This window comes from Klebsiella sp. MBT K-1, from assembly GCF_002556465.1.
Taxonomy (GTDB): domain Bacteria; phylum Pseudomonadota; class Gammaproteobacteria; order Enterobacterales; family Enterobacteriaceae; genus Klebsiella; species Klebsiella grimontii.
On the sequence record NZ_PDEL01000009.1, the window covers coordinates 113,597 to 170,317 of the forward strand.

57 protein-coding genes (2 of these 57 only partly in view) are annotated in these 56,721 nt (G+C 56.7%); 30 read left to right on the forward strand and 27 right to left on the reverse strand.

From position 1 onward, the window contains the following. The 3 genes in view from gsiB to gsiD are tightly spaced (at most 52 nt apart) and all read left to right on the forward strand, a layout consistent with a single transcriptional unit that may run on beyond the window. On the forward strand, nt 1–350 hold the end of the coding sequence (gene gsiB / locus CMQ96_RS15180; RefSeq protein WP_004135142.1) for a glutathione ABC transporter substrate-binding protein GsiB. Its footprint begins 1,189 nt before the window's first position; only the last 350 of its 1,539 coding nucleotides appear in the window; the start codon falls outside the window, past its left edge; the stop codon is at nt 348–350. Between the two features lie 52 nt (nt 351–402). Next, complete coding sequence (gene gsiC, locus CMQ96_RS15185) at nt 403–1,323, forward strand: glutathione ABC transporter permease GsiC (protein ID WP_098066990.1); 921 nt, start codon at nt 403–405, stop codon at nt 1,321–1,323. Nucleotide 1,324: 1 nt separating this feature from the next. After that, nucleotides 1,325–2,236, forward strand: a complete 912-nt coding sequence (gene gsiD / locus CMQ96_RS15190; protein ID WP_004135139.1) for a glutathione ABC transporter permease GsiD — start codon at nt 1,325–1,327, stop codon at nt 2,234–2,236. Between the two features lie 182 nt (nt 2,237–2,418). On the opposite strand, the gene rimO is transcribed toward gsiD, so the two are convergent. Next, entirely contained in the window at nt 2,419–3,744 is a 1,326-nt protein-coding gene (rimO, locus tag CMQ96_RS15195) for a 30S ribosomal protein S12 methylthiotransferase RimO (protein WP_046877863.1), read from the reverse strand. A 298-nt stretch (nt 3,745–4,042) separates the two neighbouring features. On the opposite strand from rimO, the gene CMQ96_RS15200 reads away from it, so the two are divergent. Beyond that, a complete protein-coding gene (locus CMQ96_RS15200; RefSeq protein ID WP_172397461.1) occupies nt 4,043–4,522 on the forward strand; it encodes a hypothetical protein in 480 nt (159 codons plus the stop codon). A gap of 33 nt (nt 4,523–4,555) precedes the next feature. On the opposite strand, the gene CMQ96_RS15205 is transcribed toward CMQ96_RS15200, so the two are convergent. After that, on the reverse strand, nt 4,556–5,797 hold the full coding sequence (locus CMQ96_RS15205; protein ID WP_024360110.1) for an oligosaccharide MFS transporter: 1,242 nt from the start codon (nt 5,795–5,797) through the stop codon (nt 4,556–4,558). 379 nt (nt 5,798–6,176) lie between these two features. On the opposite strand from CMQ96_RS15205, the gene bssR reads away from it, so the two are divergent. Further along, a complete protein-coding gene (gene bssR / locus CMQ96_RS15210) occupies nt 6,177–6,560 on the forward strand; it encodes a biofilm formation regulator BssR (protein ID WP_004135130.1) in 384 nt (127 codons plus the stop codon). Between the two features lie 104 nt (nt 6,561–6,664). Continuing rightward, nucleotides 6,665–7,777: a PQQ-dependent sugar dehydrogenase gene (locus CMQ96_RS15215; protein WP_098066991.1), complete on the forward strand. Its 1,113-nt coding sequence runs from the start codon at nt 6,665–6,667 to the stop codon at nt 7,775–7,777. A 2-nt stretch (nt 7,778–7,779) separates the two neighbouring features. Here the strand turns inward: CMQ96_RS15215 and CMQ96_RS15220 are convergent, their stop codons facing one another. Beyond that, nucleotides 7,780–8,406 (reverse strand): glutathione S-transferase family protein, encoded by a 627-nt coding sequence (locus CMQ96_RS15220; protein WP_098066992.1) that lies wholly within the window; start codon nt 8,404–8,406, stop codon nt 7,780–7,782. 257 nt (nt 8,407–8,663) lie between these two features. Between CMQ96_RS15220 and dacC the strand changes: the two genes are divergently transcribed. Then, nucleotides 8,664–9,866, forward strand: a complete 1,203-nt coding sequence (gene dacC, locus CMQ96_RS15225; protein ID WP_029669928.1) for a serine-type D-Ala-D-Ala carboxypeptidase — start codon at nt 8,664–8,666, stop codon at nt 9,864–9,866. Between the two features lie 28 nt (nt 9,867–9,894). Here the strand turns inward: dacC and deoR are convergent, their stop codons facing one another. Next, nucleotides 9,895–10,653, reverse strand: a complete 759-nt coding sequence (deoR, locus tag CMQ96_RS15230) for a DNA-binding transcriptional repressor DeoR (protein ID WP_004135121.1) — start codon at nt 10,651–10,653, stop codon at nt 9,895–9,897. Nucleotides 10,654–10,778: 125 nt separating this feature from the next. After that, nucleotides 10,779–11,372, reverse strand: a complete 594-nt coding sequence (gene ybjG, locus CMQ96_RS15235) for an undecaprenyl-diphosphate phosphatase (RefSeq protein ID WP_004135120.1) — start codon at nt 11,370–11,372, stop codon at nt 10,779–10,781. A gap of 318 nt (nt 11,373–11,690) precedes the next feature. Between ybjG and CMQ96_RS15240 the strand changes: the two genes are divergently transcribed. After that, a complete protein-coding gene (locus tag CMQ96_RS15240) occupies nt 11,691–12,926 on the forward strand; it encodes an MFS transporter (protein ID WP_024360107.1) in 1,236 nt (411 codons plus the stop codon). A 47-nt stretch (nt 12,927–12,973) separates the two neighbouring features. Here the strand turns inward: CMQ96_RS15240 and CMQ96_RS15245 are convergent, their stop codons facing one another. Together CMQ96_RS15245 and CMQ96_RS15250 are read right to left on the reverse strand one after the other, a co-directional pair. Continuing rightward, nucleotides 12,974–13,789 carry a Cof-type HAD-IIB family hydrolase gene (locus CMQ96_RS15245; RefSeq protein ID WP_004135118.1) on the reverse strand — a complete coding sequence of 272 codons (816 nt, stop codon included), beginning with the start codon at nt 13,787–13,789 and terminating at the stop codon, nt 12,974–12,976. After that, nucleotides 13,789–14,991 (reverse strand): MFS transporter, encoded by a 1,203-nt coding sequence (locus tag CMQ96_RS15250; protein ID WP_098066993.1) that lies wholly within the window; start codon nt 14,989–14,991, stop codon nt 13,789–13,791. Before CMQ96_RS15250 ends, CMQ96_RS15245 begins: the two co-directional genes overlap by 1 nt. 149 nt (nt 14,992–15,140) lie before the next feature. Between CMQ96_RS15250 and CMQ96_RS15255 the strand changes: the two genes are divergently transcribed. After that, on the forward strand, nt 15,141–15,683 hold the full coding sequence (locus CMQ96_RS15255; protein ID WP_004130826.1) for a TetR/AcrR family transcriptional regulator: 543 nt from the start codon (nt 15,141–15,143) through the stop codon (nt 15,681–15,683). Between the two features lie 157 nt (nt 15,684–15,840). On the opposite strand, the gene CMQ96_RS15260 is transcribed toward CMQ96_RS15255, so the two are convergent. Beyond that, nucleotides 15,841–17,526 (reverse strand): aspartate:alanine antiporter, encoded by a 1,686-nt coding sequence (locus tag CMQ96_RS15260; protein WP_004134610.1) that lies wholly within the window; start codon nt 17,524–17,526, stop codon nt 15,841–15,843. A 267-nt stretch (nt 17,527–17,793) separates the two neighbouring features. Here CMQ96_RS15260 and ybjM point away from each other — a divergent pair, with 267 nt between their 5' ends. Further along, a complete protein-coding gene (ybjM, locus tag CMQ96_RS15265; RefSeq protein ID WP_004134606.1) occupies nt 17,794–18,177 on the forward strand; it encodes an inner membrane protein YbjM in 384 nt (127 codons plus the stop codon). Between the two features lie 6 nt (nt 18,178–18,183). On the opposite strand, the gene CMQ96_RS15270 is transcribed toward ybjM, so the two are convergent. Continuing rightward, nucleotides 18,184–18,447 carry a GrxA family glutaredoxin gene (locus CMQ96_RS15270; RefSeq protein ID WP_004100567.1) on the reverse strand — a complete coding sequence of 88 codons (264 nt, stop codon included), beginning with the start codon at nt 18,445–18,447 and terminating at the stop codon, nt 18,184–18,186. Between the two features lie 204 nt (nt 18,448–18,651). Between CMQ96_RS15270 and CMQ96_RS15275 the strand changes: the two genes are divergently transcribed. From CMQ96_RS15275 to CMQ96_RS15330, 12 genes are all read left to right on the forward strand, one after another. Then, nucleotides 18,652–18,942: a YbjC family protein gene (locus CMQ96_RS15275; RefSeq protein ID WP_004134601.1), complete on the forward strand. Its 291-nt coding sequence runs from the start codon at nt 18,652–18,654 to the stop codon at nt 18,940–18,942. Then, nucleotides 18,926–19,648, forward strand: coding sequence for a nitroreductase NfsA (gene nfsA, locus CMQ96_RS15280; RefSeq protein WP_004134599.1), 723 nt, complete (start codon nt 18,926–18,928; stop codon nt 19,646–19,648). Before CMQ96_RS15275 ends, nfsA begins: the two co-directional genes overlap by 17 nt. Before the next feature lie 103 nt (nt 19,649–19,751). Further along, on the forward strand, nt 19,752–20,654 hold the full coding sequence (gene rimK, locus CMQ96_RS15285; RefSeq protein WP_004134597.1) for a 30S ribosomal protein S6--L-glutamate ligase: 903 nt from the start codon (nt 19,752–19,754) through the stop codon (nt 20,652–20,654). Between the two features lie 89 nt (nt 20,655–20,743). Then, nucleotides 20,744–21,223: a YbjN domain-containing protein gene (locus CMQ96_RS15290; protein WP_004130838.1), complete on the forward strand. Its 480-nt coding sequence runs from the start codon at nt 20,744–20,746 to the stop codon at nt 21,221–21,223. Nucleotides 21,224–21,571: 348 nt separating this feature from the next. Then, nucleotides 21,572–22,684, forward strand: a complete 1,113-nt coding sequence (gene potF / locus CMQ96_RS15295; protein ID WP_004134594.1) for a spermidine/putrescine ABC transporter substrate-binding protein PotF — start codon at nt 21,572–21,574, stop codon at nt 22,682–22,684. Between the two features lie 102 nt (nt 22,685–22,786). Beyond that, nucleotides 22,787–23,920 carry a putrescine ABC transporter ATP-binding subunit PotG gene (gene potG / locus CMQ96_RS15300; protein ID WP_004134592.1) on the forward strand — a complete coding sequence of 378 codons (1,134 nt, stop codon included), beginning with the start codon at nt 22,787–22,789 and terminating at the stop codon, nt 23,918–23,920. Nucleotides 23,921–23,930: 10 nt separating this feature from the next. After that, the gene (gene potH, locus CMQ96_RS15305) at nt 23,931–24,884 is read left to right on the forward strand and encodes a putrescine ABC transporter permease PotH (RefSeq protein WP_014228601.1); all 954 of its coding nucleotides are present in this window, start codon (nt 23,931–23,933) and stop codon (nt 24,882–24,884) included. Beyond that, nucleotides 24,881–25,726: a putrescine ABC transporter permease PotI gene (gene potI, locus CMQ96_RS15310; RefSeq protein WP_024360104.1), complete on the forward strand. Its 846-nt coding sequence runs from the start codon at nt 24,881–24,883 to the stop codon at nt 25,724–25,726. The genes potH and potI overlap by 4 nt, the downstream gene beginning before the upstream one ends. Before the next feature lie 57 nt (nt 25,727–25,783). Continuing rightward, the gene (locus CMQ96_RS15315; protein ID WP_004134587.1) at nt 25,784–26,272 is read left to right on the forward strand and encodes a YbjO family protein; all 489 of its coding nucleotides are present in this window, start codon (nt 25,784–25,786) and stop codon (nt 26,270–26,272) included. Between the two features lie 42 nt (nt 26,273–26,314). Next, a complete protein-coding gene (gene rlmC / locus CMQ96_RS15320; RefSeq protein WP_049087319.1) occupies nt 26,315–27,445 on the forward strand; it encodes a 23S rRNA (uracil(747)-C(5))-methyltransferase RlmC in 1,131 nt (376 codons plus the stop codon). Nucleotides 27,446–27,523: 78 nt separating this feature from the next. Then, nucleotides 27,524–28,240 (forward strand): response regulator transcription factor, encoded by a 717-nt coding sequence (locus CMQ96_RS15325; protein ID WP_004134579.1) that lies wholly within the window; start codon nt 27,524–27,526, stop codon nt 28,238–28,240. Next, nucleotides 28,237–29,709: an ATP-binding protein gene (locus CMQ96_RS15330; RefSeq protein WP_024360102.1), complete on the forward strand. Its 1,473-nt coding sequence runs from the start codon at nt 28,237–28,239 to the stop codon at nt 29,707–29,709. Before CMQ96_RS15325 ends, CMQ96_RS15330 begins: the two co-directional genes overlap by 4 nt. A 217-nt stretch (nt 29,710–29,926) precedes the next feature. Here the strand turns inward: CMQ96_RS15330 and artJ are convergent, their stop codons facing one another. From artJ to CMQ96_RS15360, 6 genes are all read right to left on the reverse strand, one after another. Continuing rightward, entirely contained in the window at nt 29,927–30,658 is a 732-nt protein-coding gene (gene artJ / locus CMQ96_RS15335; RefSeq protein WP_049099691.1) for an arginine ABC transporter substrate-binding protein ArtJ, read from the reverse strand. Nucleotides 30,659–30,831: 173 nt separating this feature from the next. After that, nucleotides 30,832–31,500, reverse strand: a complete 669-nt coding sequence (gene artM, locus CMQ96_RS15340) for an arginine ABC transporter permease ArtM (RefSeq protein ID WP_004130864.1) — start codon at nt 31,498–31,500, stop codon at nt 30,832–30,834. Further along, nucleotides 31,500–32,216: an arginine ABC transporter permease ArtQ gene (gene artQ, locus CMQ96_RS15345; RefSeq protein WP_049090041.1), complete on the reverse strand. Its 717-nt coding sequence runs from the start codon at nt 32,214–32,216 to the stop codon at nt 31,500–31,502. Before artQ ends, artM begins: the two co-directional genes overlap by 1 nt. A gap of 6 nt (nt 32,217–32,222) precedes the next feature. Continuing rightward, nucleotides 32,223–32,954: an arginine ABC transporter substrate-binding protein ArtI gene (gene artI / locus CMQ96_RS15350; protein ID WP_004130868.1), complete on the reverse strand. Its 732-nt coding sequence runs from the start codon at nt 32,952–32,954 to the stop codon at nt 32,223–32,225. Between the two features lie 19 nt (nt 32,955–32,973). Continuing rightward, on the reverse strand, nt 32,974–33,702 hold the full coding sequence (artP, locus tag CMQ96_RS15355; RefSeq protein ID WP_024360099.1) for an arginine ABC transporter ATP-binding protein ArtP: 729 nt from the start codon (nt 33,700–33,702) through the stop codon (nt 32,974–32,976). Between the two features lie 227 nt (nt 33,703–33,929). Beyond that, complete coding sequence (locus tag CMQ96_RS15360; RefSeq protein WP_004849391.1) at nt 33,930–34,445, reverse strand: lipoprotein; 516 nt, start codon at nt 34,443–34,445, stop codon at nt 33,930–33,932. 117 nt (nt 34,446–34,562) lie between these two features. Here CMQ96_RS15360 and CMQ96_RS15365 point away from each other — a divergent pair, with 117 nt between their 5' ends. Continuing rightward, nucleotides 34,563–34,886: a heavy metal-binding domain-containing protein gene (locus tag CMQ96_RS15365; RefSeq protein WP_004100606.1), complete on the forward strand. Its 324-nt coding sequence runs from the start codon at nt 34,563–34,565 to the stop codon at nt 34,884–34,886. Next, a complete protein-coding gene (locus tag CMQ96_RS15370) occupies nt 34,883–35,713 on the forward strand; it encodes an N-acetylmuramoyl-L-alanine amidase (protein WP_049087316.1) in 831 nt (276 codons plus the stop codon). The genes CMQ96_RS15365 and CMQ96_RS15370 overlap by 4 nt, the downstream gene beginning before the upstream one ends. Here CMQ96_RS15370 and CMQ96_RS15375 read toward each other — a convergent pair. From CMQ96_RS15375 to poxB, 4 genes are all read right to left on the reverse strand, one after another. Then, entirely contained in the window at nt 35,710–36,723 is a 1,014-nt protein-coding gene (locus CMQ96_RS15375; protein WP_024360097.1) for an NAD(P)-dependent oxidoreductase, read from the reverse strand. The two genes, CMQ96_RS15370 and CMQ96_RS15375, sit on opposite strands and share 4 nt — an antisense overlap. A gap of 96 nt (nt 36,724–36,819) precedes the next feature. Next, on the reverse strand, nt 36,820–38,253 hold the full coding sequence (locus CMQ96_RS15380) for a DUF2867 domain-containing protein (RefSeq protein ID WP_004871754.1): 1,434 nt from the start codon (nt 38,251–38,253) through the stop codon (nt 36,820–36,822). A gap of 10 nt (nt 38,254–38,263) precedes the next feature. Beyond that, nucleotides 38,264–39,265: a low-specificity L-threonine aldolase gene (gene ltaE, locus CMQ96_RS15385; RefSeq protein ID WP_098066994.1), complete on the reverse strand. Its 1,002-nt coding sequence runs from the start codon at nt 39,263–39,265 to the stop codon at nt 38,264–38,266. A gap of 154 nt (nt 39,266–39,419) precedes the next feature. Then, complete coding sequence (gene poxB / locus CMQ96_RS15390) at nt 39,420–41,138, reverse strand: ubiquinone-dependent pyruvate dehydrogenase (protein WP_024360095.1); 1,719 nt, start codon at nt 41,136–41,138, stop codon at nt 39,420–39,422. Nucleotides 41,139–41,289: 151 nt separating this feature from the next. On the opposite strand from poxB, the gene CMQ96_RS15395 reads away from it, so the two are divergent. Further along, entirely contained in the window at nt 41,290–41,724 is a 435-nt protein-coding gene (locus tag CMQ96_RS15395; protein ID WP_004871745.1) for a DoxX family protein, read from the forward strand. Between the two features lie 39 nt (nt 41,725–41,763). Here the strand turns inward: CMQ96_RS15395 and hcr are convergent, their stop codons facing one another. From hcr to aqpZ, 4 genes are all read right to left on the reverse strand, one after another. Next, nucleotides 41,764–42,732 (reverse strand): NADH oxidoreductase, encoded by a 969-nt coding sequence (gene hcr, locus CMQ96_RS15400; RefSeq protein ID WP_049090039.1) that lies wholly within the window; start codon nt 42,730–42,732, stop codon nt 41,764–41,766. 11 nt (nt 42,733–42,743) lie between these two features. Next, nucleotides 42,744–44,396, reverse strand: a complete 1,653-nt coding sequence (gene hcp, locus CMQ96_RS15405) for a hydroxylamine reductase (RefSeq protein WP_024360093.1) — start codon at nt 44,394–44,396, stop codon at nt 42,744–42,746. Between the two features lie 145 nt (nt 44,397–44,541). Next, nucleotides 44,542–45,441 (reverse strand): lysine exporter LysO family protein, encoded by a 900-nt coding sequence (locus tag CMQ96_RS15415; RefSeq protein WP_004871736.1) that lies wholly within the window; start codon nt 45,439–45,441, stop codon nt 44,542–44,544. Nucleotides 45,442–45,565: 124 nt separating this feature from the next. Then, entirely contained in the window at nt 45,566–46,261 is a 696-nt protein-coding gene (gene aqpZ, locus CMQ96_RS15420; RefSeq protein WP_004130892.1) for an aquaporin Z, read from the reverse strand. A gap of 384 nt (nt 46,262–46,645) precedes the next feature. Here aqpZ and CMQ96_RS15425 point away from each other — a divergent pair, with 384 nt between their 5' ends. The 3 genes from CMQ96_RS15425 to macB all read left to right on the forward strand — a co-directional run bounded on the left by CMQ96_RS15425 (nt 46,646) and on the right by macB (nt 51,535). Next, nucleotides 46,646–48,304 carry an ATP-dependent endonuclease gene (locus tag CMQ96_RS15425; RefSeq protein WP_004871731.1) on the forward strand — a complete coding sequence of 553 codons (1,659 nt, stop codon included), beginning with the start codon at nt 46,646–46,648 and terminating at the stop codon, nt 48,302–48,304. A 172-nt stretch (nt 48,305–48,476) separates the two neighbouring features. After that, nucleotides 48,477–49,592 (forward strand): macrolide transporter subunit MacA, encoded by a 1,116-nt coding sequence (gene macA, locus CMQ96_RS15430; protein ID WP_004871729.1) that lies wholly within the window; start codon nt 48,477–48,479, stop codon nt 49,590–49,592. Beyond that, nucleotides 49,589–51,535, forward strand: a complete 1,947-nt coding sequence (macB, locus tag CMQ96_RS15435; RefSeq protein ID WP_024360091.1) for a macrolide ABC transporter ATP-binding protein/permease MacB — start codon at nt 49,589–49,591, stop codon at nt 51,533–51,535. The genes macA and macB overlap by 4 nt, the downstream gene beginning before the upstream one ends. A 68-nt stretch (nt 51,536–51,603) precedes the next feature. Here the strand turns inward: macB and cspD are convergent, their stop codons facing one another. Next, nucleotides 51,604–51,834, reverse strand: a complete 231-nt coding sequence (gene cspD / locus CMQ96_RS15440) for a cold shock-like protein CspD (RefSeq protein ID WP_004100627.1) — start codon at nt 51,832–51,834, stop codon at nt 51,604–51,606. Between the two features lie 324 nt (nt 51,835–52,158). On the opposite strand from cspD, the gene clpS reads away from it, so the two are divergent. Beyond that, a complete protein-coding gene (clpS, locus tag CMQ96_RS15445) occupies nt 52,159–52,476 on the forward strand; it encodes an ATP-dependent Clp protease adapter ClpS (protein ID WP_004130898.1) in 318 nt (105 codons plus the stop codon). Nucleotides 52,477–52,506: 30 nt separating this feature from the next. Then, nucleotides 52,507–54,789 carry an ATP-dependent Clp protease ATP-binding subunit ClpA gene (clpA, locus tag CMQ96_RS15450; protein ID WP_032711149.1) on the forward strand — a complete coding sequence of 761 codons (2,283 nt, stop codon included), beginning with the start codon at nt 52,507–52,509 and terminating at the stop codon, nt 54,787–54,789. A 138-nt stretch (nt 54,790–54,927) separates the two neighbouring features. On the opposite strand, the gene infA is transcribed toward clpA, so the two are convergent. From infA to cydC, 3 genes are all read right to left on the reverse strand, one after another. Continuing rightward, entirely contained in the window at nt 54,928–55,146 is a 219-nt protein-coding gene (gene infA / locus CMQ96_RS15455; RefSeq protein ID WP_002211347.1) for a translation initiation factor IF-1, read from the reverse strand. 279 nt (nt 55,147–55,425) lie between these two features. Next, nucleotides 55,426–56,130 carry a leucyl/phenylalanyl-tRNA--protein transferase gene (gene aat, locus CMQ96_RS15465; protein ID WP_024360089.1) on the reverse strand — a complete coding sequence of 235 codons (705 nt, stop codon included), beginning with the start codon at nt 56,128–56,130 and terminating at the stop codon, nt 55,426–55,428. 38 nt (nt 56,131–56,168) lie between these two features. Then, nucleotides 56,169–56,721: the final stretch of a cysteine/glutathione ABC transporter ATP-binding protein/permease CydC gene (gene cydC, locus CMQ96_RS15470; protein ID WP_049090037.1), read on the reverse strand. Its footprint extends 1,169 nt past the window's final position; only the last 553 of its 1,722 coding nucleotides appear in the window; its start codon lies beyond the right edge, outside the window — the gene reads right to left on this strand; its stop codon occupies nt 56,169–56,171.

Here is a 56,721-nt window from a genome sequence, read left to right on the forward strand (position 1 = left end):
AGAAAGAGAGCGGCGTACGCATGTTCTACACCGGCTGGTCGGCGTCGACCGGGGAAGCTGACTGGGCGCTGTCGCCGCTGTTCGCGTCGCAAAACTGGCCGCCGACCCTATTTAATACCGCTTTCTACAGCAATCCTCAGGTCGATAAAGATCTCAACGACGCGCTGAAAACCACCGATGCGCAGGAAAAAACGCGGCTGTATAAGGACGCGCAGGATACTATCTGGAAAGAGTCGCCGTGGGTGCCGCTGGTGGTCGAAAAACTGGTCTCAGCGCACAGTAAAAATCTGACCGGATTCTATATCCAGCCGGATACCGGATTTAGCTTTGAACAGGCGGATCTTAAGTAGATAGCTGTGGGTCCCCGGGCGCAGGCTGCGGGGATTTCACGCAAGGAGAAGCATGCTCAATTATGTGATTAAACGCCTGCTGGGGCTGATCCCCACGCTGCTGATTGTGGCGGTGCTGGTGTTTCTGTTCGTGCATATGCTGCCCGGGGACCCGGCGCGGCTGATTGCCGGGCCGGAAGCGGATGATCAGGTGGTGGGAATGGTGCGCCAGCAGTTGGGGCTCGATCGGCCGCTGCACGTGCAGTTCTGGCACTATATCAGCAATATTGTGCAGGGGGATTTCGGTACCTCGATGGCCTCGCGTCGCCCGGTAAGCAGCGAAATCGCCAGCCGTTTCATGCCCACGTTCTGGCTGACGCTCGCCAGCATGAGCTGGGCGGTAGTGTTCGGGATGGCGGCGGGGATCGTGGCGGCAGTCTGGCGCAACCGCTGGCCGGATCGCCTGGGGATGGCGCTGGCGGTGACCGGGATCTCGTTCCCGGCGTTCGCGCTCGGCATGCTGTTGATGCAGGTCTTTTCCGTTGAGCTGGGCTGGCTGCCGACGGTGGGCGCCGACAGCTGGCGCCACTATATTCTGCCTTCGCTGACCCTGGGTGCGGCGGTGGCGGCGGTGATGGCGCGCTTTACCCGCGCCTCGTTCGTCGATGTCCTGCATGAAGATTACATGCGTACCGCGCGGGCGAAAGGCGTCAGCGAAACGCTGGTGGTGCTCAAGCACGGCCTGCGCAACGCGATGATCCCGGTGGTGACCATGATGGGGCTGCAGTTCGGCTTTTTGCTCGGTGGTTCAATCGTGGTGGAGAAGGTCTTTAACTGGCCAGGCCTCGGGCGTCTGCTGGTGGACTCGGTGGAGATGCGCGATTACCCGGTGATTCAGGCGGAAGTCCTCCTGTTTTCGCTGGAGTTTATTCTTATTAATTTAGTGGTGGACGTGCTGTATGCCGCCATTAATCCAGCTATCAGGTACAAGTAAGGTGCGATTGCTCAACTGGAGAAGACAAGCGGTTATCAACGCGATGCCGGGGATTAAACCCGGGCAGATACGTACCCCATGGCACGAGTTCTGGCGGCGGTTTCGCCGTCAGCCGGTGGCGATGGGGGCGGGGATATTTGTCCTGCTGCTGATCGCGGTGGCGATCGTAGCGCCGTGGATTGCGCCGTTCGATGCGGAAAACTATTTTGATTACGACCGGCTCAACGACGGCCCGTCAATGATGCACTGGTTCGGCGTTGATTCCCTGGGGCGGGATATCTTCAGTCGGGTGCTGGTGGGGGCGCAGATCTCGCTGGCCGCCGGGGTACTCGCGGTATTCATCGGCGCGGCCATCGGCACGGTGCTTGGGCTACTGGCCGGATACTACGAAGGCTGGTGGGACCGCATTATTATGCGTATCTGTGACGTGCTGTTCGCTTTCCCGGGGATTTTGCTGGCAATTGCGGTGGTGGCGGTAATGGGAAGCGGAATGTCGAACGTGATTATCGCGGTGGCGATCTTTTCGATCCCGGCATTTGCACGTCTGGTGCGCGGCAATACTCTGGTGCTTAAGCAGCAGACCTTTATTGAGTCGGCGCGCAGCATTGGCGCCAGCGATGCTAACATCCTGTTTAATCACATCTTGCCCGGCACGGTATCGTCGATTGTGGTCTACTTTACGATGCGCATCGGCGTGTCGATTATCTCCGCCGCCAGCCTGTCATTTCTGGGGCTTGGCGCGCAGCCGCCGACGCCGGAGTGGGGGGCGATGCTCAACGAAGCGCGGGCGGATATGGTGATGGCGCCGCACGTGGCGCTGTTCCCGGCAATCGCGATTTTCCTGACGGTGCTGGCGTTTAACCTGCTGGGTGACGGCCTGCGCGATGCGCTGGATCCGAGGATAAAAGGGTAGGGGCGTGATTCCCCGGCTGCGCTGACCGGGGCTACGGATTCACCACCGTATGCGGTTTAGTAGCCCGGACAGGTGCGCAGCACCGCCTCCGGGAAAGCACTCCGCACGTTAATCCTGTGCGGTTTTGTCGCCCGGATAAGGCGCGAGAGCGCCGTCATCCGGGATACGGTCAGCGGGCGAAATTAAACCCGGCTGCCCCATAGATCGTATTCGTCGGCGTGTTCGACTTTCACCCGCACAACGTCGCCCGGTTTGACTTTACTCTCACCGTTAAGGTAGACCGCGCCGTCGATTTCCGGCGCATCGGCCATGCTGCGGCCAATTGCCCCTTCTTCATCCACTTCGTCGATCAGCACCAAAATTTCGCGACCGACTTTCTCCTGCAAGCGCTCGGCGGAGATCTGCTGCTGCAGCTGCATAAAGCGGTTCCAGCGCTCTTCTTTCACCTCTTCCGGCACCTGATCCGCCAGTTCGTTGGCGGTTGCGCCTTCTACCGGGCTGTATTTGAAGCAGCCGACGCGGTCGAGGCGGGCTTCTTTCAGGAAGTCGAGCAGCATCTGGAAATCGTCTTCCGTTTCGCCCGGGAAGCCGACGATAAAGGTCGAACGCAGGGTGAGTTCGGGACAAACTTCACGCCACTGCTTGATGCGCGCCAGCTGGCGGTCAGCGGAGCCCGGGCGTTTCATCATTTTGAGAATACGCGGGCTGGCGTGCTGCAGCGGAATATCGAGATAAGGCAGAATTTTGCCTTCCGCCATCAGCGGGATTACATCATCAACGTGCGGGTACGGATAGACGTAGTGCAGGCGCACCCAGATACCGAGCTTCGCCAGCTCTTCGCACAGGCTAACCATGCTGGTTTTGACCGGCATGCCGTTGTGGAAGCCGCTGCGATGTTTGACATCAACGCCGTAGGCGGAGGTGTCCTGAGAGATCACCAGCAGCTCTTTGACCCCGGCATCGGCCAGGCGTTTGGCTTCCGCCAGCACTTCGCCAATCGGACGGCTGACCAGATCGCCGCGCATGGACGGGATGATGCAGAAGGTGCAGCGATGGTTGCAGCCTTCGGAAATTTTTAAGTAAGCGTAATGACGGGGCGTCAGCTTCACGCCCTGTTCCGGCACCAGGCTGAGGAACGGGTTGTGTTTAGGCTTCGGCGCGTAGTGGTGGACGTGTTCCAGCACCTGTTCATAGCTGTGCGGGCCGGTAATTTCCAGCACCTTCGGATGCACTTCGCGGATCTGATCTTCTTTTGCGCCCAGGCAGCCGGTGACGATCACTTTGCCGTTTTCTTTCAACGCTTCGCCAATCGCTTCCAGCGACTCCTGCACGGCGCTATCGATAAAGCCGCAGGTGTTAACGATAACCATATCAGCGTTATCGTAGGAGGGAACCACGTCATATCCTTCGGTGCGCAGTTCAGTCAGGATACGTTCTGAGTCCACGAGATTTTTCGGGCAGCCCAGAGAGACAAAGCCGATTTTCGGCTGAGGGGTGACATTGCTCATAGCTTAAAAAGTGTTCAATTATTGGGATGGTCAGGGCAGGGATTCTACAGAGATCGGCGGAAAGTTTATACTCCTTTTCATGTTAGCCCGGCGATATCTGTGTTTCTTTTTATCGGCATGATTATCCAGATTGTTAATCAAAATAAGGGGGTTATTCAGCCATTATCTCGGCAATCGGGGGACGTCGGTTTAGATCTGGTTTAACCTGAAGCGGTAAAATAGCCGCTGCTTTTAGTCTTTATTTTTTATCAGGTTTCCCATGTTTAAAAAGTTGGGTGGTTTCGTCTGCGCGCTGGCCATGATCGGCGCGACGCCCGTTTATGCCAACGAGATGGCGTTATATTCGGTCAATACCGGTTCATTTGTTTATCACATGACCGGTAATCACGGTCAATATAACGAAAAATTCAATAACCAGTTTTTTTCCGTTGAGCGCAAGCTGTCTGCGGATTCAAAGTACAGCGCGTTGGTCGGGACCATGAAGAATAGTTTTGCCGACCGCTGCCTCTCTCTGGGGGCGCGAAGAGACTGGTACGCGGGGGCAAGCGGCTGGACGTTCAAGGGCGTCTATGCCTATACCGGCGAGTTCTTCTTTAAAGCCTTTCGCGATTGCGGCGATTCAGGCACCTATCGAACGGCGAAGAAACTCACCGGCGTCGGTTTCTCTCCCTATATTTATCATGGCCTGCAGTACAATTTTACCGATTATTTCGGCGTCGAAACGGGCATTATCGTCCCGGCCATATTTGTGATGAGCGTGCAGTGGAGCTTCCGCTAATTCGCCCGAAAGAGGCTTCCGGGCGAATTTTGATTAATGGCTTTGCGCAACGCCAGCGCCTGGCGCAGCCCCCGGCGCGGTCGGTTCTCTATTATCGCGAAGCGTAAATACCGAGATTAGCGTAAACAGCCCGGCGATGCCGCCCAGAATATAATAGGTATGCGCAAAGCCGATGGTGTCGTACAAATACCCGGCCAGCGGCGAGTAAATGGCGGTGGCGATAGAGGCGACGAACAGCACCAGCAGGTAGACCGTCGAGGAGAGCTTGTTGTCGAAGTTGGCGGCGATAAATTTAAACACCGACACTAAAATCAGCGGTTTTTCCAGCGCATGCATCATTTTTACCGCGCCGATCCACACCGGACCCAGCGGAATCGCGGAGCCGACGATACGCACCGACATGATCAGCCCGGCGATGATCAGCGCCCATTTCGCGCCGGTGCGGTTTACGAACCACGGCATCAGGCATAAAAACAGGGTCTCGCCGCATACCTGAATGGAGGCCAGAATGCCGTACCAGCGATTGCCTTCTTCCGGCGTCGAAAACTGCAGAGAAAAGTACTGGGCGAACTGCTGATCGTAGGTGTCATAGATTTGCGTGACGAAAAGGGTGAAGACCAGCAGCATCCAGAACTGGCCGTTCTTCGCCAGCTCCAGGGCGTGCGAAACTTTCAGCGCGCTGCTTTTTTGCATTTCCGCTTCGGTCAGTTCGATTTTGGTCAGCATAAAGCAGATCGCCGCGATAACGATGGCGACGCTGGCCAGCCAGAAGGCGAGGTTTGGATTGCTGTCGATATATTTGCCGACGATCCACGCGGCGGCGGCCCAGCCTAACGATCCCCACATCCTGACCCGGCCGTATTCGAACTGGTAGCGCCGCGAAATTTTATCAATATACGAATCGATAACTCCGCAGCCGGAGTTGAAAATAATCCCCAGGTATACCCCGCCAAGCAGCGCGCCCAGCCAGAAGCTGTGCACCAGCAGCGGCGCATACAAATAAATAAAGAACGGGCCTACCGGCAGCAGCATGGCGACCAGGATCCAGATCAGCCGTTTTTTCAGGCCGAACTTATCGGAAATAAAGCCGAAGAAGGGCTGCATCAGCAGGGCGATAAAGGCGTTGACCGAGTAGAGCAGACCGGTTTTGGTTGCGCTAATCCCGAGATGCTGAGTGGTCCAGATAACGAAGAACGCCATGGTCGAGGACCAGGCGAAGAGGTAGAGGAAATCGAAAAGACTCAACAAGATATAGTTTCTTTTGCCGGGCGTAATCATTTCAGTTCCTTCAAGCGGTAGCGGTAAAGGTTACAAACAGGATCGATCTGCTTGCTGCTCTTATTGGATGTTATACGTAATACATTTTATGAAATGATATGACACCTGGCGGAATTTTATGGCAATGTGAATTGCGCTAATATGTGATCATTACTGCAATAAATAATTTTATTATCGTGAGTTGAAAGGTTTTTATTTTTGAGAGCGTATAACATTTTTTACTTTTGGTCGTTGAGATCGCCGAAGAGGATTTTAATCGCCGTTGTAACATTGTAAAGGATGTTAATGACCTGAGAATTATTGATCTGCCTCATCGTTTTGTACAAAAAATGACCATATTATGGTTGTGGTAAAGGACGACAGAGGAGGAACCGCGATGAGCGTTGACAGACTGTATCGTAACCTGATGAATAAGCTGATTAATGCCAACATTGATCTCGACGCTTATTTGCAGCTGCGTAAAGCAAAAGGCTATATGTCAGTCAGCGAAAACGACCATCTACGTGATAACTTGTTTGAACTGTGCCATGAAATGCATCAACACGCGCCGCGCCTGCAGCACGCCGTCGCGCCGGAGGAGAAGGAAGCCCTGCGGCTGGCCGGCGAGGCCGTCGCTTCCGCGGCGGTCTGCCTGTTGAGCGGACATCATGACTGCCCGTCCTACATCGCTGTCGACGTAGATAAGCTGGAAAGCTGTCTGGCGGTATTGCGGCTAAATATTCATAAATTGAATGATTCTCAGCCCATTACGCACGCCTGAAATCGGGGGGAGCCTGCTCCCCCCGATTAATGTTATGTAAAAATCCCTTCCCGCTTTCCCACGCTGGCTACCCTTATCAGCATTGCTGACAAAAGGAGTATGCCATGCGCCAGACCATTAACCTGATCGCCCTTACCGCGCTGCTGTTGCCAACGGCAAGCCTTGCCGCCCAGGAGCGCGTAGAGGTGTTGCAGAACCAGCTTGAACACCCGTGGGCGCTGGCCTTTCTTCCCGACGACCGGGGGATTCTGATGACCCTGCGCGGCGGCGAGCTCCGTCTGTGGCAGCGGGATAAAGGCCTCGCGCCTGCGATTTCGGGCGTGCCGCAGGTCTGGGCCAACGGGCAGGGCGGTCTGCTGGACGTGGCGCTGGCTCCGGATTTCGCCCAGTCGCGCCGGGTCTGGCTGAGCTACGCCGAAGGCGGGAGTGACGGCAAGGCCGGGACCGCCGTGGGCTACGGCCGACTGAGCGATGACCTCCAGCGCCTGGAAAATTTCCAGGTGGTTTTCCGCCAGCAGCCGAAGCTCTCAACCGGCAATCATTTTGGCGGACGGCTGGTGTTCGACGGCCGCGGTTATCTGTTTATTGGACTCGGGGAGAATAACCAGCGTTCGACCGCTCAGGATCTCGATAAGCTGCAGGGAAAAGTGGTGCGGCTAACGGCTGATGGCAAGGTCCCGGACGATAATCCTTTTGTCGGCCAGGCCGGCGTCAGACCGGAAATCTGGTCTTACGGTATTCGCAACCCCCAGGGGATGGCGATGAACCCGTGGAGCGATACGCTGTGGTTAAATGAGCACGGGCCGCGAGGCGGGGATGAGATCAATATTCCGCAAAAAGGCAAAAACTACGGCTGGCCGCTGGCGACGCACGGCATTAACTACAGCGGCTTGCCGATCCCGGAGGCCAAAGGCAAAACGGCGGAAGGAACCGAAGCGCCGCTGTTTGTCTGGGAAAAATCGCCGGCGGTGAGCGGTATGGCGTTTTACGACGCGCAGACTTTTCCGCAGTGGCGGCACCGGCTGTTTATCGGCGCGCTGAAGGATAAATCGCTGATTGTTCTCAAGGTTGACGGCGATAACGTCACGGAACAGGAGCGGATTCTGGGCGATCGCGGAAAACGTATCCGCGATGTGCGCGTTGGACCCGATGGTTATCTGTATGTGCTAACCGACGAATCCAACGGCGAGCTGCTGAAGGTGAGCCCGGCGGGCTAATATCAGGTGACCGGAATCATCACCACGTTGCGCCAGGCCTGGCGCTGGTTAATCTGCTGATACCAGCGCTGCAGGTGCGGGCGCGGTTGCCAGGTTTTAACGATCTCCAGCAGGTTATAAATGAACGGCGCGACGGCGATGTCGCCGAGGCCGAAGGCGTTGCCTGAGAGCCACTGATGACGCGACAGTTCATCATCCAGAATGGCGAACAGCGTCTCGCAGGCGGCAATACCGGCTTCAATCGCGGCGGGGTCGCGTTTTTTCGGTGGGGTTCTCACCAGCCCCATTAACACCGGCCGATGGGCAGGCGAGAGCGAACCGTTGGCCCAGTCCATCCATTTTTCCCCCTGAGCGCGCTCGGCGGGCGACTCCACCCACAGGCGATTTTGACCGTACTGCGCGGCCAGATAGCGGATAATGGTGTTTGATTCCCAGAGCACGAGATCGGTCGTCTCATCTTTCAATAACGGTACCAGGCCATTGGGATTCATGGCCAGATAGTCCGCATCGTGATTCAGACCGAACTCCAGACCGGCCAGAATTTGCTGATACGGGAGGTCGAGTTCTTCCAGCACCCAGCGCACTTTCTTCACATTGGTCGAGTTATTTCTGCCCCACAGCGTAATCATATCCGCTCCTGCTTTTTATTAAGCCGCCGTTGCGGCGTAGTGAGCATTCATGTTGGAATAAAGTTAATATTTAGGCAACCGCGATCAAAAAAATTGCTCTGTTTGCAGCACCGGGCGAGGTTATTGCGTAAACTTTAAAAACTTTACCAACTCGCTGTTTCTTTAAGGTCATTTGTACGCTTTACTCACCGGCTGCTGCGGCGCCGAACGAGTGTAGCGGCATATTTTTGTTTGGAAAGGATACTTGGGTGGCTCTTATGACGCATGATGCTTTTTCCCTTCGCGGCCTCGCGGCAGGCTGCGCGCTTTTATTTCTCGTTGCGCCTGCGGTGCAGGCTGCAGAACAACTCCCCGATGCGCCATCCATTGACGCGCGAGCCTGGATCCTGATGGACTATGCCAGCGGCAAAGTGCTCAGCGAAGGCAATGCCGATGAAAAACTCGATCCGGCGAGCCTGACCAAAATCATGACCAGCTATGTTGTCGGCCAGGCGTTAAAGGCGGGTAAGATTAAGTCGACCGATATGGTGACTATCGGGCGCGACGCGTGGGCAACCGGTAACCCGGCGCTGCGCGGCTCATCGGTGATGTTCCTTAAGCCAGGAATGCAGGTGTCGGTCGAAGATCTTAACAAGGGCGTTATCATTCAATCCGGCAACGACGCCAGCATCGCGATCGCCGACTACGTGGCGGGCAGCCAGGACGCGTTTGTCAGCCTGATGAACGGCTATGCGCAGAAAATGGGCCTGACCAACACCACCTTTATGACCGTGCACGGTCTGGATGCGCCAGGTCAGTTTAGTACCGCCCGCGATATGGCGCTGCTCACCAAAGCGATGATCCATGACGTGCCGGAAGAGTATGCGATCCATAAAGAAAAAGAGTTCACCTTCAACAAAATCCGTCAGCCGAACCGCAACCGTCTGCTGTGGAGCACGAATCTCAACGCTGACGGCGTGAAAACCGGGACCACCGCCGGGGCGGGCTACAATCTGGTTTCTTCCGCGACGCAAAACGATATGCGCCTGATTGCCGTCGTGCTCGGCACCAAAACTGACCGTATCCGTTTTAACGAATCAGAAAAACTGCTGACCTGGGGCTTCCGTTTCTATGAAACCGTGACGCCGATTAAACCCGATGCCACCTTTATTACCCAGCGCGTCTGGTTTGGCGATAGCAGCGAAGCGAAGCTGGGGGCGGGCGAGGCCGGCTCCATCACGCTGCCGAAAGGCCAGCTGAAAAACCTCAAGGCCAGCTACACCCTGAATGATACGCAGCTGACCGCGCCGTTGACCAAAGGGCAGGTGGTCGGCACCATCGACTTCAAGCTTAATGATAAAACCATTGAGCAGCGGCCGCTGATTGTGATGGAAGCGGTAAACGAAGGCGGTTTCTTTAGCCGGATGATCGATTTCGTGCTGATGAAATTGCACGGCTGGTTCGGCGGTTGGTTCTCTTAAAATGCAGGCCGCGCCCTGCGGGGCGCGGTTAGTAAAGCAGTGAAATCTGTTTTTCCTTCGCCAGCGCGAGCAGATCGTCATCCGGACACACGTCGCTGGCAATCACGTCAAACTGCGCTAAATCCCCCATCCTCGCCGGGCGAACTTTACCAAATTTACTGTGATCGACGACCAGCACGTGGTAGCGCGCGCTTTTCATCGCCCAGTGTTTGACCGGCAGCTCTTCCAGGTTAAAACAGGTCGCGCCCTGCTCGCAATCGACGCCCGCGGCGGAATAAAACGCGATGTCCGGGCAAAGGTGGCTCAGCGTATCCTGCAGGCTTAGCGGTTTAAAAATGGCGTTGCTGGCGTGGAACTCGCCGCCGCACAAAATCGCGCGGCACTGGGGTTTTTCCTGCAGGGAAAGAAAGGTATTGAGCGAATAGCAGACCCCGGTAAAGGGCAGGGCGCTATCGATGGCGTCGATGATCCACGGCGTGGTGGTCCCGCAGTCAAAAAAGGCCATCTGGTGGGGCTCAAGCAGCTTAGCCGCATGGCGGGCTGCGCGGCGTTTTTCATCCACAAGGCGTGTTTTCTGATCGCTCAGCAGATAGTGCGTTGCGCTGCGCGGCTCCAGAACGATATAGCCGCCCAGCAACACGACCGGGCCGCTGTGGCCGTTGAGATCGCGACGAATGGTCATCTCTGACACGCCAAGCAGGGTGGCCGCTTCTTTTAGATGGAGTTTATCACTGCGCTTGAGTGCCTGAATAAGCTGACTGATGCGTTCGTCACGACGAGTTTCCATATTCCCTCTAAGCTGAAAGCGCCCTGCATTGACAGGGCGTCAGCGGCGATTTTACCTGCCGGAAGAGGCTTAGTCACGCGCAGGAATTGGGCGCTACCGCAACTTTACCAGCTGGTCAGGAACATCTATTCGCGCACCCAACCTTTGCGAATCGGCAGCGAAAAAAACAGACGGTACAGCCGCTGCAGATGCTGATAGAGGGTTTTTCCGCCGCTTTGCCACAGCAGTTGGGCGCTAAGGCAGGCGATCATCGCGGTGAGCAGCCCGCCCAGCATATCCATCGGCCAGTGCACGCCGAGATAGACCCGGGACCAGGCAATCGCGCAGGCAAGGGCGAACAGCAGCGCGCCCGACCATAGGCGGTGCCAGAACATAAAGGCCAGCGCAAAGGTAAAGCAGATCGTGCCGTGATTGCTCGGGAAGGAGTTATTGGGCGAATGATGCAGGAAGTTATAGCCAATACCGGCGGCAAACGGACGGTCATGCGGAAAAAATACGCCGAATATCCACGAAAGCGTCAGGCTAATGGCTAATGCCATCATGACCTTAAATACTAACTGCCGCTGGTTTGGGCCCCAAAGCCATAAGGCCAACACCAATAATGGCACCATAATTATCAGGTCTTTGGCGATAAACGTCGCGATTTCAATCGCCCACCACGGCGATGCGGGGGTAGCGTTGAGTAATGCAAACAGCGAGTAGTTAATATTTTCCAGCATACATCCAGGCTCTTGGGTCCGTTAGCAACAAGCCGCCCACCTTAAAAAACGGTGGCGATAAGGTAAAGCAGTATTGTCTTAATTATCAGTTTGTTATGAATTAAAACGCGGGCGTGGCTTCGTTAACAGACTGATTGAAGGAGTATATAGCCTGTAATCTAATTGAAACATAAACGAAATATATACAGCTGGATTTTGATTGGTTGCTGGCGATGCGCTATCCGTGTGGCGATATTTTGCTTCATCGCTCACAATTCGCTATCTCCCCGAGACGACTTTCATTAAACTTTGCGCGGTTTTATTTAAATAAGAGATTTCATGCAGAATTATTCGCTTTCTGGCAAACGCCTCGGACGTCAGGCGCTGCTCTTTCCGTTGTGCCTGGTGTTATACGAGTTCTCCACCTATATCGGCAATGACATGATCCAGCCGGGCATGCTCTCGGTGGTGGCAGAATTTGGCGTGGGCAACGAGTGGGTGCCGACCTCAATGACCGCCTATCTGGCCGGCGGTATGTTTTTGCAGTGGCTGCTGGGGCCGCTTTCGGACCGCATCGGCCGTCGTCCGGTGATGCTGACCGGGGTAGTGTGGTTTATCGTAACCTGCCTGGCGACGCTGCTGGCGCAAACTATTGAGCAGTTCACGCTGCTGCGCTTTTTGCAGGGTATCAGCCTGTGCTTTATCGGCGCGGTCGGCTATGCGGCGATACAGGAGTCTTTTGAAGAGGCGGTGTGCATCAAGATCACCGCCCTGATGGCCAACGTCGCGCTGATTGCGCCGCTGCTCGGGCCGCTGGTGGGCGCGGCCTGGGTTCATCTCCTGCCGTGGGAGATGATGTTTGTCCTGTTTGCCGTGCTGGCCGCCATCGCCTTTTTCGGGCTACAGAAGGCGATGCCGGAAACCGCCACCCGCATGGGCGAGAAGCTATCGGTAAAAGAGCTGGGGCGTGATTATCGTGAAGTGCTGAAAAACCTGCGCTTTGTCGCCGGCGCGCTGGCCACCGGTTTTGTCAGCCTGCCGCTGCTGGCGTGGATTGCCCAATCGCCGGTGATCATCATCAGCGGCGAGCAGGCGACCAGCTACGAATATGGCCTGCTGCAGGTGCCGATTTTTGGCGCGCTGATTGCCGGGAACCTGGTGCTGGCGCGCCAGACTTCACGCAAAACAGTGCGCTCGCTGATTATTCTCGGCGGCTGGCCGATTATGATCGGCCTGCTGATCTCCGCCGTGGCGACGGTGGCGTCGACGCACGCGTATCTGTGGATGACCGCCGGTCTGAGCGTTTACGCCTTCGGGATTGGTCTCGCCAACGCCGGACTGGTGCGTCTGACGCTGTTTGCCAGCGAGATGAGTAAGGGGACGGTGTCGGCGGCGATGGGGATGCTGCAAATGCTGATCTTTACCGTGGGTATCGAAGTCAGTAAGCACGCCTATGAGTCTGGCGGTAGCGGGCTCTTCAGCTTGCTCAACCTGCTGAGCGGGGTGCTCTGGCTGGCGATGACGGTCTACTTCCTGAAGGATAAACGCGTGGGCAACGCCCACGAACCGCAGTAACCTTCAAATGCCCTGCTGCGACGTGACGCGCCGCAGCAGGCGCTACCTCAGGCGAACGGCGCTTCGCGATTCAGTACCTTATCAATAATATGCAGCACGCCTTCTTCGTTATTGTGCGGGGCACGGTAGCCGGCGACGGCCTTCACCGGCGCGGCGGCGTTGGCCATCGCGAAACCGAATCCGGCGTGCTGCAGCATTTCGATATCGTTGCCGCTATCGCCAAACGCCACCACTTCATGGTTCTTTATGCCCCAGCGTTCCTGCAGGATGCGCAGTCCGTTGGCTTTATGCACCCCGGGAATAATCAGGTCAATGCTACCGTAGCCGGTGGCGACCGCGGTGACCATATCGCCAAGCGCGGCGTGCAGCTTCGGCTGAATCTGCGGGATCAGCTGGTCCGGCACGTTGAGACCGAACTTCAGAATTTCATCATCAGCAATATGATTAAAATCGTCGACCAGTTCGAGGCGATGATAGTACTTCGCCGCGACCGCTTTCAGCGCATCGTTATAGCGGTTGAGGGTATAAGCGCTGCGCTTACCGCAGGCGATAATTTCAATGTTGGTCAGCGTCAGAAGATGGTCGATGACGGTATTGAAATGTTCCTTCGGCATCCGGCAGTTAAACACATCCTCGCCGGCGCTGACCACCCAGCCGCCGTTTTCGGCGACAAAAGCGATTTCGTGCGCCACCTCAGGGAAGAAGGAGATGAGCTGGTAATACTGGTTGCCGCTGGCGACGACGAAGCGGATGCCCTGCTCGCGCATCCGCGCATACTGGGCGAGGAAACGCTGACGGTTATAGGTTTTGGCATCGCTCAGAAAGGTGCCGTCCATGTCTACCGCAATCAATTTGATGCTCATTAACTGTTCTCCATCATGGGTTCAGATTGTGGCTTCGCTACCGCGCGGGCGACGATGGCCGCGACCAGCACGAGTGCCAGCACTACCATCATGGCGCTGCGCAGGCCGAAGTGTTCGCCGAGAAAGCCCAGCAGCGGCGGCCCGACGAGGAAGGCGAGGTAGCCGGTAATCGCCACCACGCTGACGCGCTTCGGCGCATCGGGGCCGGTATCGCTGGCGGCGGAAATGGTCAGCGGGAAGCCCAGCGACGCGCCGAGGCCCCATAATAATACGGAGAGACCGGCGACCCACGGGTTGTCGACGAAAATAATCAGGCCAATGCCCAGCGCGCCCATTACCGCGCTGGCGCGTACCACCGTCACGCGGCTGTAGCGGTCAATAAACCAGCCGCCGGTAAAGCGGCCAAGGGTCATGCCGAGGGTGAAGCCTGCATAAATCAGCGAGCCGGAGGTTGGGCTGAAGCCATGGCCGTCCACCATCAGCAGCGGCAGCCAGTCGTTAGCGGAGCCTTCGGCAAAGGCCATGGCCAGGACGATCACCCCAATCAGCAGCAACTGGGCATCGCGCCAGATCGGCAGGCCTTTGCCTTCATGGCGCGCCGCTTCCGCCGCATTTTTGCCGGTGCCTTCAGGAATCGCGCGAATGGCGATAGCGATGGGGGCGATAGCCACCAGCGCCGCCAGCAGAATGTGCGGCGCGGCGGGCAGGCCGAAGCCGGTTACCGCCATGCCAATCCCGGCGCCGACGAGCGTGCCGAAGCTGTAGAAACCATGCATCATCGGCAGGACGGTTTTATTCATTTCGCGTTCAACGGCGGCGCCTTCGACGTTAATCGCCACTTCCGCGGAGCCAAAGCTGGCGCCGAAGATGGCTAAGCCAATGGCAAACAGCACCGCCGACGTGAACCATAGCGCGGCGCTGAGCACCAGCATGCCAACCACCGCGCAGGACATGGTGGCGCGAATCACTTTACGGGTGCCGAATCGATTGACCAGCCACGCTGAGCAGAGGATGCCGCTCATTGAACCTATTGAGAGTCCAAATAATACAATCCCCATTTCCGCCGTCGATAGCGCGAGCAGATCGCGAATCGCCGGCGTGCGGGTGGCCCATGACGCCATGAGTAATCCGGGGATAAAAAAGAACATGAAGAGCGCCCACAGCCTTAGCTGAAGGGCCCTGCGTGAAGTTTGCGCTGTCATCCGTAAATGCCCGAGAGTGAAGAGATGCAGACAACAGTAGCAAGGTTGTGTACATTTGTACATCCAGGTTGCTTGCTGAGGAATGCTTTTTTATTGACCTCTATGATTCGATTCAGCCTGAGGCATATTAAATGAAAGAGGAAAAGAGTATGGCCCGTCGACCAAACGACCCGCAGCGTCGGGAGCGGATTTTGCAGGCGACGCTGGACACGATCGCGATACACGGCATTCATGCGGTTACGCACCGGAAAATCGCCACCTGCGCGGGCGTGCCGTTGGGCTCGCTGACCTACTATTTTAGCGGTATTGAGGCGCTGGTCGAAGAGGCGTTCAGCCTGTTTACCGGCCAGATGTCGGCGCAGTATCAGCAGTTTTTTGCCGATGTGCATAATCGCCGGGAGGCCTGTGACGCCATTGCCGAACTGATTTTTAGTGCCCAGGTCACTACCGCGCGCAATATGGAGCTGATGTATCAGCTTTATGCTTTTTGCAGCAGCCAGCCGAATTTAAAAGCGGTCATGCAGAACTGGATGCTGCGCAGCCAGCAGACCCTTGAGCAGTGGTTTGAACCGGCAACGGCCCGCGGGCTGGACGCCTTTATCGAGGGGATGACGCTGCACTTCGTGACCGACAGAGCGCCGCTATCGAGAGAAGCGATTCGACTGATGGTAGACCGGCTGGCGGGAGAGTGAGCGGGGCGCAGAAAACAAAAAACCCATCAACCTTGAACCTAAGTGGCGGGGTTGATGGGCTCCACAAAATGGGGACATCAAAGAAAAGCAGTGGCACTACTTATGACTGACGCCAGCTAAAAAAGTTCTGCGTATACGCGTTTTTTTTCTGAAAAGTTTACTGTAGCCCCGGCCAGATAATAACAATCAGCGTACCCGCCAGGGTTAACAACACGTTAGCGATGGCGTAGGTCCCCGCGTATCCCAGCGCCGGAATATTGCTGCGCGCGGTATCGCTGATGATCTCCATCGCCGGCGCGCAGGTGCGGGCGCCCATCATGGCGCCGAAGAGCATCGCGCGGTTCATGCGCAGGACGTACGCGCCGAACAGGAAGCAGATAACCACCGGCACCAGGCTGACGATGAGACCCGCCGCCAGCATCTGACCGCCGACGGCGCCGAGGCCGTTATTAATGCCGGCGCCGGCGCTGAGTCCCACGCCGGCCATAAATACCATCAGGCCGAACTCTTTCACCATATTCAGCGCCCCCTGCGGGATATAGCCGAACGTCGGATGGTTGGCGCGCAGGAAGCCGAGCATGATGCCGGCAAACAGCAGACCGGCGGCGTTACCGATGCCGAAGCTGAACGAGCTGAACTGGAAGGTGATCATGCCGATCATCAGGCCAACAATAAAGAAGGCGCAGAAGGCGAGCAGGTCGGTCACCTGGCTGTGGATGGAGATAAAGCCAATACGATCCGCGACGGTTTTGACGCGACGCGCGTCGCCGCTAACCTGCAGCACATCGCCCTTGTTGAGCACGACGTTGTCGTCGATCGGCATTTCGATCTGGCTGCGGATAACGCGGTTTAAGAAGCAGCCGTGGTCGGTAAGCTTCAGCTGCGCCAGGCGGCGGCCGACGGCGTTGTGGTTTTTGACCACGATCTCTTCGGTGACGATGCGCATATCGAGCAGATCGCGGTCGAAGACCTCTTTGCCGTTACGGAAGCTTGGGTCGAGGCGGGCATGGGCATCCGGGTAACCCACCAGGGCGATATCATCGCCCATCTGCAGCACCGCATCGCCGTCCGGGTTCGCGAGAATGCCGTTGCGGCGGATGCGCTCAATGTAGCAGCCGGTCTGGCGGTAAATGCCCAGCTCGCGCAGGTTTTTACCATCAGCCCACGCCACCAGCTCCGGGCCGACGCGGTAGGCGCGGATCACCGGCAGGTACACCTTACGCCGGGAGTCGGTGTCGAGGCCGCGCTCGCGGGCGATCTGCTGGGCGCTGGTCTGTAAATCCTGATGCTGCAGCTTCGGCATATAGCGGGCGCCGACGATCAGGCTGACCAGGCCAACCAGATAGGTCAGGGCATAGCCGAGGCTCAGATGATCGAGCGAGAGGGCAAGCTGGTCGCTGGGCAGGCCGAAGTGGCGTAGCGTATCTCCGGCGCCCACCAGCACGGGGGTGGAGGTCATAGCGCCGGCGAGCATCCCGGCCGTCAGGCCGATATCCCAGCCGAATAGCTTACCCAGCCCCATGGCGATCAGCATCGCGCTGCCGACCATCACCAGAGCGAGCATCAGGTAATTTTTCCCATCGCGAAAAAAAATAGAAAAAAAGTTGGGTCCCGCCTCCACGCCGACGCAGAAAATAAACAGCATAAAGCCGAGATTGAGGGCGTCAGTGTTAATACTGAAATGCTGCTGCCCTAATAATAGGGAAACGACTAAAACGCCAATGGAATTACCAAGTTGTACCGACCCGAGACGCAGTTTCCCGAGGCAGAGTCCTAATGCTAGTACAACGAACAATAACAGGATGTAATTCCCGTTTAACAAATCTGCGACGTTTATATTCACGAAAGCCAACTTCTCATTTACTAGTAAGTTGTTGAAGGAAATGGTTATTTGGTCTAAGGTTGGTCCAGTGTTCGCGTTGTCCCGAACGCTATTCTGGCATCCCGTTATAACCAGCAAAATATAGTCGACAGTTTAATCCTTCCTGGAGGCTGCGGCTAGTAACAATCGTTTTTACATTGACGGGATCTTTTATTGGCATGGATTGCCAGAATCTTTATCTGACTGGGCGAAGTGGAAGTTGGTTAGAGGCAAAATCAGGAGGATGTCGTGAAATCTGAGCGTACCTGGGCCGGTATTATCTGTGGGTTCTTTCTATTTATTGTGGTTTGTTTGTCACTACTGTTACATATGAAAGGCGCCTTTCGGGCTACCGGTAACCCTGAGCTCGGGCTGCTATTCTTTTTGCTACCCGGTGCGGCGGCAAGCTGCCTCTCTCCCGGACAGCGGGTTATTCGCCCGCTTATCGGCGCGATGCTGGCTGCGCCAGTGTGTCTAGTGGTCATGCGGCTTTTCTTTGTGACCCAGCGTTCTTTCTGGCAGGAACTGGCGTGGTTGTTTAGCGCGGTGTTCTGGTGCGCGCTGGGCGCGCTGTGCTTTTTGTTTATTTGCGCCTGGCTTGATACCAGACGCAAGCCCTCGTCAGAGGAGTGAGCCGTCTCAGGCGAACAGGCCGAGATTCTCTTTCGCCCAGGCTTCAAAGTCAGTGCAGCCGCCAATGTGCTTCTGATCGACAAAAATCTGCGGCACGGTTTCTACCGGTTTACCCACGGTTTTTTCCAGATCGGCTTTGCTGATGCCTTCTGCGTGAATATCAATGTAGCGATAGTTAAAATCATCGCGCTCATTGCTCAGCTTTTCCGCCAGCTCTTTGGCGCGAACGCAATAGGGGCAGCCTGGACGACCAAAAATTACCGTAAACATAGTCTCTCTCCTTAAACCTCAGCCGGATGGCGAATGGCGGGTATCATGCCGCGTTATGTCGGCGAGGGAAAGAAGGTTCTGCCTTTTGCTTTGATGGCTTAAGGCTATGTTTGGTAAATATTCTGCTGATGAAACCGCTATACTGGCCTGATACGCGACCGGTTTTTGCCCGGGAGCGTGCATGATTTGGACCGGAGGAGCGTTATGCGATCGCCCGCTGCATTACCCACAAGTATTCTGGTAGTCGAGATTATCGGCATGGTGCTGTTGACCCTGGCCTGGCTCTCGCTCAACCAGTACGTCAGCCTGCCCGCGCCGTTTTCCAGCCCGACGGCGGCGCTGCTGATGATCTTCGCGGGGATCCTGCTGATGCTCCCGGCCGCCGTGGCGTTAATGTGGCGCGTGGCGCAAGTCATTGCCCCGCAGTTGACGCACACGAAAACCCCACCTTCCTCACTGCCTGACAGAGAAAAACGAGATGACGCCGACCATTGAGCTGCTGCGTAGCCACCGTTCTATTCGCCATTTTACCGACGCGCCGATAAGCGACGAACAGCGCGCCGCGATTATTGCCAGCGCGCAGGGCGCTTCCAGCTCCAGTTTTTTACAATGTTCCTCAATTATTCGCGTTACCGACCCGGAAATACGTCAACAGCTGGTCCCGCTGAGCGGCGGTCAGCAGCACGTGGCGCAGGCCGCGGAGTTTTGGGTATTCTGCGCTGATTTTAACCGCAATCTGCAAATCTGCCCGGACGCTCAGCTGGGCCTCGCCGAACAGCTGCTGCTGGGCTGCGTCGATACCGCTCTTCTGGCGCAGAATGCGCTGGTGGCGGCGGAATCCCTTGGCCTGGGCGGCGTCTATATCGGCGGCCTGCGCAACAATATCGATGCGGTGACCGAGCTGCTGAAGCTCCCGCAGCACGTGCTGCCGCTGTTTGGCCTGTGCCTTGGCTGGCCTGACGATAACCCGGAAGTGAAACCGCGCATGCCGTCGGCGATGCTGGTGCATGAAAATCACTATCAGCCGCTGGATGAAACGGTCCTTGCGGAATATGACGAGCAGTTGGCGCAGTATTATCTCTCACGCGGCAGCAACACGCGTCGCGATACCTGGAGCGACCATATCCGCCGGACTATCGTCAAAGAGAGCCGTCCATTTATTCTGGAATATCTGCATAAGCAGGGATGGGCTACGCGCTGATTGCGTGTAAACTGCCCCTGGTCTGACGTAAGGAAATTCCGCAGGTCAGCGCTCATTGACTACCAAAGGCCCGCCGGAGCGGGTCTTTTCGCAGAGGTGCAGGGTGAAAATTGCCATATTATCCCGGGATGGAACGCTTTATTCATGTCGACGCCTGCGCGAAGCCGCGCAAAAACGCGGTCATCAGGTGGAAATCCTCGATCCGCTTTCCTGCTATATGAACGTCAGTCCGGTGGCCTCATCCATTCACTACAAAGGCCGCCAGCTCCCGCATTTTGACGCCGTCATTCCGCGCATCGGCACGGCGATTACCTACTACGGCACCGCGGCGCTGCGTCAGTTTGAGCTGCTGGGCAGCTATCCGCTCAATGAGTCCGTCGCCATCACCCGCGCCCGCGACAAGCTGCGTTCGCTCCAGCTGCTGGCGCGTCAGGGAATCGACCTGCCGCTCACCGGCATTGCCCATTCGCCAGACGATACCAGCGACCTGATCGCGATGGTTGGCGGCGCGCCGCTGGTGGTAAAGCTGGTGGAGGGCACTCAGGGCATCGGCGTCGTGCTGGCCGAAACGCGGCAGGCGGCAGAGAGCGTCATTGACGCTTTTCGCGGTCTGAATGCGCATATTCTGGTGCAGGAGTATATCGCCGAGGCGAAAGGCCGGGACGTGCGCTGCCTGGTCGTGGGCAATGAGGTCGTGGCGGCGATTGAGCGGCGGGCGAAGGAGGGGGATTTTCGCTCTAACCTGCATCGCGGCGGCGTAGCGTCGGTGGCGTTTATCAGCGAGCAGGAGCGTGAAATGGCCATTAAGGCCGCGCAGACGCTCGGGCTGGACGTCGCTGGCGTTGATATTCTGCGCGCCACGCGCGGTCCTCTGGTGATGGAGGTTAATGCTTCTCCGGGGCTTGAAGGGATTGAAACCACCACCGGCGTCGATATCGCCGGCAAAATGATCGCCTGGATCGAACGACAAGCCACGCCCGGATTTTGTCTGAAAATGGGCGGATAGTTCCCTTTCACGACACCGTCATGGAATACGCCGCTTTTTTTGCGTAAGCTATGGCGTCGCATTTTTCACAGTAAGAGGTCACAGGTCATATGGATTCACTGGTCGTTCCGGGTCTTGATACATTACGTCAATGGCTCGACGAATTGGGCATCAGCTTTTTTGAGTGTGATTCCTGCCAGGCACTGCACCTGCCGCATATGCAAAATTTCGAAGGCATTTTTGATGCCAAACTTGACCTGGTGGATAACGTGGTGCTTTTCTCCGCGCTGGCTGAGGTCAAACCCTCCGCGCTGTTGCCGCTTTCCGCCGATCTTTCTGCGATTAACGCCAGTTCGTTGACGGTCAAAGCTTTCCTCGATATTCAGGACGATAATCTGCCGAAACTGGTGGTGTGTCAGGCATTGACCGTCGGCGTCGGCGTGACCCTCGACCAGTTCGCGTGGTTTTTCCGCCAGAGCGAAGAACAGATTTCTATGGTTATCCTTGAGGCCAGCGCCAATCAGGTGCTGTATAAGTCCGAGGAAGAAGAGCCGGCGGCTGAGAATATTCAGTACCATTTTCTTCACTAAGCCTGTCGAAAAATAGCGCAGCCACTGCCATGGCGGCTGCGTATTACGTGCTTTTATTCTGCTATTAACCTTCCTGTAAAGAATTTTTCACCGCCATTCTGCCGCTTTCGGCTTATCACATAGACCCTTATTGCATAAAAAATTGATAAAAGCCGTTTTTTTACCTGGGCTATAGCCTCTTATTCTGGCTACAGTTATTCTGACGCTGCTTCCAGTTGCGGGCAACCATTCCGGGAGAGGTCCTCTCTCCTTTTCTTAGGCAATGAAAAAATATGCATGATTATTGCATGCGAACAAGTGCGTATATTCAGCCCGCTTGTTAACGGGCATTGAGAAGGAATAAGAGATATGACCGCCTTTGGTAAAAAATGGTTAACAGGTCTGGTTACGGGTGCGCTGATGGCCGTCTCTGCCGGTTCGCTCGCAGCCGAACAAAAAACCCTGCATGTTTATAACTGGTCTGATTATATTGCGCCGGATACGGTGGCGAATTTTGAAAAAGAGACCGGCATTAAAGTGGTGTATGACGTCTTTGACTCCAACGAAGTGCTGGAGGGTAAGCTCATGGCGGGCAGCACCGGTTTTGACCTGGTGGTGCCGTCGGCGAGTTTCCTTGAGCGCCAGCTGGCGGCAGGGGTTTTCCAGCCGCTGGATAAGAGCAAACTTCCCAACTGGAAAAATCTCGATCCGGAAGTGCTGAAGCTGGTGGCGAAGCACGACCCGGACAATAAATACGCGATCCCGTACCTGTGGGCGACCACCGGTATTGGCTATAACATCGATAAAGTGAAAGCCGTACTGGGTAAAGACGCGCCGCTGGACAGCTGGGATCTGGTGATGAAGCCGGAGAACCTGGAGAAACTGAAAAGCTGCGGCGTCTCCTTCCTTGATGCCCCGGAAGAGATTTTCGCCACCGTGCTGAACTACCTCGGCAAAGATCCTAACAGCAGTAAAGCCGACGATTACACCGGCCCGGCGACCGACCTGCTGCTGAAGCTGCGGCCGAATATTCGTTATTTCCACTCCTCGCAGTACATCAATGACCTGGCGAATGGCGATATCTGCGTCGCTATCGGCTGGGCGGGCGACGTATGGCAGGCGGCGAACCGGGCGAAAGAAGCGAAGAACGGCGTTAATGTCTCCTACTTTATTCCGAAAGAGGGGGCGCTGGCGTTCTTTGACGTCTTCGCGATGCCTGCAGATGCGAAAAACAAAGATGAGGCTTATCAGTTCCTCAACTACCTGATGCGCCCGGATGTTATCGCCCACATCAGCGATCATGTCTATTACGCTAACGGCAATAAAGCCTCTCTCCCGCTGGTCAGCGAAGAGATCCGCAATAACCCGGCCATTTATCCGCCGGCTGACGTCTTCGCCAAGCTGTTCACGCTGAAAGTACAGGATCCGAAAATCGACCGCGTGCGTACTCGCGCCTGGACGAAGGTGAAAAGCGGTAAGTAATTCTCCGTGAGTTGTAGGCCGGCGATGCCTCGCGCTGTCGGCAACAGGCGCACCGCGATGGTGCGCCTGCACCATGATTTGATTTCTGCCGGAGAACACCCCGTGAATGATGTGATTCCTCGCCCGCAGGCGAAAACCCCCAAAGCGCTGACCCCGCTGCTGGAAATCCGTAATTTAACCAAGTCGTTCGACGGTCAGCACGCCGTCGACGACGTCAACCTCACTATTTATAAAGGCGAAATTTTCGCTCTGCTGGGCGCTTCCGGCTGCGGCAAGTCAACCCTGCTGCGTATGCTGGCGGGTTTTGAACAGCCCACCGCCGGACAGATTGTCCTGGATGGCGTCGATCTGGCGCGGGTGCCGCCGTATCAGCGGCCGATTAATATGATGTTTCAGTCCTACGCGCTGTTTCCCCATATGACGGTGGAGCAGAATATCGCCTTTGGCCTCAAGCAGGACAAATTGCCCAAGGCCGAAATCACCAGCCGGGTGCAGGAGATGCTGGCGCTGGTGCATATGCAGGAGTTTGCAAAGCGTAAACCGCATCAGCTCTCCGGCGGCCAGCGTCAGCGCGTGGCCCTGGCCCGCAGTCTGGCGAAAAGACCGAAACTGCTGCTGCTTGATGAGCCGATGGGGGCGCTGGATAAAAAGCTGCGCGATCGGATGCAGCTCGAAGTCGTCGATATTCTTGAGCGCGTCGGCGTCACCTGCGTGATGGTGACCCACGATCAGGAAGAGGCGATGACCATGGCGGGGCGCATCGCCATTATGAACCGCGGCAAGTTCGTGCAAATCGGCGAGCCGGAGGAAATTTACGAACACCCGACCACCCGCTACAGCGCGGAGTTTATCGGCTCGGTCAACGTCTTTGAAGGGCTGGTGAAAGAGCGTCAGGAAGATGGCCTGGTGCTGGACTCTCCGGGCCTGACCCATCCGCTGAAGGTCGATCCCGATGCCTCCGTCGTCGATAACGTCCCTGTGTGGGTGGCCCTGCGCCCGGAAAAAATCATGCTCTGCGAGGACCCGCCCGCGGATGGCTATAACTTCGCGGTGGGCGAGGTTATCTATATAGCCTATCTCGGCGACCTGTCTATCTACCATGTGCGCCTGAAAAGCGGGCAGATGCTGAGCGCTCAGCTGCAGAACGAACATCGTTACCGTAAGGGGGCGCCAACCTGGGGTGATGAGGTGCGTTTGTGCTGGGATGCCGATAGCTGCGTCGTGTTGACGGTGTAAGGAGAGGGCGATGAGTACATTAGAACCCCCGTCAGGCGTAAAAAAACCGGGCGGTTTTGCGCTATGGCTGGCGCGACTGCAGATGGCCCACGGGCGCAAGTTGGTTATTGCGCTGCCCTACGTGTGGCTGATCCTGCTTTTCCTGCTGCCGTTCCTGATTGTTTTTAAAATCAGCCTGGCGGAGATGGCGCGGGCGATCCCGCCGTACACCGACCTGCTGGAGTGGGCCGACGGTCAGCTCACGTTAACGCTGAATCTCGGGAATTTCCTGCAGCTCACCGACGATCCGCTCTATTTTGAAGCCTATCTGCAGTCGCTTCAGGTGGCGGCGATCTCGACGTTCTGCTGCCTGCTGTTGGGGTATCCGCTGGCGTGGGCGGTAGCGCACAGTAAGCCATCGACGCGAAATATCCTGCTGCTGCTGGTGATCCTGCCGTCATGGACCTCGTTTCTGATCCGCGTCTACGCCTGGATGGGGCTGCTGAAAAGCAACGGCGTGCTCAATAACTTCCTGCTGTGGCTGGGGGTCATCGACCAGCCGCTGGAGATCCTGCACACCAACCTGGCGGTCTATATCGGTATTGTTTACGCCTATCTGCCGTTTATGGTGCTGCCGATCTATACTGCCCTCACGCGTATTGATTACTCGCTGGTGGAGGCGTCGCTGGATCTGGGCGCCCGACCGCTGAAGACTTTCTTCCAGGTGATCGTTCCGCTCACCAAAGGCGGGATTATTGCCGGGTCGATGCTGGTGTTTATTCCGGCGGTCGGGGAGTTCGTTATCCCGGAACTGCTGGGCGGCCCGGACAGCATTATGATTGGCCGCGTGCTGTGGCAGGAGTTCTTCAATAACCGCGACTGGCCGGTCGCGTCGGCGGTGGCGATCGTGATGCTGTTGCTGCTGATCGTGCCGATCATGTGGTTCCACAAGCATCAGCAAAAACAGGTGGGGGAACACGGATGAATAATTTGCCGGTAGTCCGTTCGCCGTGGCGAATTTTAATTCTGCTGCTCGGCTTTACCTTCTTGTATGCGCCGATGCTGATGCTGGTGATTTACTCGTTCAACAGCTCAAAGCTGGTGACGGTATGGGCCGGGTGGTCGACGCGCTGGTATCGCGAGCTGTTTCATGACGATGCGATGATGAGCGCGGTAGGCTTAAGTCTGACCATTGCCGCCTGCGCCGCGACGGCGGCGGTGATCCTCGGTACCATTGCCGCGGTGGTAATGGTGCGTTTTGGCCGCTTCCGCGGTTCAAACGGCTTTGCTTTTATGATCACCGCGCCGCTGGTGATGCCCGATGTGATTACCGGCCTGTCGCTGCTGCTGCTGTTTGTGGCGCTGGGGCATTCCATTGGCTGGCCGTCGGATCGCGGCATGCTGACCATCTGGCTGGCGCACGTCACCTTCTGTACCGCGTACGTCGCGGTGGTTATTTCATCGCGCCTGCGTGAGCTTGACCACTCCATTGAAGAGGCGGCGATGGATCTGGGGGCCGCGCCGCTGAAGGTCTTTTTCGTCATTACGCTGCCGATGATTATGCCGGCGGTGGTCTCCGGTTGGCTGCTGGCCTTTACGCTGTCGCTCGACGACCTTGTCATAGCCAGCTTTGTTTCCGGACCGGGGGCGACAACGCTACCGATGCTGGTCTTCTCCAGCGTGCGCATGGGGGTCAACCCTGAGATTAACGCCCTGGCGACGTTAATCCTCGGCGTGGTTGGAATTGTTGGTTTTATCGCCTGGTATTTGATGGCCCGCGCGGAAAAGCAGCGGGTACGCGATATCCAGCGTGCAAGAACCGGCTGAACCACCTAAAATCTGCAATAGAGTTAACATCGGCGCCGCACTTGAGGCGCCGTTTTCATGGAAGACTTTACGTTGGGATTGTTTACTAATACGCGTTCTTCTCATGCACGTCTTAACGTTCCTGCGCTGGTGCAGGTGGCGGCCTTCGCCATTATTTTAATCCGCGGTCTGGATTTGCTGATGATCCTCAACCAGCTTGGCGTTCAGGGAATGGTGGATTTTGTCCATCGCAGCGTGCAGACGTGGGCGCTCACCCTGGTGTTCCTCTCAAGCCTGGTGCTGGTGTTTATTGAAATCTGGTGCGCTTTTTCGCTGGTAAAAGGGCGCAACTGGGCGCGTTGGCTATTCTTGTTGACGCAGATTATCGTGATTGGCTACCTGTGGGCCGCGTCATTGGGCTACGGTTACCCCGAGCTGTTTAGCATTGCCGGGGAATCGAAGCGCGAAATCTTTCGCTCCCTGGTGCTGCAAAAACTACCGGATCTGCTGGTGCTGGCGATGCTGTTTGTGCCGGCCCCGTGCCGACGCTTTTTCCGTTTACAGTAACGGTGATACAATCCCCGCCCCTGTTTTTATGAAGGTCTTGTTATGCATTGCGCACTTTATGACGCGGGTCGCTGCCGCTCCTGCCAGTGGCTGGAACTGCCGATATCCCAACAGCTCGCCGATAAAATGGCCGATCTGCGCGCGCTTTTGGCCGATGCGCCCGTCGCTGAGTGGTGCGCACCGGCTTGCGGCCCGGAGAGTGGGTTTCGCAACAAAGCCAAAATGGTGGTCAGCGGTAGCGTTGAGCGCCCGCTGCTCGGGATGCTGCACCGTGATGGCGCTCCGGAAGACCTGACCGATTGCCCGCTTTATCCGCAAAGCTTCGCGCCGGTTTTCGCTGCGCTTAAGCCGTTTATCGCCCGCGCCGGGCTCACGCCCTATCATGTCGCCCGCAGGCGCGGAGAGCTGAAGTACATTCTGCTGACCGAAAGCCGGCTCGACGGCGGTATGATGCTGCGCTTTGTCCTGCGCTCGGAGACCAAGCTTACCCAGCTGCGCGCCGCGCTGCCGGCGCTGCAGGCGTTGCTGCCGCAGTTGAAAGTCATTACCGCCAATATTCAGCCGGTGCATATGGCCATCATGGAGGGGCCGCAGGAAATTTTCCTTACCGACCAGCAGGCGCTGGCGGAAAATTTCAACGGCGTACCGCTGTGGATCCGCCCGCAGAGCTTCTTTCAGACTAACCCGACGGTAGCCATCCAGCTGTATGCCACCGCTCGCGACTGGGTGCGCCAGCTGCCGGTCAACCATATGTGGGATCTGTTCTGCGGCGTCGGCGGCTTTGGTCTGCACTGCGCTTCGCCTGAGATGCGCCTGACCGGGATCGAAATCGCCCCGGAAGCCATCGCCTGCGCGAAGCAGTCGGCGGCAGAGCTCGGCCTGCATAACCTGCATTTCCAGGCGCTTGATTCCACGCAGTTTGCCACCGGCGAAGGCGAGATCCCGGATCTGGTGCTGGTGAATCCGCCGCGTCGCGGCATCGGCGACGAGCTATGCGCGTATTTAAGCCGTATGGCGCCGGAGTTTATTATCTATTCCAGCTGCAACGCCCGAACGATGGCGAAAGATATCGCTCGCCTGAGCGGTTATCGTATTGAGCGCGTCCAGCTGTTCGATATGTTCCCCCACACCGCCCATTATGAGGTGTTGACCCTGCTGGTTCGCGAAGTATAAACAAAATGTGAACTCTTCAGGCGGTGAAGATCGGGTAAGCTTGGCTAATCAGAACGTAAGAATAGCGGAGTGCTGCCGGTGGCAAAAAAAATCCTGTTGGTTGAAGATGATGAAGATATCGCCGCGCTGCTGCGCCTGAATCTGCTGGATGAGGGTTATCAGATTGTCCACGTGGCGGACGGGGCGCAGGCCCTGAGTTTGCTGGAAAAAGAGCTTTGGGATGCGGTGATCCTCGACCTGATGCTGCCGGGCGTCGACGGTCTGGAAATTTGTCGCCGCATTCGTCAGCAAACCCGCTATCTGCCGGTGATTATTATCAGCGCCCGCGCCAGCGAAACCCAACGGGTGCAGGGGCTGGAGATGGGAGCGGATGATTACCTGGCCAAACCGTTTTCGATTCTCGAACTGACCGCCCGGGTTAAGGCGGTGTTCCGTCGTCAGGAGGCGATGGGGCAAAATCTGCTGATGGATGCCGGGCGTATTGCCAGCCATGGTTTAAGCATTGACCCCTTATCGCGCGACGTTAAGCTGCGCGGCGAGACGGTGGATCTGACGCCGCGCGAGTTCGACCTGCTCTACTACTTTGCCCGCCATCCGGGGGAGGTCTTTTCCCGCCTTGAGCTGCTCGATCGGGTGTGGGGCTATCAGCACGACGGCTATGAGCATACGGTCAATACCCATATCAACCGCCTGCGCACCAAAATTGAGCGCGACCCGGCGGAGCCGGACATCATTCTGACCGTCTGGGGAAAAGGCTATAAGTTTGCCGTGGAGCGCAAAGAGGCGCAGCCATGATCCGCCGTCTCAGCCTCAGCCAGCGCCTGGCGCTGGTGTTTACCTCACTGCTGCTGCTCTGCGCCATAGCCGTTTGCCTGATCCAGCTGTACAGCAGCGCGCAGTACGGTAATGTGATGGTCCAGCGTCTCTCCGCCGGGCTGGCGCAGCAGATCGCCGCCCGCGAGCCGCTGCTGGACGCTCAGGGGCAGGTTGACCGCCAGATGCTGAAACCGCTTTTTGACCGGCTGATGACCTTTAATCCCAGCGTGGAGCTGTATCTGCTTTCGCCCGACGGCGAGCTGCTGGCCGACGCCGCGCCGCCGGGGCATATTAAGCGCCAGCGCATCGATCTGGCGCCGGTGCAAACGTTCCTGTCCGGCGGCGCCTGGCCGGTGTACGGCGACGATCCGCGCAGCCTTGATAAGCAAAAGGTGTTTAGCGTGGCGCCGCTGCGCCAGGACGGCCAGCTGCGCGGCTATCTCTACATTATCCTGCAAGGCGAAACCTTTAATGAGCTGGCGGCGAGCGCCTGGCAGAAAACCTTGTGGAGCCTGCTGCTGTGGACTCTGCTGCTGGTGGCCGGTCTCGGCGGGCTGGCGGGCTGGCTGGCCTGGTTCTGGGTAACGCGCCCGGTGCGTCAGCTCACCGCGCTGGTGGCAACCGACAGCCAGGACAGTATTCATGCGATCAAGGCGCTGGCGGCGCAAACCCCGGAGGCAAACCCCGGAAATGAAGTGGCCGTGCTGCACAATCGCTTTATTGAGCTGGCTCGCCAGATTGCCAGCCAGTGGGACCGTCTGGCCGATAGCGATCGTCAGCGGCGGGAATTTGTCGCCAACATCTCCCACGATTTACGCACGCCGCTTACCTCTTTGCTGGGATATCTGGAAACGTTAAGCCTGAAGGCCGATCGCCTGACGATGGAGGAGAACAAGCAGTATCTGAATATCGCCCTGCGCCAGGGCAACAAAGTCCGCCATCTGTCTCAGCAGCTGTTTGAGCTGGCTCGCCTGGAGCACGGCGGGATTAAGCCGCAGCCGGAAACATTTGTGTTGGCCGAGCTGGTACAGGATGTGGCGCAAAAATTCGACCTGCCAATCGCGACGCGCAATATCGGTCTACGGCTGGAGCTGGCCACCGGGTTACCGCCGATAACCGCGGATCTCTCGATGATTGAGCGGGTGCTGACTAATCTGCTCGATAACGCCATTCGTCATACCCCGGAAGGCGGGCTTATCCGTCTGGCGGCGCGTCGCTCGGGACCGGAGTTTATCGTCGAGGTGGCCGACAGCGGGCCGGGCATTGGCAGCGAGCTGCGGGCAACGCTGTTCGAGCGGCCTTCGGTGCTGGCGCCTGGCGCGCAAAGCGCATCACGAGGGGGACTGGGGTTGATGATTGTGCGACGGATGCTGCAGCTGCACGGTGGCGACATTCGCCTGCTTGACGCGCCGGCAGGGGCCTGTTTCCAGTTTACCCTGCCGGTGTAAGGTTGCGGATTAGCCGATCGGGCTACCGGTTTACCGCCGTCTGCTAATCGGTCGCCCGGGTAAGGCGTTTACGCCGCAACCCGGGGACTGCGCCGGGATTGAGGCTTTGTTGCGGCTGTTTCCCGGGCCGCGCTGCGCTTGCCCGGGCTACGGGGCCACGGCTGTCTGCGGGCCGGTAGCCCGGACAGGCGCGTCAAGCGCCGCCTCCGGGAAATGCTTACTCCGGGAACCACTGCTTGCTGATTTTATCGTAGGTACCGTCAGCTTTAATCGCCTTCAGCGCGGCGTTCAGTTTTTCCAGCAGCGCTTTGTTATCCGGGCGTACCGCAATGCCGAGGCCGGTGCCGAAGTACTGCGCGTCGGTCACTTTCGGCGTCGCCGCGCCCAGCTGCGGGTTGGTTTTCAGCCACTCGTTGACCACGGCGGTATCGCCAAACACCCCGTCAATACGGCCATTTTTCAGGTCGATAAACGCATTCTGGTAGCTATCGTAAGCCACGGTTTTCACCTCAGGATGTTTATCCTGCAGGTATTTCTGGTGCGTGGTGCCGTTTTCCATCCCGATGCGTTTGCCTTTCAGATCGTCAAAAGAGTGGAAGGCATCTTTCTTCGAGATAACCAGCGCGGAGTTAGCGTAGTACGGGTCGGTGAACGCCACCTGCTTGCTGCGCTCCGGGGTAATATCCATGCCGGAAATGACCGCATCATATTTCTTGAATTTGAGCGCCGGGATCAGGCTGTCGAAAGCATGGTTGGTAAAAGTACACTCGGCCTGCATCTGTTTGCACAGCGCGTTCGCCAGGTCGATGTCGAAACCGGCGATTTGGTTATTGGCGTCCATGGATTCAAACGGTGGGTAAGTTGCAGAAACGCCAAAGCTGATTTTTTCTGCGGCAGCGGCGCCAAAGGCGAAAGAGCTAAGCAGTGCGGCCAGAACTAACTTTTTCATTGTGGAACTCCCGTCGGTCAATCTTATGATGTTGTGCCGTGTTTGCGGCTGGGTCTAACAATGCCACCAAATGAATTTATATTCAATAAAGATGGATAGTTATTTTTATTAGGTTAAAAAAAGACGGATAATTCAGTGAAGTTATCCGTCTTGGTCTGGCTAGTTATGCGATTTTAATTCCGTCGCTCAAACGCCAGCGCTTTATGTTCAATCAGGCGCATCAGCAGCGTCAGCAGGCCGTTGACCACCAGGTAGACAATACCGGCGGCGCCGAACACCATCACGTCATAGGTGCGGCCATAGAGCAGCTGGCTGTGACCCATCACTTCCATCAGGGTAATGGTGTAGGCCAGAGACGTACTCTTGAACACCAGCACCACTTCGTTGGAGTAGGAGGAGAGGGCGCGTTTAAAGGCGTACGGCAGCAGGATCGCCAGGGTATCTTTCTTGCTCATCCCCAGCGCGCCGCAGGATTGCCACTGGCCGTCCGGGATGGCGCGAATGGCGCCATGAAACAGCTGCGTGGTATAGGCGGCGCTATTAAGAGAAAGGGCGATCAGCGCGCAGAGCCAGGGCTCGGAAATCAGATGCCAGAGTACCGGATACTCCTGCAGCGACGGGAACTGTCCCGGGCCGTAGTAAATCAGGAAGATCTGCACCAGCAGCGGCGTGCCGGTAAACAGCGTGATATAGCCGCGCACGATCCACACCAGCACCGGCGTTTTTAGCGTCAGGATAATGGTAAAGATCAGCGACAGAATCAGCGCCACGACGATAGAGGCCGCCGTCAGCGTCAGGCTGGTATGCAGCCCTTTTAGCAGTTCAGGTAAGTAATCAAGCATCAGCCCGGTCTCCGTTCGAAGCGCGTCGCACGCTGGTCAATACGTTTCAGGATGTACTGACTCAACAGGGTGATGACCAGATAGATTGCCGCCGCGATGATGTACCAGTTAAACGGCTCCTGGGTACGAGTGGCGATGCTTTTGGTTTGCAGCATCAGGTCGTTGACGCTGATCAGGCTCACCAGCGCGGTATCCTTCAGCAGCACCAGCCACTGGTTACCGAGACCCGGCAGCGCGTGACGCCACATTTGCGGCATCACTAAGCGAAAGAAAATAGCGGCTTTCGATAGTCCCAGCGCCTGGCCGGATTCCCATTGCCCTTGCGGAACGGCCTTTAGCGCTCCGCGCAGGGTCTGCGATGCGTAAGCGGCATACAGCAGAGAAAGCGCGATAGCTCCGCAGAGGAACGGGCTGACGTCGAAGTTTTCAATCTGCATCTGTACCGGGATCTGCACAAAGCCGAGATTGATCGTAAAGCCGTCAGAGAGGGTCAGCAGCAGCTGTGAGGAACCAAAATAGATAAACAGAACCACCAGAATTTCCGGTAGTCCGCGTAAAAGGGTGACAATGCCGGTTGCGAGCCAGGCGATCGGACGCAGCTTCACCGACTCGAGGACGGCAAACAGCATCGCCAGCACCAGGCCGATGATCAGGGCGCAAACGGCAAGGCCGACGGTCATCCCGGCGGCGCTTGCTAATGGAAAAAATTCGTTCATTCAGCGTTACTTCTGGAACCATTTGTTATAGATAGACTGGTAAGTCCCATCGCTTTTTACTTTTTCCAGCGCAGCGTTAAATTTCTGCTGCAGTTCGGTATTGCCCTGACGTAGCGCAATGCCGAGACCGGTGCCGAAATAGTCTTTATCGGTAACCTTGTCGCCCACCGCGGCCAGCTTCGGATTGCTCTTCAGCCATTCGGTCACTACGGCGGTATCGCCGAATACCGCATCAATACGGCCGTTCTGCAGGTCCAGCTTCGCATTCTGGTAGCTGTCGTAAGGAACGGTAGTGATTTCCGGGTGTTTGTCGGTGATGAATTTCTGGTGAGTGGTGCCGTTCTGCACGCCGACTTTTTTGCCTTTCAGGGCATCAATGCTGGTGAATTTACCCTGCTGGCCGACGAACAGCGCGGAATTCTCATAGTACGGGGTGGTGAACAGCACCTGCTTTTCACGCTCAGGAGTGATGTCCATCCCGGCCATGACCGCGTCGAAACGACGGAACTTCAGGCTGGGGATCAGGCTATCGAAGGCCTGGTTGGTAAAGGTGCAGGTCGCATCAATCTCTTTACACAGGGCGTTCGCCAGATCGACGTCAAAGCCGACAATTTTGTTATTGGCATCGATCGATTCAAATGGAGGGTAGGAGGCCTCGGTGGCGAAACGAATGGTCTGGGCTGCGGTAGCGGAGAGGCTCATGCCCGCAAGAAGAGCGGCAATCAGTACTTTTTTCATCGTCATTTCCCCGAAAACATCAATGTGAAAGATAGTTTTTAAACGCGTCGGTCTGCGGATGCGCGAAGCAGCCGGCATCACCTTGTTCAACGATATGGCCATTTTCCATATAGACCACGCGGCTGGCTGTTTTGCGCGCCACTTCCACTTCGTGGGTGACGATAACCTGCGTAATGCCGGTTTCAGCCAGTTCGCGGATAATACTGACGATCTGGGCAGTGATTTCTGGATCGAGCGCCGCCGTGGGTTCATCAAAGAGCAGAACCTGCGGTTCCATCATCAGGGCGCGGGCAATGGCCACGCGCTGCTGCTGGCCGCCGGAAAGATGCAGCGGGTAGCGATCGCTATAGGGTTTCAGGCGCAGACGTTCGAGCAGCTTTTCCGCGCGGTCTAACGCCCGATCTTTGCTTAAACCGAGTACGCGGCAGGGGGCTTCAATCAGATTTTGCTGCACGGTCAGATGCGGCCACAGATTATACTGTTGGAAAACCATACCCACGTTCTGGCGCAGCTCGCGAATGGCTTTGTCAGAAGGCGCTTTGGTAAAGTCGAAATGGTTTCCGGCGATATGCAACGTACCGGAACGCGGCATCTCCAGCAGATTGAGGACGCGCAGCAGCGAGCTTTTACCGGCACCGCTTGGGCCGAGCAGCACCAGCGTTTCCCCCTGCGGGCAATCCAGCGTGATGTCGAACAGCGCCTGGTGCGCGCCGTAGAAGCAATTAATGCCGTTTAATTTAATGCTCATCTGGGCAGTCTGATACAAATAGCAATTGAGGCCGCAAATAGTACCTTTGGCAGAATAGTTATGCAATATTTATGCGTTAAAAGTTAAATGTAAACCATGTTTACATTTAAAGTTAGCACAAAATATGGCTTCGTGAAGGCGGGAGAAGTCAATGTCGGCATTACCAGCGGAAATGCCGACATTTTACCGGGGTTATTTCATTCGGCCTGAGCGGCCTGGCGCCCGGATTAGCGTTTTTCGAGACTCTGACGCAGGGTGCCCGCCGGCGCATGGGCGTTGTTGCCGAGATAACGCACGTCATCCACGGCCCAGCACTGGCCTTCCTGAATCATCAGTACTTCGTCCTTCCAGCTTTGGGTGCCCTGTTTCAGCTCCACGCGCAGCGGAATATTGCGCGCGTCGCGATTAGGAATGGTCGAGGCGCTGGCGACATCGGCGCTGTCGGCTGGCGTTGTGCTGCTGGAGAACAGGTTTGACTGCAGCAGGGCGTTGTTAGACGGGTCCTGACGCGCGTCGTTCAGCAGTTTTGCCAGACCGTCGCTCAGGTACGGACGCAGCGCCGTTAAATCGCTGTTGCGGTGCTGCACCTGATAGTCATAAAACTTCTGCGCCACGTCATCCGGGCCGCCTTCGATGCAGGGGCCGCTGCGGGTGCCGTTATCTTTGTAGGCAGGCGTGACGGTTGTACAGGCGCTGAGCGCCAGCGCGCAGGGGAGGACTAATGCAAGAACTTTGTAGCGCATGATGATTTCCTTATGAGCTCACTACGTTAGAATATCTGTTCAAGCATAGTGTATCAGATAGGGATTGTGCTTGACCCTTAGAGCTAACGCATTGAACGCTATAGAAGGAGTTTGAACATGCAATTTTCAACTACGCCAACCCTCGAAGGTCAGCCCATCATCGAATACTGCGGCGTCGTCACCGGGGAAGCGATTCTCGGCGCTAACGTATTCCGCGATTTTTTCGCCAGCATCCGCGATATCGTCGGCGGTCGTTCCGGCGCCTATGAAAAAGAGCTGCGTAAAGCCCGGGAAATCGCCTTTGAAGAGCTAAGCGAACAGGCCAAAGCGCTGGGCGCCAACGCGGTTGTCGGCATTGATATTGATTATGAAACCGTCGGTAAAGATAGCAGCATGCTGATGGTCAGCGTCAGCGGCACCGCGGTGAAGACCCGGCGATGAGAATGTGCCGGGCAGGCGTCCTGCTGACGCTGCTGCTGGCGGGCTGCGCTACGGAAAAGGGCATTATCGATCGCGACGGCTATCAGCTGGATACGCGCCACCCGGCGCAGGCGGCTTATCCGCGCATCAAAGTGCTGGTGATCCACTACACCGCCGATGATTTCGACGTTTCGCTGGCGACGCTGACGGATAACCAGGTGAGCTCTCACTACCTGATTCCGGAGATACCGCCGCTGCACGGAGGCAAACCGCGGATCTGGCAGCTGGTGCCGGAAGAGGATCTGGCCTGGCATGCGGGCGTCAGCTTCTGGCGCGGCAGCACGCGTATTAACGATACCTCGATTGGTATTGAGCTGGAGAATCGCGGCTGGCAAAAAACGGCCGGGGGCAAAAGCTTCACGCCGTTTAATCCGGCGCAAATTGACGCTCTGATCCCGTTGGCGAAAGACATTATCGCCCGCTACCATATCGCGCCGCAGAACGTGGTCGCGCATGCGGACATCGCCCCGCAGCGTAAAGACGATCCGGGGCCGCTGTTCCCGTGGCGCAGGCTGGCCGAACAGGGAATTGGCGCATGGCCGGATGCCCAGCGCGTGGCGTTTTATCTGCAGGGGCGCCCGTCATACGAGCCGGTCGACGCCGCAGAGCTGCTGGACGTGCTGTCTCGCTACGGCTATCAGGTGACGCCGGACATGACCCCTGCACAGCAGAAGCGGGTCATTATGGCTTTCCAGATGCACTTCCGCCCCGAGCGCTGGGACGGGGTTGCCGATGCCCAAACCCTGGCGATAGCCGAAGCGCTGCTGGAAAAGTATGGGCGGGGTTAATAGTGCAGCTTACCGTGGTCCTTCAACCACGCGGCGGTACGGATAATGCCTTCATCCATCGTGACAACCGGCCGGTAGTCTAGCTCCTGCTGGGCGCGGGAGATATCCAGGGTGAAATCAAAGTTCAGCTTAGAGACGCCGTAGTGGGTAAAGGCGGGCTCTTTAGCTGACTTATTGCCAAAGCGCTCCATGCTGCGGGCAATAATATCCAGCATCGGGTAAGGGACCGAACGGATGCGGCACTTTATTCCCAGCTCATCGATGAGTTTCTGTACGATGCTGTGCAGGGTTTGCGGTTCGCCGTTAGTGATGTTGTACGCCCGGGCCGAGGGCAAGAGGTCGCACTGGGGCTGGCTGGCGAGCCACATCGCGTGTACCGCGTTTTCATAGTAGGTCATATCCACCAGCGCGCTGCCGCCGCGCGGCAACAGAACGCTACCGTAGTGCTGCATCATTTGCGCCAGCCGCGGGATAAACACTTTATCATGCGGGCCAAACAGGCTCTGCGGGCGCAGGATCGTAAAGCGGGTATTCGGGTTGGCCTGCGCCAGAAGATGGATCACCTCTTCGCTTGCCGCTTTGCTGCGGGCGAATTCGTTGGCGAAACGCTGCGGGCGAAAATCTTCCTTAACATCGCGATGATGGTGATAATCAAAATAGAGCGACGGCGAAGAGATGTGCACGAAGTTGCGCACGCCCCAGGCTACCGACCACTCGCCGAGACGGCGAGTCGCGCGGACGTTAGCTAAATCGAAGGCCTGCTGGGTGCCCCACGGCGAGGTAAAGCTGGAACAGTGCCACAGGGTATCGATACCGGCGAGCATCACTTTGGCCTGCGAAGAGACCAGCTCGGTTAAGTCCGCAGGGACGAACTCTGCGCCCATTTTGCTCAGAAGCTTGCCCATCGCTTCGTTGCGCCCGGTCGCTCTGACGCTAATGCCCCTGTTACGCAGATATTCCACCGCGTTGCGGCCCAATCCGCTGGTCGCACCGGTAACCAGTACCTTCATATCGATCCACTGTTAAACAAAAGAATTTCGTGCGCATTTTTCCGTGATTCTGACTACGATGCAATGAGAATCATGAAAGAATTCTATACGTATACTCTATTTGATGGTGATTTGCTCCGCCAGGTGGGCGATGCGTCGCGCCATACCGCGAAAAATAAACAGATGCGCCGGGATCATCAGTAGCCAGTAGAAGAGCCCCGGCATACCGTGCGGGTGCCACCAGGCGCGCACGTCCAGCTCGCGATGATCGCCTTTATCGCGCAGGGTAAAGCTCAGGCGGCCAAGGCCGGGCGCTTTCATGCCGAATAACAGCGTCAGCTGCTTTTCCGGCTCGACGATAATGACCTTCCAGCTGTCCACCGCGTCGCCGGTTTGCAGATACGCTCTTTCCGGACGCCCCTTTGCCAGCCGATGGCCGACCAGCAGGTCCATCGCCCCGCGCGTTTTCCACAGCACGTTACCGAAGAAATAGCCCTCTTTGCCGCCGATTTGGTTGATCACCTCCCACAGCGCGCCGGAGCTGGCGGAAGTATTAACGGTACAGCCCGCCTGTTTCGGATAGTAGCCGTATTCGGGCCGCCAGCGGGCGAAGGCCTGCGCATCGTAGCCCCAGTCGCTGGAGTTCACTAGCTGCTCCTCTTCTTTAAGCGTGCGGCGCACCGCCTCATCAAACGCGATAAGCGGTTGAGGAATTAAGGCCCGCAGGGCGCGATCGTCGGCGATCAGATCGTGCTTTAGCCCCTGAATCAGGGCTTTGGCCGTGGTTGGCGGCACCGAGGTAATCACATTGAGAAACCACACTGAAATCCAGCGGGTAGGGAAAGGAACAGGAATCAGCGGGCGTCGTTTGCCGCTGACCGCCATAAAGCGGATAAACTGCTGCTGATAGCTTAACGTTTCCGGCCCGGCGGCTTCAAACACCCGATGCTCGCGGGACGGATGGTCAAGCAACCGCAGCAGATAGTAGAGCAAATTTTCCAGCGCAATCGGCGTAGTGCGCGAGCGTACCCAGCGCGGCGGCGTCAGCACCGGCAGGTTGTAAACCATATCGCGCATCACTTCGAAGGCGGCGGAACCGGCGCCGACGATAATGCCGGCGCGAACTTCCGCTACCGGGACGCCCGATTCGCGCAGCAGATCGCCGGTGATCTGGCGGGCGCGTAGATGATCGGATTGCTCCTGCTCCGCCACCTGTAAGGAACTGAGAAAGATGACTTCGTTCACCGGCGTCTCGCGCAGCGCGTCGCGAACGTTGAGCGCGACCTGCCGCTCGTGGCGGATAAAGTCGCCGCCTTCGCCCATCCCGTGCACCAGATAGTAAACGGTATCAGCCTGCGCCAGCAGGTCGGGTAGCGCTTCCGGCTGGTTTAAATCGAGCGAATAGCACTCGACGCCGGGGAGATGCTGTTTTTTAAGCCTGTCGATGTGGCGTGCCGCCGCCAGCACGGTGAAGCCCTGCTCGCTGAGTCTTTTCACCAGATGCTGGCCGATATAACCGCTGGCGCCAAGCACCAGAATTCGCTGCGACACACCGGACTCCTTAACGGTTTAAAAATGCCTGCCAGTGGCTCACTACTTCGGCGAGCTGCTGGCGGTTAACGTCAATATGCGTCACCAGGCGCACGATGGGCGAGGCGTTGATCAGCACCCCGCGTTCGCGCAGATACTCGCCCAGCGCGGTGGCGCGCGCTTCACCAACGCGAACAAACAGCATATTGGTATCGTGGCGCATCACGTCAGCGCCGACGGCGCGCAACTGCTCCGCCATCCACGCGGCGTTGTCATGATCCTCTTTTAAGCGCGCGACGTTGTTCTGCAAAGCATACAGGCCAGCCGCCGCCAGAATTCCCGCCTGACGCATTCCGCCGCCGACCATTTTCCGCCAGCGGATCGCGCGGCGAATATACTCTTCGCTCCCTACCAGCAGCGAGCCTACCGGCGCGCCAAGGCCTTTGGACAGGCAGATGGTGAAAGAATCGCAGTAGCGGATGATATCGCGCAGCTCGCAGCCGTAGTCCACGACGGCGTTAAAAATACGCGCGCCGTCCACGTGCAGTCCGAGGCCGCGCTGGCGCGTGAATTCCCAGGCTTCTTTCAGATATTCACGCGGCAGCACTTTGCCGTTATGGGTATTTTCCAGCGACAGCAGGCGGGTGGGCGCGAAATGAATATCGTCCGGTTTGATTTTGGCCGCGACTTTGTCCAACGGCAGGGTGCCGTCCGCTGCGGCGTCGATGGGCTGCGGTTGGATGCTGCCGAGTACCGCCGCGCCGCCGGCTTCATAGAGATAGTTATGCGCGCCCTGGCCGACGATATACTCTTCGCCGCGCTGGCAGTGGCTGAGCAGGGCGACCAGGTTGGCCTGGGTGCCGGTGGGCAAGAAGATCGCGGCTTCTTTGCCCGCCAGCTCGGCAGCAAAGCGCTGGAGTTCGTTAACGGTCGGGTCGTCGCCATAGACGTCATCCCCGACCGGGGCGGCCATCATAGCTTCCAGCATGGCGCGGCCCGGGCGGGTGACGGTATCACTGCGTAAATCTATCATGTCATATCCTTATACACTTCTTTCTTCGCGCTGCCTCTGCGTTGGCTACACCCTCAAAGCCCGGTCACATAGTTATCTATGCTCCCAGGGATGTTCGGGCTTGCCGCCTTGAGGCAACACGAAGGATTTTGTGTATGAATTGAAAAGGATATTTTTACCTTAGCCAGTTAGTTTTCGCCAGTTCAATAACCTCGTCGCCGCGGCCGCTGATAATCGCGCGCAGCATATAAAGGCTGAAACCTTTGGCCTGCTCCAGTTTGATTTGCGGCGGCATCGCCAGCTCTTCACTGGCGACGACCACATCCACCAGTACCGGGCCATCGGTAGCGAAAGCGGTTTGCAGCGCTTCATCAACCTCTGACGCGCGCTCAACGCGTATGCCCTTGATACCACACGCTTCGGCGATGCGGGCAAAGTTGGTGGCGTGCAGCTCGGTGCCGTCTGTCAGATAGCCCCCGGCCTTCATCTCCATCGCCACGAAACCCAGTACGCTGTTATTGAAGATAACGATTTTCACCGGCAGCTTCATTTGCGCCAGCGAGAGGAAATCCCCCATTAGCATGCTAAAGCCGCCGTCGCCGCACATTGCCACGACCTGGCGGTCGGGAGCCGTGGCTTTTGCGCCGATGGCCTGCGGCATGGCGTTAGCCATTGACCCATGGTTGAAGGAGCCGAGCAGGCGGCGCTTGCCGTTCATCTGCAGATAGCGCGCGGCCCAGACGGTCGGCGTACCCACGTCACAGGTAAAAATGGCGTCCTCGTCGGCAAAGTGGCTGATGCGCTGCGCCAGATACTGCGGATGAAGCGTTTTGTCGCTGGGCTTGGCCAGATCGTCGAGCCCCTTACGCGCGTCGCGATAGTGTTCCAGCGCTTTATCGAGGAATTTGCGGTCGGTTTTCTCTTCGAGAAGCGGCAGCAGCGCGTTGAGGGTGGATTTGATATCGCCGACCAGCGCCATGTCCACTTTACTGTGGGCGCCGATACTGCCGGGGTTGATATCGATCTGAATAATTTTCGCGTCCGTCGGGTAGAAGGCGCGATAGGGGAACTGGGTGCCGAGCAGTACCAGGGTGTCGGCGTTCATCATGGTGTGGAAGCCGGAGGAGAAGCCAATCAGCCCAGTCATCCCCACATCATAAGGGTTGTCGTATTCAACGTGCTCTTTGCCGCGCAGCGCATGAACGATAGGCGCTTTGAGCTTCGCGGCGAACGCCACCAGCTCTTTATGCGCTCCGGCGCAGCCGCTGCCGCACATCAGGGCGATGTTGCTGGAATAGCGCAGCAGCTGGGCCAGCTTCTTCAGCTCTTCTTCCGCCGGCGTCACCTGCGGCAGCGGCGCGTGGTACCAGTGGCTGCTGGCGCTTTCCGGCGCGGGTTTTAGCGCAACGTCGCCGGGGAGCACCACGACCGAGACGCCGCGGTTAATTACTGCTTTGCGCATGGCGATGGCCAGCACCTGCGGAATTTGTTCCGGGGATGAGACCAGTTCGCAGTAGTGGCTGCATTCGCGGAACAGCTCCTGAGGGTGCGTCTCCTGAAAATAGCCGCTGCCGATTTCACTGGAAGGAATATGGGCGGCGATAGCCAGCACCGGAACATGGTTGCGGTGACAGTCGAAAAGGCCGTTAATCAGGTGCAGGTTGCCCGGCCCGCAGGAACCGGCGCATACCGCCAGTTCGCCGGTAAGCTGGGCCTCCGCTCCGGCGGCGAAGGCGGCCACTTCTTCGTGGCGCGTGGGCATCCAATCGATGGTCCCCATGCGGTTCAGGCTGTCGCTTAAGCCGTTAAGAGAATCCCCGGTTACGCCCCAAATACGTTTAACGCCAGCCTGTTCAAGAGTTTTGGCAATGTATGCCGCCACGGTCTGTTTCATGGTTCTCCATCTCCTTTTTGTGATAACGCTTACAAGCTTAGATGATACTGCCAGTTACGCTCGCTTTAACCCCTCATTTTCGCTGGTTTTTTTCAGCAAAAACTCCGCATAATCTGTGCTCACATAAAGTGGTAAACAGGAATCATTTCAAATGGTTAAATCGCTGTTAAATGCTGTTAATAAACTGCTGTCTCATGACGATTTCGGCAAACTCTTGTTACGACTTGCCGTTGGCGGACTGATGCTGTTTCACGGATTGCACAAGCTATTTGATGGCGTAGGGGGAATCAGCAATATGCTGGTAGCAAAAGGATTGCCGGGTTTTATCGCTTATGGGGTATTAGTGGGTGAGGTGGTTGCGCCTTGCCTGCTGATCCTGGGAATTCTTACCCGTCCGGCGGCGCTGGTGCTGGCGTTTACGATGGTCGTCGCCTGGCTGATGGTCGGGACGGGCAAAACCTTCGCGCTGGATGCGGTCGGCGCGTGGGCGATTGAGAGCCTGGTCTATTTTTTCGTGGGTGCGCTGGCGGTCGCTTTTTTGGGGGCAGGGCGCTATGCCATCGCCGGCAATTCGGCCTGGCGGTAAAGATAGCCGGATGGCGCTGCGCCATCCGGCAGTTGCTGGTTAAGCCAGTACCAGATCGCCCCGCGGATGGCAGGAGCAGGCCAGCACGTAGCCTTCTGCGATTTCCGCATCGGTTAACGTCATGGTACTGCTGACGGTATACTCGCCGGAAACCACTTTCGTTTTGCAGCAGCCGCAGACGCCTGCGCGACAGGCGACGGTAACCGGCACTTTGTTACTTTCCAGCGCTTCGAGCAGCGTGGCGCCGACCGGCGCATAGAACGCTTTCGCCGGCTGCAGTTTGGTGAACTTCAGGCCGCTGGTAGCGGCGTCGGCTACCGGCGTAAAGAACTGCTCTTTGAAGAAGCGCGTCGCGCCCAGCGCTTTCACTTCCTGCTCAACCCACTCCATATACGGCGCCGGGCCGCAGGTCATGACGGTACGCGATGCCAGATCCGGCACGCTTTGCAGCAGTTCGGTCGTTAAACGTCCTGCCACGAAACCGTGGGCGGCGTGATTTTCCGCCACCAGCGTCACCGGATACTGACGCCATTCCTCAGCGAAAATGACATCCTGGGGAGAACGCACGTTAAAAATCACCTGAACATCAGCCTGCGGGCGATATTTCGCCAGCCAGCGGCGCATTGACATGATTGGCGTGACGCCGCATCCTGCGGCCAGCATCAGGAATTTATCGTCCGCTTTATCGTCACAGGTGAAATCACCCATCGCGTCGGACAGCCAGATATAGTCGCCGCGCTTCACGTCGCGGGTGAGCCACTGCGAACCCGCGCCCTCGTCAATACGGCGTACGGTCAGCGTAAGATATTCGCTAACGCCCGGCGTCGAGGAGAGGCTGTAGGCACGCAGCGTCTCCGGCGAATTGCGTACGCTGACCAGCGTGTACTGCCCGGCACGATACGGATAATAGTCGTGGCAGAGCAACGAAATTGTCCACACATCCGGCGTTTCCTGATGGATGTGGTGAACCTGCATCCGCCACGGGCACTGATGGGTTGGCAAAGTCATACTTTTACTCCTTACGCGCTCAGCAGTTGCTTCATGTCTTCTTCTACGGTGGTCACCGAACGCAGACCGAATTTCTCATTAAGCACGGCCAGCAGATCCGGCGTGAAGAAGCCCGGCGCCGTCGGGCCGGTGACGATGTTTTTCACGCCCAGCGACAGCAGGGTCAGCAGAATAACAATCGCTTTCTGTTCAAACCATGAGAGCACCAGAGACAGCGGCAGGTCGTTCACGCCACAACCCAGTTTTTCCGCCAGGGTGACCGCCAGGATGATGGCAGAGTAAGCGTCGTTACACTGACCGGCATCGACCAGACGCGGTAGACCTTCGATATCGCCGAATTCGAGTTTGTTGAAACGGTACTTACCGCAGGCCAGGGTCAGAATCAGGCAGTCGTCCGGTACGCTGGTGGCGAAATCGGTGAAGTAGTTACGTTCGCCGCGCGCCCCGTCGCAGCCGCCCACCAGGAAGATATGGCGCAGCTTTTCACGGCTCACCAGGTCGATCAGCGTATCCGCCGCGCCCAGCAGGGTCTGACGACCGAAACCAACGGTGATCAGGTGCGGGATTTCGCTGTACGGGAAGCCCGCCATCTGCTGCGCCTGGGCGATAACCGGGGCGAAATCTTCGCCTTCCAGATGATTCACGCCCGGCCAGCCGACGATGCTGCGGGTCCAGATACGATCGTCATAGGCGCCGACGGTTGGGTCGATGATGCAGTTTGAGGTCATGACAATCGGGCCAGGGAAGCGAGCAAACTCGACCTGCTGGTTTTGCCAGCCGCTGCCGTAGTTACCGATCAAATGTTTGAATTTACGCAGCTCCGGGTAACCGTGCGCCGGCAGCATTTCACCGTGGGTGTAGACGTTGACGCCGGTGCCTTCGGTCTGCTCCAGCAGGTTGTACAGATCTTTCAGGTCATGACCAGAAATCAGGATACATTTGCCTTCGGTCGCTTTGACGTTGACCTGCGTCGGGGTGGGATGACCATATTTGCTGGTCTCGCCGGCGTCCAGAATGCTCATCACCTTAAAGTTCATCTGGCCGATTTCCATTGAACATTCCAGCAGCGCGTTCATATCGGCAGGCCAGGTACCGAGCCACGCCATGATTTTGTGGTACTGGGCGTAGATGGCGTTGTCGTACTGACCGAGAACGTGGGCGTGTTCCATGTAGGCCGCCGCGCCTTTCAGGCCGTACAGGCACAGCAGGCGCAGGCCGAGAATATTCTCGCCGATGGCCGCTTTGTCTTTGTTCGGGGTGAATTCCGCCGCCTGACGCTGCAGGTCGCCGAGATCGTCACTCACTAACTGCAGATCGGCCATCGGGTTATCAACCGTCGCATGAGCGTCGATATTCAGGCACCGGGCTTTCAGCGCTTCGCGCAGGGTGATGGCCTCGCGGGCGTAGCCAACGATACGCGGGGAGTCGAAGTTAACGTTGGTCAGCGTGGAAAAAAAAGCGCGCGGCGCGAAGCTATCGATGTCATGGTCGATGATGCCGTATTCGCGGGCTTTAAGCGCCCATGCGGAGAGGCCCTGCAGAGAAGCAATCAACAGATCCTGCAGATCGGACGTTTCGGCCGTTTTCCCGCACATACCCTGCGCGTAAGAGCAGCCGTTCCCTGCCGGGGTACGGATGGTTTGTTCACATTGCACACAAAACATGGTCACACCTTTTTTAAAGTTATATTTAATATACATGTTTAAGGTTATGCCCGAGCGCGTGAAGATAAAAGGTATTTCTCGTACAACTTACAGGGAGATTGATTTAGCGCAAAATTGGCGGCAGGGAACTACCGCCAGAGAGGTATTAAGCGGAGAAAAAAGCCATCAAGATGGGCACCAGCAGGCTCAGAATGAAGCCATGCACGATGGCCGCCGGGACGATCTCCACCCCGCCTGAGCGTTGTAGTACCGGCAGCGTAAAGTCCATTGATGTCGCGCCGCAAAGGCCTAACGCCGTTGAACGGCTGCGGCGCACCAGCCCGGGGATAAGCATAATCGCCAGCAGTTCACGGGCAAGATCGTTAAAGAATGCCGCGCTGCCAATCACCGGGCCATAGGATTCGGTCAGCAGGATCCCGGAGAGCGAATACCAGCCAAAACCGGAGGCCATGGCCAGCCCGGTTTTTAGCGGCAGGTCGAGAATAAAGGCATTGATGACGCCGCCCAGCAATGAACTGACCATCACCACCACCGCGACAATCATGCCGCGACGATTAAGAACGATTTGCCGCAGCGTCATGCCATTATTACGCAGCTGAATACCGATGAGGAACAAAAGGAAAATCAGCGTATATTCGCTGGCCTCGGTGGCGTGTTGTAAAAAAGAGAGACCGCTCAGACCAATCAGGAAGCCAATAAGCACCACGCCGCATAGCTGAAGGGATTCCAGCGCCATTGCCAGACGCGAGGGTAATTTTTCCTGACGATGATGATTTTGCCAGGGCATTTTCTGTTCAAGCCACATCAGGGCGGCAATATTGCACAGCATAATAATAACGACGCTGACCGCCGCATAATGAAGGATCGCCAGAAGATTGCTGGCCAGATTATCCAGGAAGGCCAGGCTAATACCCATAAAGAAGAGAATAACGTAGACGATCCAGCTCAGAAATCGCGTAATGAGTTTAAGGGCTGATGGCCGATGAAGAGGAATAAGATAGCCTATGACCAACGGCAGCAGAATGATTAATAGTCCCGAAAACATGAACGACACGATCCTTGCAGAGTGAAAATAGCGTCACTGACACTACCCAAATCGCCGGACTGAGTAAAGTAGTCGGAAAAAAGAAAGGCCCGGCAGTACCGGGCCTCAAGAGAATCGTGGGAGCTTAGCTGCGTTTTTCCAGCAGGGTGCGGTAGAGCACGCCGCCGAGAATGCCGCCGATAATCGGCATTACCCAGAATAGCCACAGCTGCTGCAGCGCCCAGCCGCCCTGGAAAATCGCTACCGCGGTGCTACGCGCCGGGTTTACCGACGTGTTGGTGACCGGAATGCTGATCAGGTGAATAAGCGTCAGCGCCAGACCAATGGCGATAGGGGCGAAGCCGGCAGGGGCGTTTTTATCCGTGGCGCCGTGAATAACCAGCAGGAAGCCGCAGGTCAGGACAATCTCAATCACAATGGCGGAAAGCATGGAGAAGCCGCCCGGAGAGTGTTCGCCATAACCGTTCGAAGCGAACCCGCTAGCGGCGGCGTCGAAGCCCGCTTTACCGCTGGCGACAACATACAGAATAGCGGCGGCGATAATACCGCCGACAACCTGGGCGATAATATAACCAATTACCTCTTTGGCCGGGAAACGACCGCCGGCCCATAAACCTAAAGTCACCGCTGGGTTAAAATGCCCGCCGGAAATATGACCAACGGCATAGGCCATGGTTAATACGGTTAAACCGAAAGCCAGCGCGACGCCGGCAAAACCAATTCCCAGTTCCGGGAACGCTGCAGCCAGAACGGCGCTGCCGCAACCACCGAATACCAGCCAGAATGTACCAAAGCATTCTGCTGCTAATTTTCTAAACATAACCACCTCAATAAAAACGTAAACGCGCACGAGTTTTCGTGCCGGCCTTTATTTTCGCCACAAAGAATGACGACTAGAATAAAGCGACGCTATTCTATGGACGATCGCTACTCCGGGACCAGTTAAATAAATTGATGTAATTTGATTTAGAACAATGTGCTGGGATTCCTTTTTTCATGGGAATTTTTAAAAGTGTAGAACAAAAATGATTAAAAAAACGACTTTTGATGATGAATGCGTTTCTCAATTAAGTGAAATACCGCGCATCACATTCCGCCTCTTCACCCTATAGCGATTCATAATACGCCCGGAGTGTCATGTTGATGCTCACCTCGCTATACTGCTGATAACTGAAGGAGATAGTCGCCACCGAGCGGAGGGCATATGCATCTTGAGCGCGTCGAAATAGTCGGTTTTCGCGGCATTAACCGTTTATCGTTGATGCTTGAGCAAAATAACGTGCTGATTGGCGAAAATGCCTGGGGTAAATCCAGCCTGCTGGATGCCCTGACGCTACTCCTGTCCCCGGAGTTTGACCTTTATCATTTTGTTCGGGAAGATTTTTGGTTTCCGCCCGGCGATATTCAGGGGCGCGAGCATCATCTGCATATCATTTTGACCTTCCGTGAGAATGAACCCGGCCGCCATCGAGTGCGACGCTATCGCCCTCTCAGTAACTGCTGGGTGCCCTGCGACGACGGCTATCAGCGCGTTTTCTATCGCCTCGAGGGGGAGCTTGCCGATGACGACAGCGTAATGACCCTGCGTAGTTTTATTAACGGTGAAGGGGAAGCGCTGGAGCTTGACGATATTGATGAACTCGCCCGTCACCTGGTGCGGCTGATGCCGGTTCTGCGGCTGCGCGACGCCCGCTTTATGCGACGGATCCACAACGGCACCGTTCCGCATTCGCCGCAGATCGAAATTACCGCGCGCCAGCTTGATTTCCTCTCTCGTGAACTGGTGCATCATCCGCAAAATTTAACCGATGGGCAGATCCGCCAGGGACTGTCGGCCATGGTGCAATTGCTGGAGCACTATTTTGCCGAGCAGAGCAGCGCGCAGTCGCGTCATCGCCTGATGCGCCGTCATTCACATGATGAACAGCGCAGTTGGCGCTACCTGGACATCATTAACAGGATGATCGACAAGCCCGGCGGGCGCAGCCATCGGGTGATTTTATTGGGACTGTTTTCTACGCTGCTGCAGGCGAAAGGCACGGTGAGACTCGATCGCGATGCGCGGCCGCTCTTGTTGATTGAGGACCCGGAAACCCGGCTGCATCCGATTATGCTGTCCGTAGCCTGGCATTTACTTAATTTACTGCCGCTACAGCGGGTGACGACGACGAACTCCGGCGAACTGCTGTCATTAACGCCCGTCGAGCACGTCTGCCGACTGGTGCGTGAATCATCACGGGTATCCGCCTGGCGGCTGGGGCCCGGCGGGATGAATGCCGAAGACAGCCGGCGCATCGCTTTTCATATTCGCTTTAACCGCGCTTCATCGCTGTTTGCCCGCTGCTGGCTACTGGTCGAAGGGGAGACCGAAACCTGGGTTATCAACGAGCTGGCGCGCCAGTGCGGCCACCACTTTGATGCGGAAGGGGTGAAGGTGATTGAGTTTGCCCAGTCGGGATTAAAACCGCTTATCAAATTCGCCCGGCGAATGGGGATTGAATGGCACGTGCTGGTGGACGGCGATGAGGCCGGGAAGAAATATGCCGCCACCGTTCGCGGGCTATTGAATGACGACAAAATGCTTGAACGCGACCATCTCACCGCGCTACCGGCGATGGATATGGAGCATTTTATGTATCGCCAGGGCTTCGACGATGTTTATCATCGGGTGGCCCAGCTGCCGATAAATATTCCCATGAATATGCGGCGGGTGATCACCAAAGCGATCCACCGTTCGTCAAAACCGGACCTGGCGATTGAAGTGGCGATGGAGGCCGGGCGTCGCGGGGTTGACGCCATTCCTGCGCTGTTGAAAAAAATGTTCTCCCGCGTGCTATGGCTGGCGCGCGGGCGGGCGGATTAGCGCCGACCGCCGTTTATCTCTCTGCCGGGAACTCTCCCGGCACGCCTTTATCCGCACGACCTTCAACTTCGGTTAAACAAAAATTAAGCGCAGCTAAAAATGCGCGTTATTCTATTGCCGCATTTAGATAGAATTGTCGCGGGTTCTGCGGGTTAAAACATCAGGAATTTTTATGAAATTAAATGGAAAGCGCAGGAAAGTATGGTGGCTGCTGGCGATTGTCGTACTGGCCCTCGCCGTCTGGGGATGGCGAATTCTGAATGCGCCTCTGCCGCAGTATCAGACGCTGGTGGTACGCAAAGGAGACCTGCAGCAGAGCGTGCTGGCGACCGGAAAGCTGGATGCGTTAAAAAAAGTTGACGTCGGGGCGCAGGTGAGCGGACAGCTAAAAACGCTGCGCGTTGAGATTGGCGACAAAGTGAAAAAAGATCAGCTGCTGGGGGTTATCGATCCCGAGCAGGCGGAAAACCAGATTAAAGAAGTTGAAGCGACGCTGATGGAGCTGCGGGCGCAGCTCAATCAGGCGCGTGCGGAACGTAAACTGTCCGCGACGACGTTGGCCCGCCAGCAGCAGCTGGCGCAGCGCCAGTTGGTCTCTCGCCAGGACCTCGATACCGCCGCGACCGACTTAGCGGTCAAAGAGGCGCAAATCGGTACGATTGAAGCGCAGGTCAAACGTAATCAGGCTACCCTGGATACGGCCAAAACCAACCTCGACTACACCAAAATTCTGGCGCCGATGTCCGGGGAAGTGACGCAAATCACTACCCTGCAGGGGCAGACGGTGATCGCCGCCCAGCAGGCGCCGAATATTTTAACCCTGGCCGATCTCAGCACCATGCTGGTGAAGGCGCAGGTCTCGGAAGCGGACGTGATTCATCTGAAGCCGGGGCAAAAAGCCTGGTTTACCGTGCTGGGCGATCCGCTGACGCGCTATGAAGGAACATTGAAGGATATCCTGCCGACACCCGAAAAGGTCAATGACGCGATTTTCTACTACGCCCGTTTTGAAGTGCCGAACCCGCAGGGGATCCTGCGTCTGGAGATGACCGCTCAGGTGCATATCCAGCTTTCTGAAGTAAAAAACGTCATCACCCTCCCGCTGAGCGCGCTGGGTGACGCCATCGGCGATAACCGCTATCACGTGCGTCTGCTGCGTACCGGTGAAGTTAAAGAGCGCGAAATCGTTATCGGCGCGCGTAACGACACCGATGTGGCGGTGGTGAAAGGGCTGGAAGAGGGGGATGAAGTGATTATCGGCGAAGGTGCGGCCGGAGCGGCGAAATGACGGCGTTACTGGAACTGCGTGATATTCGCCGCAGCTATCCTTCTGGCGAGGGCAACGTTGAGGTGCTGAAAGGCATTACGTTGAGCATCGCCGCCGGAGAAATGGTGGCTATCGTCGGGGCGTCCGGCTCCGGTAAATCCACGCTGATGAATATTCTGGGCTGTCTGGACAAACCCACCAGCGGCACCTATCGGGTCGCGGGTACGGACGTGGCCCGTCTTAACGGCGATGAACTGGCACGCCTGCGGCGGGAACATTTCGGTTTTATTTTCCAGCGCTATCATCTGCTATCGCATCTGACCGCGGCGCAGAACGTCGAAGTTCCGGCGGTTTATGCCGGCGCGGAGCGTAAAGCGCGCCTGGCTCGGGCCCATGAGCTGCTGATTCGGCTGGGGCTGGGCGACAGGGCTGAATATCAGCCTTCGCAGCTCTCCGGGGGCCAGCAGCAGCGGGTGAGTATCGCCCGCGCCCTGATGAACGGCGGGGAAGTGATTCTGGCGGATGAGCCAACCGGCGCGCTGGACAGCCGCTCCGGCGAAGAGGTCATGGGGATCCTTCACCAGCTAAAAGCGCAGGGGCATACGGTGATTATTGTCACCCACGACCCGCAGGTGGCGGCCCAGGCGGAACGGGTCATTGAAATACACGATGGTGAAATCGTGCGTAATCCGCCCGCGCTGGGTTCCGCCCACGGCGGCGTGCTGCACCAGCGCGGGGCGGCTGAGCCATCGGCGTGGCGTCAGTTCAGCAGCGGCTTTCGCGAAGCGCTGGTCATGGCCTGGCGCGCGATGGCGGCGAATAAAATGCGCACGCTGCTGACGATGCTCGGGATTATTATCGGCATTGCCTCGGTGGTGTCGATTGTAGTGGTGGGCGATGCCGCGAAGCAGATGGTGCTCGCCGATATTCGCGCTATCGGTACCAATACCATTGATGTTTATCCCGGCAAGGATTTCGGCGATGACGATCCCCGCTATCAGCAGTCTCTCAAGTACGATGATCTGTTGGCTATTCAGAAACAGCCCTGGGTCAGCTCGGCGACCCCGGCGGTATCAAAAAGCCTGCGTCTGCGGGCGGATAATATTGACGTTGCCGCCAGCGCCGAGGGCGTGGGGGCGCAGTATTTTAACGTCTACGGCATGACTTTTAGCGAAGGAAATACCTTTAACGAGCTCCAGCTAAATAGCCGCGCGCAGGTGGTGGTGCTCGACAGCAACGCGCGTCGACAGCTGTTTCCGCACAAAGCGAAAGTGGTGGGTGAGATCATTCTGGTCGGCAATATGCCAGCAACGGTGATCGGCGTCGCGGATGAAAAACAGTCGATGTTCGGCAGCAGCAAAATTCTGCGCGTCTGGTTACCCTATACCACGATGGCCGGGCGGGTGATGGGACAGTCGTGGCTGAACTCCATTACCGTGCGGGTGAACGAAGGTTATGACAGCTCGATTGCTGAGCAGCAGCTGCTGCGCCTGCTGGAACTGCGTCACGGCAAGAAAGATGTTTTTACCTGGAATATGGACAGCGTCTTGAAAACGGCGGAGCGGACCACACATACATTACAGCTGTTTCTGACGCTGGTGGCGGTGATTGCGCTGGTGGTCGGCGGAATTGGCGTAATGAACATTATGCTGGTCTCAGTCACCGAGCGCACGCGGGAGATCGGTATCCGTATGGCGGTCGGGGCGCGGGCCAGCGATGTGTTACAGCAGTTTTTGATCGAGGCGGTGCTGGTTTGCCTGGTCGGCGGGGCGCTGGGCGTCACGCTTTCGCTGCTGATCGCCTTTGTTCTACAGCTGTTTTTACCCGGCTGGGAGATCGGTTTTTCACCGCTGGCGCTATTGACCGCGTTTTTATGCTCCACGCTGACCGGGGTGCTGTTTGGCTGGCTACCGGCGCGCAACGCGGCGCGTCTGGACCCGGTAGACGCCCTGGCGCGCGAGTAGCGATAAAAAAATGCCAGTCAGAAGGACTGGCATTTTGCTGGCGGGATGTACACAATGAAGCAAAAGAGTTATGCGGCTGTTTCTGTTTCTTCAGCTTCAACAGGGACAATCACGCTGGCGTGGTTACCTTTTGGCCCCTGGTGAACATCAAACCGAACCGCTTGTCCGGCTTTTAGCGTTCTGTAACCATCCATCTGGATGGTCGAGTAATGGGCGAAAATGTCTTCGCCGCCGCCCTCAGGGCAGATAAAACCGAACCCTTTGGCATTGTTGAACCACTTAACAGTACCCATTTCCATACTTCGACATCCTTCGTAAATCTTATAAGTAAGATGGAATGAACCGGTAGTGGAGTGACGAGTTGTTCATTTGCTCGCCAACTCTCGCCACTACAATTTAGAGAAATCAGGAAATGCGTCAAGCGATTGACGCTGGGGGACGGTGAAAAATGCGTCAAAATTTGAAGCAGTTAACGCTATTGCCGGGGAATGTGACAGACATCGCGGATGGAAGTAATAGATGATAATTATCTATGATCTATTGTAGATTTGTGATGTGCATAGCCTCTGGTCATCGACAGGCCACCGCCTGTTGGCAACAGCAACCGATGATGAACACTGACGATGAGTAAGAGAGACTGGTTGGACTTCGATCAGCTAGTAGAGGACGAAGTTAAGGATGCGCTTAAACCGCCATCTATGTATAAAGTGATATTAGTCAATGATGACTACACTCCAATGGAGTTTGTTATTGACGTGTTACAAAAATTCTTTTCTTATGATGTTGAACGTGCAACGCAACTGATGCTGACGGTTCACTATCAAGGTAAAGCGATTTGCGGGGTCTTTACCGCCGAAGTCGCGGAAACCAAAGTATCGATGGTGAATCAGTACGCGAGGGAGAACGAACATCCGTTGTTGTGTACGCTAGAAAAAGCCTGAATGCAGGCAATAAACTTGGGGGAGGTGCCTATGCTCAATCAAGAACTGGAACTCAGTTTAAACATGGCTTTCGCCAGAGCGCGCGAGCACCGTCATGAGTTCATGACCGTCGAGCACTTGTTGCTGGCGCTGCTTAGCAACCCTTCGGCCCGCGAAGCGCTTGAAGCGTGTTCAGTGGACCTGGTCGCGCTGCGTCAGGAGCTTGAAGCCTTCATCGAACAGACCACACCCGTACTGCCTGCAACGGAAGAAGAGCGCGATACTCAGCCGACGCTGAGCTTCCAGCGCGTACTGCAGCGTGCCGTTTTCCACGTCCAGTCTTCCGGCCGCAGCGAAGTGACCGGCGCCAACGTTCTGGTCGCGATTTTTAGCGAGCAGGAGTCTCAGGCGGCCTATCTGCTGCGTAAACATGAAGTCAGCCGACTTGATGTGGTGAATTTCATCTCTCATGGTACGCGTAAAGACGAGCCGAGCCAGTCTTCCGATAACAGCGGAAGCCAGCCAGGCAGCAGCGAAGAGCAAGCAGGCGGGGAGGATCGTATGGAAAACTTCACCACCAACCTCAACCAGCTTGCCCGCGTAGGCGGTATCGATCCGCTGATCGGCCGCGAGAAAGAGCTGGAACGCGCTATTCAGGTTCTGTGCCGCCGTCGCAAGAACAACCCGCTGCTGGTAGGGGAATCCGGCGTCGGTAAAACCGCTATTGCTGAAGGTCTTGCCTGGCGTATCGTGCAGGGCGATGTGCCGGAAGTGATGGCCGATTGCACTATCTATTCGCTGGATATCGGCTCGCTGCTGGCAGGCACCAAATACCGCGGCGATTTTGAAAAACGCTTCAAAGCGCTGCTCAAGCAGCTGGAGCAGGACACCAACAGTATTCTGTTCATTGATGAAATCCACACCATCATCGGTGCGGGCGCGGCTTCCGGCGGGCAGGTCGATGCCGCTAACCTGATTAAACCGCTGCTTTCCAGCGGTAAGATCCGGGTAATTGGTTCGACAACCTACCAGGAATTCAGCAACATCTTTGAAAAAGATCGTGCCCTGGCGCGTCGTTTCCAGAAAATTGATATCACCGAACCTTCCGTGGAAGAGACGGTGCAGATTATTAACGGCCTGAAGCCGAAGTATGAAGCGCACCACGATGTCCGTTACACCGCGAAGGCGGTACGTGCGGCGGTGGAACTGGCGGTGAAATACATTAACGATCGTCATCTGCCGGATAAGGCGATTGACGTGATTGACGAAGCCGGAGCGCGTGCGCGCTTGATGCCGGTGAGCAAACGTAAGAAAACGGTTAACGTGGCGGATATTGAGTCCGTGGTGGCGCGGATTGCGCGCATTCCTGAGAAGAGCGTTTCCCGCAGCGATCGCGATACGCTGAAAAACCTCGGCGATCGCCTGAAAATGCTGGTCTTTGGCCAGGATAAGGCGATTGAGGCCTTAACCGAAGCGATCAAGATGGCGCGCGCCGGGCTTGGCCATGAGCACAAACCTGTGGGTTCTTTCCTGTTCGCCGGACCTACCGGGGTGGGTAAAACCGAGGTCACCGTGCAGCTGGCGAAGTCGCTGGGTATTGAGCTGCTGCGTTTTGATATGTCCGAATATATGGAACGTCATACCGTCAGCCGCTTAATCGGCGCGCCTCCGGGCTACGTCGGTTTCGATCAGGGCGGGCTGCTGACCGATGCGGTTATCAAGCATCCGCACGCGGTGCTGCTGCTGGATGAAATTGAAAAAGCGCATCCGGACGTCTTTAACCTGCTGTTGCAGGTGATGGATAACGGGACGCTGACCGATAACAATGGCCGCAAAGCGGATTTCCGCAACGTGGTGCTGGTGATGACCACCAACGCCGGGGTGCGTGAAACCGAGCGTAAATCCATTGGCCTTATCCATCAGGACAACAGTCCGGATGCGATGGATGAGATCAAAAAGATCTTTACGCCGGAATTCCGTAACCGTCTCGACAACATTATCTGGTTCGATCACCTGTCTACGACGGTTATCCATCAGGTGGTGGATAAATTTATCGTCGAGCTGCAGGTTCAGCTGGATCAGAAAGGCGTCTCTTTGGAAGTGAGCCAGGAAGCCCGCGATTGGCTGGCCGAGAAAGGCTACGACCGGGCCATGGGCGCACGTCCGATGGCACGGGTAATTCAGGACAACCTGAAAAAACCGCTGGCCAACGAGCTGCTGTTTGGCTTACTGGTTGACGGCGGCCAGGTGACTGTGGAACTGGATAAAGAGAAAAACGCGCTGACCTACGACTTCCAGAGTGCTCAGAAGCACAAACCGGAAGCGGCGCATTAAGTTTCTGGTACTCAATGACAAAACCGGCCTTAGGGCCGGTTTTTTTATCTGCGCGCTTTAAGTTGTCTATGATGTAGAAATGAAAAGACCGGGAATTATCCCGGCCTTCAGCATCTGGCGCGTTAAGCGCGAAAACGATCAGCGACTACGGAAGACAATGCGGCCTTTGCTCAGGTCGTACGGGGTCAGCTCAACAGTCACTTTGTCGCCCGTCAGAATGCGGATGTAGTTTTTACGCATTTTACCGGAAATATGCGCAGTTACCACGTGACCGTTTTCCAGTTCTACGCGGAACATAGTGTTAGGCAGCGTATCAAGTACGGTGCCCTGCATTTCAATATTGTCTTCTTTGGCCATCTAGTCCTCTGGGGTATCACTACCGTAGTTTTGAACCGGCAAGATAATGCCGAAGTTCAGCAAGTATGTAAAGTTTTACGTCAAATCGCCGAAGTAGTTTTGGCGCATTACCCGTAATTCACGCGGATAAACCGGGTGACAGGCGCAAACGTAAAGGGGGAGTGACAGAACAATGGGTGTTATCTGACTCTTATTATTCCCAAACGGCGGCGGGGCAACGGGCAGAAGCTACTCTACCGCGCAATTATAACATCCCAACAAAAAATGTGCTGAAAACATTTACGCTTCTCCTGCAAATAGCACCCTCGGTACCCAGAATCGTTCCGGTAGACGATAAGTCCGCAGCACGGAGAGATAGTCGAGATAATCCCGGCGAGCAATTTCCACTGCGCCCAGCGACGCCGTATGCTTATTCAGCACCTGACAATCGATTAATTTTCCGCCATCCTGTGAAAATACCTGGCTAAAGATCAGCAGCGCGGTTTTAGAGGCGTTTTCGGCACGGCTGAACATCGACTCTCCGCAAAACAGCGCGCCCTGCGCGACGCCGTACATTCCACCGACTAAAGCATCTCCCTGCCACACTTCAATAGAATGCGCATGTCCCAGCTCGTGCAGCTGATGGTAGGCCTGAACGATTCCTGCCGTTATCCATGTGCCCTCATCGCGATGGTCGGCACAGCCCTCGATAACCTGACCGAAGGCGTGATTCAGCGTCACACGATAGGGCGAGCGCTGATGGAAGCGCTTCATGCTGCGGCTGAGATGGAATTTCTCCGGCCACAGTACCGCTCGCGGATCGGGAGACCACCATAAAATAGGATCGCCGGGTGAAAACCACGGAAAAATACCGCGCTGATAGGCCATCAGTAGCCGCGCCGGGCTAAGATCGCCGCCCAGCGCCAACAGGCCATTAGGTTCACGTAAAGCGCCTTCCGGGGAGGGGAAGGCGATGGAATGATGAGAGAGCTGAACCAGCCGCATTTTTACCTCAACGCATCAGGCAATGATTCAATAGTAGCCTACAGGCGCTGCTTAAACTGGTAGTAACGCCCCTGTTCAGCCAGCAGTTCTGCGTGACTACCTTGCTCAATAATCTTCCCGTTGTCCATGACTATTATCTGATTAAAACGCGCCAGTCCGCGCAGACGATGGGTCACCATTAATACGGTTTTTTCACGCATCACTTCTGCGAGTAAATCAAGGATTTGGCTTTCAGTCGTCGCATCGAGGCCTTCAGTAGGCTCATCAAGCAGCATGAGCGGCGCGTCGTGGAGCAGGGCGCGGGCGATAGCCAGTCTGCGCAGTTCGCCGCCGGAGAGCTGACGGCCGCCTTCGCCCAGCCAGCTATTCAGGCCGCTATCGTCCAGTAATTTTGCTAAACCGACGCGCTCAAGCGTTTCGGCAAGCCGGGTGTCGCTGGCGTTCGGGGAAGCCAGCAGCAGGTTATCGCGCAGCGTGGCGCTGAACAGGTGCACGCGCTGCGGCACGACGCTCATCGCCTGACGCAGCGTTGCCTCGTTAAGCTGCGCCAGTGGCTCACCGTTGAGTAATATTTCACCTTCCGCCGGATCC

Coding starts and splice junctions, on each gene's coding strand:
- CMQ96_RS15220 (WP_098066992.1), bottom strand. CDS start 8,406: ATGATTACGCTGTGGGGCAGAAATAACTCGACCAATGTGAAGAAAGTG.
- poxB (WP_024360095.1), bottom strand. CDS start 41,138: ATGAAACAGACCGTGGCGGCATACATTGCCAAAACTCTTGAACAGGCT.
- CMQ96_RS15290 (WP_004130838.1), top strand. CDS start 20,744: ATGGATTCACTGGTCGTTCCGGGTCTTGATACATTACGTCAATGGCTC.
- rimO (WP_046877863.1), bottom strand. CDS start 3,744: ATGAGCAATGTCACCCCTCAGCCGAAAATCGGCTTTGTCTCTCTGGGC.
- CMQ96_RS15200 (WP_172397461.1), top strand. CDS start 4,043: ATGATCGGCGCGACGCCCGTTTATGCCAACGAGATGGCGTTATATTCG.
- rlmC (WP_049087319.1), top strand. CDS start 26,315: ATGCATTGCGCACTTTATGACGCGGGTCGCTGCCGCTCCTGCCAGTGG.
- CMQ96_RS15395 (WP_004871745.1), top strand. CDS start 41,290: ATGGTTAAATCGCTGTTAAATGCTGTTAATAAACTGCTGTCTCATGAC.
- nfsA (WP_004134599.1), top strand. CDS start 18,926: ATGACGCCGACCATTGAGCTGCTGCGTAGCCACCGTTCTATTCGCCAT.
- bssR (WP_004135130.1), top strand. CDS start 6,177: ATGAGCGTTGACAGACTGTATCGTAACCTGATGAATAAGCTGATTAAT.
- deoR (WP_004135121.1), bottom strand. CDS start 10,653: ATGGAAACTCGTCGTGACGAACGCATCAGTCAGCTTATTCAGGCACTC.
- potI (WP_024360104.1), top strand. CDS start 24,881: ATGAATAATTTGCCGGTAGTCCGTTCGCCGTGGCGAATTTTAATTCTG.
- hcp (WP_024360093.1), bottom strand. CDS start 44,396: ATGTTTTGTGTGCAATGTGAACAAACCATCCGTACCCCGGCAGGGAAC.
- CMQ96_RS15415 (WP_004871736.1), bottom strand. CDS start 45,441: ATGTTTTCGGGACTATTAATCATTCTGCTGCCGTTGGTCATAGGCTAT.
- CMQ96_RS15330 (WP_024360102.1), top strand. CDS start 28,237: ATGATCCGCCGTCTCAGCCTCAGCCAGCGCCTGGCGCTGGTGTTTACC.
- CMQ96_RS15360 (WP_004849391.1), bottom strand. CDS start 34,445: ATGCGCTACAAAGTTCTTGCATTAGTCCTCCCCTGCGCGCTGGCGCTC.
- CMQ96_RS15215 (WP_098066991.1), top strand. CDS start 6,665: ATGCGCCAGACCATTAACCTGATCGCCCTTACCGCGCTGCTGTTGCCA.
- artJ (WP_049099691.1), bottom strand. CDS start 30,658: ATGAAAAAGTTAGTTCTGGCCGCACTGCTTAGCTCTTTCGCCTTTGGC.
- CMQ96_RS15315 (WP_004134587.1), top strand. CDS start 25,784: ATGGAAGACTTTACGTTGGGATTGTTTACTAATACGCGTTCTTCTCAT.
- CMQ96_RS15270 (WP_004100567.1), bottom strand. CDS start 18,447: ATGTTTACGGTAATTTTTGGTCGTCCAGGCTGCCCCTATTGCGTTCGC.
- CMQ96_RS15425 (WP_004871731.1), top strand. CDS start 46,646: ATGCATCTTGAGCGCGTCGAAATAGTCGGTTTTCGCGGCATTAACCGT.
- potF (WP_004134594.1), top strand. CDS start 21,572: ATGACCGCCTTTGGTAAAAAATGGTTAACAGGTCTGGTTACGGGTGCG.
- ybjG (WP_004135120.1), bottom strand. CDS start 11,372: ATGCTGGAAAATATTAACTACTCGCTGTTTGCATTACTCAACGCTACC.
- gsiC (WP_098066990.1), top strand. CDS start 403: ATGCTCAATTATGTGATTAAACGCCTGCTGGGGCTGATCCCCACGCTG.
- aqpZ (WP_004130892.1), bottom strand. CDS start 46,261: ATGTTTAGAAAATTAGCAGCAGAATGCTTTGGTACATTCTGGCTGGTA.
- clpA (WP_032711149.1), top strand. CDS start 52,507: ATGCTCAATCAAGAACTGGAACTCAGTTTAAACATGGCTTTCGCCAGA.
- CMQ96_RS15275 (WP_004134601.1), top strand. CDS start 18,652: ATGCGATCGCCCGCTGCATTACCCACAAGTATTCTGGTAGTCGAGATT.
- cspD (WP_004100627.1), bottom strand. CDS start 51,834: ATGGAAATGGGTACTGTTAAGTGGTTCAACAATGCCAAAGGGTTCGGT.
- artM (WP_004130864.1), bottom strand. CDS start 31,500: ATGCTTGATTACTTACCTGAACTGCTAAAAGGGCTGCATACCAGCCTG.
- dacC (WP_029669928.1), top strand. CDS start 8,664: ATGACGCATGATGCTTTTTCCCTTCGCGGCCTCGCGGCAGGCTGCGCG.
- CMQ96_RS15245 (WP_004135118.1), bottom strand. CDS start 13,789: ATGAGCATCAAATTGATTGCGGTAGACATGGACGGCACCTTTCTGAGC.
- artQ (WP_049090041.1), bottom strand. CDS start 32,216: ATGAACGAATTTTTTCCATTAGCAAGCGCCGCCGGGATGACCGTCGGC.
- aat (WP_024360089.1), bottom strand. CDS start 56,130: ATGCGGCTGGTTCAGCTCTCTCATCATTCCATCGCCTTCCCCTCCCCG.
- clpS (WP_004130898.1), top strand. CDS start 52,159: ATGAGTAAGAGAGACTGGTTGGACTTCGATCAGCTAGTAGAGGACGAA.
- CMQ96_RS15240 (WP_024360107.1), top strand. CDS start 11,691: ATGCAGAATTATTCGCTTTCTGGCAAACGCCTCGGACGTCAGGCGCTG.
- CMQ96_RS15370 (WP_049087316.1), top strand. CDS start 34,883: ATGAGAATGTGCCGGGCAGGCGTCCTGCTGACGCTGCTGCTGGCGGGC.
- ltaE (WP_098066994.1), bottom strand. CDS start 39,265: ATGATAGATTTACGCAGTGATACCGTCACCCGCCCGGGCCGCGCCATG.
- potH (WP_014228601.1), top strand. CDS start 23,931: ATGAGTACATTAGAACCCCCGTCAGGCGTAAAAAAACCGGGCGGTTTT.
- CMQ96_RS15255 (WP_004130826.1), top strand. CDS start 15,141: ATGGCCCGTCGACCAAACGACCCGCAGCGTCGGGAGCGGATTTTGCAG.
- hcr (WP_049090039.1), bottom strand. CDS start 42,732: ATGACTTTGCCAACCCATCAGTGCCCGTGGCGGATGCAGGTTCACCAC.
- artI (WP_004130868.1), bottom strand. CDS start 32,954: ATGAAAAAAGTACTGATTGCCGCTCTTCTTGCGGGCATGAGCCTCTCC.
- artP (WP_024360099.1), bottom strand. CDS start 33,702: ATGAGCATTAAATTAAACGGCATTAATTGCTTCTACGGCGCGCACCAG.
- macA (WP_004871729.1), top strand. CDS start 48,477: ATGAAATTAAATGGAAAGCGCAGGAAAGTATGGTGGCTGCTGGCGATT.
- macB (WP_024360091.1), top strand. CDS start 49,589: ATGACGGCGTTACTGGAACTGCGTGATATTCGCCGCAGCTATCCTTCT.
- infA (WP_002211347.1), bottom strand. CDS start 55,146: ATGGCCAAAGAAGACAATATTGAAATGCAGGGCACCGTACTTGATACG.
- CMQ96_RS15375 (WP_024360097.1), bottom strand. CDS start 36,723: ATGAAGGTACTGGTTACCGGTGCGACCAGCGGATTGGGCCGCAACGCG.
- CMQ96_RS15250 (WP_098066993.1), bottom strand. CDS start 14,991: ATGACAGCGCAAACTTCACGCAGGGCCCTTCAGCTAAGGCTGTGGGCG.
- CMQ96_RS15365 (WP_004100606.1), top strand. CDS start 34,563: ATGCAATTTTCAACTACGCCAACCCTCGAAGGTCAGCCCATCATCGAA.